The organism is Synechococcus sp. PCC 6312 (assembly GCF_000316685.1).
In the GTDB taxonomy this organism is placed as follows: Bacteria; Cyanobacteriota; Cyanobacteriia; order Thermosynechococcales; family Thermosynechococcaceae; genus Pseudocalidococcus.
Genome location: NC_019680.1, coordinates 2,934,025 through 2,989,235, shown reverse-complemented (window position 1 = coordinate 2,989,235; position 55,211 = coordinate 2,934,025). Strand labels below are relative to the sequence as shown.

Annotated in this window: 64 protein-coding genes and 2 pseudogenes (2 of these 66 only partly in view); 32 read left to right on the top strand and 34 right to left on the bottom strand. The window is 47.4% G+C overall.

Going from position 1 to position 55,211, the window contains the following annotated elements:
- Positions 1 to 652, top strand: the 3' portion of a protein-coding gene (locus SYN6312_RS14545; protein WP_015125657.1) for a YifB family Mg chelatase-like AAA ATPase. It extends 881 nt beyond the left edge of the window; the window shows 652 of its 1,533 coding nt (coding positions 882-1,533); the start codon falls outside the window, past its left edge; its stop codon occupies positions 650 to 652.
- Positions 653 to 1,063: 411 nt separating this feature from the next.
- Complete coding sequence (locus SYN6312_RS14540) at positions 1,064 to 2,209, top strand: hypothetical protein (protein ID WP_015125656.1); 1,146 nt, start codon at positions 1,064 to 1,066, stop codon at positions 2,207 to 2,209.
- A 120-nt stretch (positions 2,210 to 2,329) separates the two neighbouring features.
- Here the strand turns inward: SYN6312_RS14540 and SYN6312_RS14535 are convergent, their stop codons facing one another.
- From SYN6312_RS14535 to SYN6312_RS14520, 4 genes are read right to left on the bottom strand one after another with little or no spacing between them, the layout of a single operon-like run.
- Positions 2,330 to 3,850: an aminotransferase class I/II-fold pyridoxal phosphate-dependent enzyme gene (locus tag SYN6312_RS14535; protein ID WP_015125655.1), complete on the bottom strand. Its 1,521-nt coding sequence runs from the start codon at positions 3,848 to 3,850 to the stop codon at positions 2,330 to 2,332.
- Between the two features lie 11 nt (positions 3,851 to 3,861).
- The gene (locus tag SYN6312_RS14530) at positions 3,862 to 4,440 is read right to left on the bottom strand and encodes a chromophore lyase CpcT/CpeT (protein ID WP_015125654.1); all 579 of its coding nucleotides are present in this window, start codon (positions 4,438 to 4,440) and stop codon (positions 3,862 to 3,864) included.
- Between the two features lie 6 nt (positions 4,441 to 4,446).
- The gene (locus SYN6312_RS14525) at positions 4,447 to 5,148 is read right to left on the bottom strand and encodes a GUN4 domain-containing protein (protein ID WP_015125653.1); all 702 of its coding nucleotides are present in this window, start codon (positions 5,146 to 5,148) and stop codon (positions 4,447 to 4,449) included.
- 5 nt (positions 5,149 to 5,153) lie between these two features.
- Complete coding sequence (locus tag SYN6312_RS14520) at positions 5,154 to 5,681, bottom strand: adenylyltransferase/cytidyltransferase family protein (RefSeq protein WP_015125652.1); 528 nt, start codon at positions 5,679 to 5,681, stop codon at positions 5,154 to 5,156.
- A 117-nt stretch (positions 5,682 to 5,798) separates the two neighbouring features.
- On the opposite strand from SYN6312_RS14520, the gene SYN6312_RS14515 reads away from it, so the two are divergent.
- The 3 genes from SYN6312_RS14515 to SYN6312_RS14505 are packed head-to-tail and all read left to right on the top strand — an operon-like array spanning position 5,799 to position 7,633.
- Entirely contained in the window at positions 5,799 to 6,584 is a 786-nt protein-coding gene (locus SYN6312_RS14515; protein WP_015125651.1) for a Uma2 family endonuclease, read from the top strand.
- Positions 6,585 to 6,626: 42 nt separating this feature from the next.
- Positions 6,627 to 7,457 (top strand): EcsC family protein, encoded by an 831-nt coding sequence (locus SYN6312_RS14510; RefSeq protein ID WP_015125650.1) that lies wholly within the window; start codon positions 6,627 to 6,629, stop codon positions 7,455 to 7,457.
- 56 nt (positions 7,458 to 7,513) lie between these two features.
- Positions 7,514 to 7,633: a photosystem II protein Y gene (locus tag SYN6312_RS14505; protein ID WP_015125649.1), complete on the top strand. Its 120-nt coding sequence runs from the start codon at positions 7,514 to 7,516 to the stop codon at positions 7,631 to 7,633.
- A gap of 9 nt (positions 7,634 to 7,642) precedes the next feature.
- Here SYN6312_RS14505 and ruvC read toward each other — a convergent pair whose 3' ends face one another.
- Positions 7,643 to 8,119 (bottom strand): crossover junction endodeoxyribonuclease RuvC, encoded by a 477-nt coding sequence (gene ruvC, locus SYN6312_RS14500; RefSeq protein WP_015125648.1) that lies wholly within the window; start codon positions 8,117 to 8,119, stop codon positions 7,643 to 7,645.
- Positions 8,120 to 8,186: 67 nt separating this feature from the next.
- Here ruvC and SYN6312_RS20645 point away from each other — a divergent pair, with 67 nt between their 5' ends.
- Genes SYN6312_RS20645 through SYN6312_RS14480 form a run of 4 tightly spaced genes read left to right on the top strand, consistent with a single transcriptional unit; the run spans position 8,187 to position 11,692 of the window.
- Entirely contained in the window at positions 8,187 to 8,759 is a 573-nt protein-coding gene (locus SYN6312_RS20645; RefSeq protein ID WP_015125647.1) for a hypothetical protein, read from the top strand.
- 29 nt (positions 8,760 to 8,788) lie between these two features.
- The gene (murQ, locus tag SYN6312_RS14490; RefSeq protein ID WP_041431625.1) at positions 8,789 to 9,703 is read left to right on the top strand and encodes an N-acetylmuramic acid 6-phosphate etherase; all 915 of its coding nucleotides are present in this window, start codon (positions 8,789 to 8,791) and stop codon (positions 9,701 to 9,703) included.
- A gap of 8 nt (positions 9,704 to 9,711) precedes the next feature.
- Entirely contained in the window at positions 9,712 to 10,452 is a 741-nt protein-coding gene (locus tag SYN6312_RS14485) for an RNA methyltransferase (protein WP_015125645.1), read from the top strand.
- A 46-nt stretch (positions 10,453 to 10,498) separates the two neighbouring features.
- A complete protein-coding gene (locus SYN6312_RS14480) occupies positions 10,499 to 11,692 on the top strand; it encodes a serine hydrolase (protein ID WP_015125644.1) in 1,194 nt (397 codons plus the stop codon).
- A 175-nt stretch (positions 11,693 to 11,867) separates the two neighbouring features.
- On the opposite strand, the gene glnA is transcribed toward SYN6312_RS14480, so the two are convergent.
- Positions 11,868 to 13,286, bottom strand: coding sequence for a type I glutamate--ammonia ligase (glnA, locus tag SYN6312_RS14475; RefSeq protein WP_015125643.1), 1,419 nt, complete (start codon positions 13,284 to 13,286; stop codon positions 11,868 to 11,870).
- A 597-nt stretch (positions 13,287 to 13,883) separates the two neighbouring features.
- Here glnA and apcB point away from each other — a divergent pair.
- The gene (gene apcB / locus SYN6312_RS14470; RefSeq protein ID WP_015125641.1) at positions 13,884 to 14,393 is read left to right on the top strand and encodes an allophycocyanin subunit beta; all 510 of its coding nucleotides are present in this window, start codon (positions 13,884 to 13,886) and stop codon (positions 14,391 to 14,393) included.
- Between the two features lie 89 nt (positions 14,394 to 14,482).
- Here the strand turns inward: apcB and SYN6312_RS14465 are convergent, their stop codons facing one another.
- The 6 genes and pseudogenes from SYN6312_RS14465 to SYN6312_RS14445 form a co-directional block, all read right to left on the bottom strand.
- On the bottom strand, positions 14,483 to 15,277 hold the full coding sequence (locus SYN6312_RS14465; protein WP_015125640.1) for an E3 ubiquitin ligase family protein: 795 nt from the start codon (positions 15,275 to 15,277) through the stop codon (positions 14,483 to 14,485).
- A gap of 201 nt (positions 15,278 to 15,478) precedes the next feature.
- Positions 15,479 to 15,613 (bottom strand): annotated as a pseudogene (locus SYN6312_RS19120) (DUF2887 domain-containing protein); the annotation flags it as partial.
- 12 nt (positions 15,614 to 15,625) lie between these two features.
- Positions 15,626 to 16,933 (bottom strand): hypothetical protein, encoded by a 1,308-nt coding sequence (locus SYN6312_RS14460; protein WP_015125639.1) that lies wholly within the window; start codon positions 16,931 to 16,933, stop codon positions 15,626 to 15,628.
- A 96-nt stretch (positions 16,934 to 17,029) separates the two neighbouring features.
- On the bottom strand, positions 17,030 to 18,256 hold the full coding sequence (locus SYN6312_RS14455) for a transposase (RefSeq protein ID WP_015125638.1): 1,227 nt from the start codon (positions 18,254 to 18,256) through the stop codon (positions 17,030 to 17,032).
- Positions 18,257 to 18,499: 243 nt separating this feature from the next.
- The gene (locus tag SYN6312_RS14450) at positions 18,500 to 18,739 is read right to left on the bottom strand and encodes a hypothetical protein (RefSeq protein ID WP_015125637.1); all 240 of its coding nucleotides are present in this window, start codon (positions 18,737 to 18,739) and stop codon (positions 18,500 to 18,502) included.
- Positions 18,729 to 18,941 carry a hypothetical protein gene (locus SYN6312_RS14445; RefSeq protein ID WP_015125636.1) on the bottom strand — a complete coding sequence of 71 codons (213 nt, stop codon included), beginning with the start codon at positions 18,939 to 18,941 and terminating at the stop codon, positions 18,729 to 18,731. The genes SYN6312_RS14450 and SYN6312_RS14445 overlap by 11 nt, the downstream gene beginning before the upstream one ends.
- Positions 18,942 to 19,123: 182 nt before the next feature.
- Here SYN6312_RS14445 and SYN6312_RS19115 point away from each other — a divergent pair, with 182 nt between their 5' ends.
- Complete coding sequence (locus tag SYN6312_RS19115) at positions 19,124 to 19,330, top strand: helix-turn-helix transcriptional regulator (RefSeq protein ID WP_156804834.1); 207 nt, start codon at positions 19,124 to 19,126, stop codon at positions 19,328 to 19,330.
- Positions 19,331 to 19,652: 322 nt separating this feature from the next.
- On the opposite strand, the gene SYN6312_RS14435 is transcribed toward SYN6312_RS19115, so the two are convergent.
- Positions 19,653 to 20,210, bottom strand: coding sequence for a site-specific integrase (locus SYN6312_RS14435; RefSeq protein ID WP_015125634.1), 558 nt, complete (start codon positions 20,208 to 20,210; stop codon positions 19,653 to 19,655).
- A gap of 195 nt (positions 20,211 to 20,405) precedes the next feature.
- On the opposite strand from SYN6312_RS14435, the gene SYN6312_RS14430 reads away from it, so the two are divergent.
- The 7 genes from SYN6312_RS14430 to SYN6312_RS14400 all read left to right on the top strand — a co-directional run bounded on the left by SYN6312_RS14430 (position 20,406) and on the right by SYN6312_RS14400 (position 25,328).
- A complete protein-coding gene (locus tag SYN6312_RS14430; protein ID WP_015125633.1) occupies positions 20,406 to 20,750 on the top strand; it encodes a hypothetical protein in 345 nt (114 codons plus the stop codon).
- Positions 20,751 to 20,756: 6 nt separating this feature from the next.
- Entirely contained in the window at positions 20,757 to 22,769 is a 2,013-nt protein-coding gene (locus tag SYN6312_RS14425; protein ID WP_156804832.1) for a hypothetical protein, read from the top strand.
- Entirely contained in the window at positions 22,766 to 23,473 is a 708-nt protein-coding gene (locus SYN6312_RS14420; protein WP_015125631.1) for a hypothetical protein, read from the top strand. Before SYN6312_RS14425 ends, SYN6312_RS14420 begins: the two co-directional genes overlap by 4 nt.
- A gap of 275 nt (positions 23,474 to 23,748) precedes the next feature.
- Positions 23,749 to 23,979, top strand: coding sequence for a hypothetical protein (locus SYN6312_RS14415; RefSeq protein ID WP_015125630.1), 231 nt, complete (start codon positions 23,749 to 23,751; stop codon positions 23,977 to 23,979).
- A gap of 47 nt (positions 23,980 to 24,026) precedes the next feature.
- Positions 24,027 to 24,449 carry a hypothetical protein gene (locus tag SYN6312_RS14410; RefSeq protein WP_015125629.1) on the top strand — a complete coding sequence of 141 codons (423 nt, stop codon included), beginning with the start codon at positions 24,027 to 24,029 and terminating at the stop codon, positions 24,447 to 24,449.
- 62 nt (positions 24,450 to 24,511) lie between these two features.
- Positions 24,512 to 24,757, top strand: a complete 246-nt coding sequence (locus SYN6312_RS14405; RefSeq protein WP_015125628.1) for a hypothetical protein — start codon at positions 24,512 to 24,514, stop codon at positions 24,755 to 24,757.
- A gap of 4 nt (positions 24,758 to 24,761) precedes the next feature.
- Entirely contained in the window at positions 24,762 to 25,328 is a 567-nt protein-coding gene (locus SYN6312_RS14400) for a hypothetical protein (protein WP_015125627.1), read from the top strand.
- Positions 25,329 to 25,470: 142 nt separating this feature from the next.
- On the opposite strand, the gene SYN6312_RS21070 is transcribed toward SYN6312_RS14400, so the two are convergent.
- The 8 genes from SYN6312_RS21070 to SYN6312_RS14365 form a co-directional block, all read right to left on the bottom strand.
- A complete protein-coding gene (locus tag SYN6312_RS21070) occupies positions 25,471 to 25,596 on the bottom strand; it encodes a DUF2188 domain-containing protein (protein ID WP_371257405.1) in 126 nt (41 codons plus the stop codon).
- 206 nt (positions 25,597 to 25,802) lie between these two features.
- Positions 25,803 to 26,627, bottom strand: a complete 825-nt coding sequence (locus SYN6312_RS14395; RefSeq protein ID WP_015125626.1) for an alpha/beta fold hydrolase — start codon at positions 26,625 to 26,627, stop codon at positions 25,803 to 25,805.
- Positions 26,628 to 26,969: 342 nt separating this feature from the next.
- Positions 26,970 to 27,773 carry a phosphate ABC transporter ATP-binding protein PstB gene (gene pstB / locus SYN6312_RS14390; protein WP_015125624.1) on the bottom strand — a complete coding sequence of 268 codons (804 nt, stop codon included), beginning with the start codon at positions 27,771 to 27,773 and terminating at the stop codon, positions 26,970 to 26,972.
- A complete protein-coding gene (gene pstA, locus SYN6312_RS14385; protein ID WP_015125623.1) occupies positions 27,767 to 28,708 on the bottom strand; it encodes a phosphate ABC transporter permease PstA in 942 nt (313 codons plus the stop codon). Before pstA ends, pstB begins: the two co-directional genes overlap by 7 nt.
- A 32-nt stretch (positions 28,709 to 28,740) precedes the next feature.
- Positions 28,741 to 29,754 carry a phosphate ABC transporter permease subunit PstC gene (pstC, locus tag SYN6312_RS14380; protein ID WP_015125622.1) on the bottom strand — a complete coding sequence of 338 codons (1,014 nt, stop codon included), beginning with the start codon at positions 29,752 to 29,754 and terminating at the stop codon, positions 28,741 to 28,743.
- Between the two features lie 117 nt (positions 29,755 to 29,871).
- Complete coding sequence (locus SYN6312_RS14375) at positions 29,872 to 30,885, bottom strand: PstS family phosphate ABC transporter substrate-binding protein (RefSeq protein ID WP_015125621.1); 1,014 nt, start codon at positions 30,883 to 30,885, stop codon at positions 29,872 to 29,874.
- A 531-nt stretch (positions 30,886 to 31,416) separates the two neighbouring features.
- On the bottom strand, positions 31,417 to 31,965 hold the full coding sequence (locus tag SYN6312_RS18450; protein WP_015125620.1) for a GNAT family N-acetyltransferase: 549 nt from the start codon (positions 31,963 to 31,965) through the stop codon (positions 31,417 to 31,419).
- Positions 31,966 to 32,003: 38 nt separating this feature from the next.
- The gene (locus SYN6312_RS14365) at positions 32,004 to 32,891 is read right to left on the bottom strand and encodes a tetratricopeptide repeat protein (protein ID WP_015125619.1); all 888 of its coding nucleotides are present in this window, start codon (positions 32,889 to 32,891) and stop codon (positions 32,004 to 32,006) included.
- A gap of 740 nt (positions 32,892 to 33,631) precedes the next feature.
- On the opposite strand from SYN6312_RS14365, the gene SYN6312_RS19990 reads away from it, so the two are divergent.
- The 11 genes from SYN6312_RS19990 (at position 33,632) to SYN6312_RS14315 (ending at position 41,746) form a co-directional block, all read left to right on the top strand.
- A complete protein-coding gene (locus SYN6312_RS19990; protein WP_015125618.1) occupies positions 33,632 to 33,760 on the top strand; it encodes a hypothetical protein in 129 nt (42 codons plus the stop codon).
- A gap of 139 nt (positions 33,761 to 33,899) precedes the next feature.
- Positions 33,900 to 34,961, top strand: a complete 1,062-nt coding sequence (locus SYN6312_RS14360) for a zinc-dependent dehydrogenase (protein ID WP_015125617.1) — start codon at positions 33,900 to 33,902, stop codon at positions 34,959 to 34,961.
- A gap of 35 nt (positions 34,962 to 34,996) precedes the next feature.
- Positions 34,997 to 35,761, top strand: a complete 765-nt coding sequence (locus SYN6312_RS14355) for a Zn-dependent protease (RefSeq protein WP_015125616.1) — start codon at positions 34,997 to 34,999, stop codon at positions 35,759 to 35,761.
- 109 nt (positions 35,762 to 35,870) lie between these two features.
- Positions 35,871 to 37,565 (top strand): SulP family inorganic anion transporter, encoded by a 1,695-nt coding sequence (locus tag SYN6312_RS14350; protein WP_015125615.1) that lies wholly within the window; start codon positions 35,871 to 35,873, stop codon positions 37,563 to 37,565.
- 53 nt (positions 37,566 to 37,618) lie between these two features.
- Positions 37,619 to 37,975, top strand: coding sequence for a cation:proton antiporter subunit C (locus SYN6312_RS14345; protein WP_015125614.1), 357 nt, complete (start codon positions 37,619 to 37,621; stop codon positions 37,973 to 37,975).
- Positions 37,972 to 39,459 carry a cation:proton antiporter gene (locus tag SYN6312_RS14340; RefSeq protein WP_015125613.1) on the top strand — a complete coding sequence of 496 codons (1,488 nt, stop codon included), beginning with the start codon at positions 37,972 to 37,974 and terminating at the stop codon, positions 39,457 to 39,459. The genes SYN6312_RS14345 and SYN6312_RS14340 overlap by 4 nt, the downstream gene beginning before the upstream one ends.
- Positions 39,456 to 39,860 (top strand): Na+/H+ antiporter subunit E, encoded by a 405-nt coding sequence (locus SYN6312_RS14335; RefSeq protein WP_015125612.1) that lies wholly within the window; start codon positions 39,456 to 39,458, stop codon positions 39,858 to 39,860. Before SYN6312_RS14340 ends, SYN6312_RS14335 begins: the two co-directional genes overlap by 4 nt.
- Positions 39,857 to 40,135 (top strand): hypothetical protein, encoded by a 279-nt coding sequence (locus SYN6312_RS14330; protein WP_015125611.1) that lies wholly within the window; start codon positions 39,857 to 39,859, stop codon positions 40,133 to 40,135. Before SYN6312_RS14335 ends, SYN6312_RS14330 begins: the two co-directional genes overlap by 4 nt.
- A 6-nt stretch (positions 40,136 to 40,141) precedes the next feature.
- A complete protein-coding gene (locus SYN6312_RS14325; protein ID WP_015125610.1) occupies positions 40,142 to 40,450 on the top strand; it encodes a monovalent cation/H(+) antiporter subunit G in 309 nt (102 codons plus the stop codon).
- A complete protein-coding gene (locus SYN6312_RS14320) occupies positions 40,434 to 41,072 on the top strand; it encodes a DUF4040 domain-containing protein (protein ID WP_015125609.1) in 639 nt (212 codons plus the stop codon). The genes SYN6312_RS14325 and SYN6312_RS14320 overlap by 17 nt, the downstream gene beginning before the upstream one ends.
- Positions 41,063 to 41,746 (top strand): Na(+)/H(+) antiporter subunit B, encoded by a 684-nt coding sequence (locus SYN6312_RS14315; protein ID WP_015125608.1) that lies wholly within the window; start codon positions 41,063 to 41,065, stop codon positions 41,744 to 41,746. The genes SYN6312_RS14320 and SYN6312_RS14315 overlap by 10 nt, the downstream gene beginning before the upstream one ends.
- Positions 41,747 to 41,774: 28 nt before the next feature.
- On the opposite strand, the gene carB is transcribed toward SYN6312_RS14315, so the two are convergent.
- Positions 41,775 to 45,071: a carbamoyl-phosphate synthase large subunit gene (gene carB / locus SYN6312_RS14310; RefSeq protein WP_015125607.1), complete on the bottom strand. Its 3,297-nt coding sequence runs from the start codon at positions 45,069 to 45,071 to the stop codon at positions 41,775 to 41,777.
- A 451-nt stretch (positions 45,072 to 45,522) separates the two neighbouring features.
- Between carB and SYN6312_RS19525 the strand changes: the two are divergent.
- Both SYN6312_RS19525 and SYN6312_RS14300 read left to right on the top strand, forming a co-directional pair.
- Positions 45,523 to 46,369: pseudogene (locus SYN6312_RS19525) on the top strand (IS630 family transposase).
- 120 nt (positions 46,370 to 46,489) lie between these two features.
- Positions 46,490 to 46,768: a hypothetical protein gene (locus SYN6312_RS14300; RefSeq protein WP_015125606.1), complete on the top strand. Its 279-nt coding sequence runs from the start codon at positions 46,490 to 46,492 to the stop codon at positions 46,766 to 46,768.
- Between the two features lie 75 nt (positions 46,769 to 46,843).
- Here the strand turns inward: SYN6312_RS14300 and tkt are convergent, their stop codons facing one another.
- Positions 46,844 to 48,859: a transketolase gene (gene tkt / locus SYN6312_RS14295; protein WP_015125605.1), complete on the bottom strand. Its 2,016-nt coding sequence runs from the start codon at positions 48,857 to 48,859 to the stop codon at positions 46,844 to 46,846.
- 199 nt (positions 48,860 to 49,058) lie between these two features.
- Positions 49,059 to 49,643 (bottom strand): Uma2 family endonuclease, encoded by a 585-nt coding sequence (locus tag SYN6312_RS14290; RefSeq protein WP_015125603.1) that lies wholly within the window; start codon positions 49,641 to 49,643, stop codon positions 49,059 to 49,061.
- A 282-nt stretch (positions 49,644 to 49,925) separates the two neighbouring features.
- Here SYN6312_RS14290 and SYN6312_RS14285 point away from each other — a divergent pair, with 282 nt between their 5' ends.
- Entirely contained in the window at positions 49,926 to 51,338 is a 1,413-nt protein-coding gene (locus SYN6312_RS14285) for an MFS transporter (protein ID WP_015125602.1), read from the top strand.
- A gap of 15 nt (positions 51,339 to 51,353) precedes the next feature.
- Here SYN6312_RS14285 and SYN6312_RS14280 read toward each other — a convergent pair whose 3' ends face one another.
- The 10 genes from SYN6312_RS14280 to SYN6312_RS14235 all read right to left on the bottom strand — a co-directional run.
- Positions 51,354 to 52,256, bottom strand: coding sequence for a methylenetetrahydrofolate reductase (locus SYN6312_RS14280; protein WP_015125601.1), 903 nt, complete (start codon positions 52,254 to 52,256; stop codon positions 51,354 to 51,356).
- A gap of 169 nt (positions 52,257 to 52,425) precedes the next feature.
- Positions 52,426 to 52,578 carry a DUF433 domain-containing protein gene (locus SYN6312_RS19520; RefSeq protein ID WP_256377508.1) on the bottom strand — a complete coding sequence of 51 codons (153 nt, stop codon included), beginning with the start codon at positions 52,576 to 52,578 and terminating at the stop codon, positions 52,426 to 52,428.
- A gap of 104 nt (positions 52,579 to 52,682) precedes the next feature.
- Positions 52,683 to 53,033, bottom strand: a complete 351-nt coding sequence (locus tag SYN6312_RS14270) for a DUF86 domain-containing protein (RefSeq protein WP_015125599.1) — start codon at positions 53,031 to 53,033, stop codon at positions 52,683 to 52,685.
- On the bottom strand, positions 53,020 to 53,355 hold the full coding sequence (locus tag SYN6312_RS14265) for a nucleotidyltransferase family protein (protein ID WP_015125598.1): 336 nt from the start codon (positions 53,353 to 53,355) through the stop codon (positions 53,020 to 53,022). Before SYN6312_RS14265 ends, SYN6312_RS14270 begins: the two co-directional genes overlap by 14 nt.
- A 27-nt stretch (positions 53,356 to 53,382) precedes the next feature.
- Complete coding sequence (locus SYN6312_RS14260; RefSeq protein WP_041430882.1) at positions 53,383 to 53,643, bottom strand: hypothetical protein; 261 nt, start codon at positions 53,641 to 53,643, stop codon at positions 53,383 to 53,385.
- Positions 53,644 to 53,648: 5 nt separating this feature from the next.
- Positions 53,649 to 53,849 (bottom strand): DUF433 domain-containing protein, encoded by a 201-nt coding sequence (locus tag SYN6312_RS14255; protein ID WP_015125596.1) that lies wholly within the window; start codon positions 53,847 to 53,849, stop codon positions 53,649 to 53,651.
- A 45-nt stretch (positions 53,850 to 53,894) separates the two neighbouring features.
- On the bottom strand, positions 53,895 to 54,413 hold the full coding sequence (locus SYN6312_RS14250) for a hypothetical protein (protein ID WP_015125595.1): 519 nt from the start codon (positions 54,411 to 54,413) through the stop codon (positions 53,895 to 53,897).
- A 49-nt stretch (positions 54,414 to 54,462) separates the two neighbouring features.
- A complete protein-coding gene (locus SYN6312_RS14245; protein ID WP_015125594.1) occupies positions 54,463 to 54,753 on the bottom strand; it encodes a hypothetical protein in 291 nt (96 codons plus the stop codon).
- The gene (locus tag SYN6312_RS14240) at positions 54,753 to 55,037 is read right to left on the bottom strand and encodes a hypothetical protein (protein WP_041430881.1); all 285 of its coding nucleotides are present in this window, start codon (positions 55,035 to 55,037) and stop codon (positions 54,753 to 54,755) included. Before SYN6312_RS14240 ends, SYN6312_RS14245 begins: the two co-directional genes overlap by 1 nt.
- Positions 55,030 to 55,211, bottom strand: partial view of an AbiJ-NTD4 domain-containing protein gene (locus tag SYN6312_RS14235; protein WP_015125592.1) — the 3' end only. The gene runs 670 nt beyond the window's last position; 182 of the gene's 852 nt are visible here — the last part of the coding sequence; its start codon lies off the right edge, out of view; its stop codon occupies positions 55,030 to 55,032. Before SYN6312_RS14235 ends, SYN6312_RS14240 begins: the two co-directional genes overlap by 8 nt.

Genomic DNA, 55,211 nt, shown 5'->3' with positions numbered 1-55,211 from the left:
GGGAGAAATTTCCTTAGCTCATCAAGGGATCCTCTTTCTCGATGAACTAACCGAATTTAAGCGCGATGTCTTGGAGTTTTTGCGCCAGCCCCTAGAAGATGGAGCCGTCACCATTTCTCGCACCCGCCAATCCGTCTCGTTTCCCGCCCAATTTACTCTAGTAGCCAGCACCAATCCTTGCCCCTGTGGCTATTTTGGGGATCCAGTCCAGGCCTGTACCTGTTCGCCCAGACAACGGGAACAATATTGGGCCAAGTTATCGGGGCCGTTGATGGATCGGATTGATTTACAAGTCACGGTCAGCCGCCTGAAACCGGAAGAAATTACCCGCCAATCTGGGGGAGAACCTTCAGCAAATGTCCGCCAACGAGTCGAAGCTGCCCGCAAAGTAGCCCAGGCCCGGTTTGAACAAGACAAAAAAGTGCGCTGTAACTCCCAAATGCAGAGTCGTCACTTACGGAAGTGGTGTCAGTTGGATGAAACATCGCGAAATTTATTAGAAACGGCAATTCGGAAGTTGGGATTATCAGCCAGGGGAACCGACCGGATTTTGAAAGTGGCCCGGACAATTGCGGACTTAGCTGGCAGTGATCTGATTCAACCGAGCCATGTGGCTGAAGCGATTCAATACCGCACGATTGATCGAGTTTAATAGTGTATTAAATTATAAAAAATAAATTCAAGCACCCTGATTTCCTATAATAGATTTATTTTAATTACTCTGCATAGTATAAATACTTGTCTCAACTTGCGGCTAAATCCTGAGGATACCTAAAGCACATCTATTCTCTATCGCGGGATATCGCCTTGAAACGTCATCTTGACAGGTCTTAATAAATTCAAGTAATTCATTGATCATAGGTTTCTAGCTGATTTTTACTATCCTCTATTTATCAACGGATTGTTTTCTTCTTGAGTACATTTACTCATCACTGAATTGAGATGTGTACTTAACTTTGACATTACTTATACTTAACCTTAGCTTGTTAGGTTTTAAGCGAAAATGAAAGGCTATTAATGCGGATCACTCTGTTGATTAAATTAAATTTTGGGGGATGGGACAGTGTTAGAGTTGCAGGAACAGGCCGGAAATTCTAATTTCTCTGGCGAATTATTTACAACTGCCCCTGCTTTATCCCTCCTGACAACATGCACAAGTCAACTCAACGCCGAAGTAACCTGTCGTGAGATGTTGGATTATTTCCAGGCCCGCCCCGAGTTACCCGGTATCATTGTTCTAGAGGTTGATCAACCGATTGGAATTATTCCCAGAAATAAGCTATTTGCAAAACTGATCAAGCCCTATTGGCGGGATATGTTTAATAAACGATCTGTTAAAGCCTTACTAGAAGATGAAGATTTTAACAACAAGCCAACTATTCTTCCCCATACTAGTTTGTTATCAGAAGTGATTGCGGCGGCTCTTTCTCGTCCATTGCATTGTCAACTAGATCCAATTATTTTAACTGATAATAAAGATTATTTATTGCTCGATTGTCAATCTTTTCTGTTGACGCAGGCCCATATCTTCCAAACATTCCATACTCATATTGGTCATCTCCGGCAAGAAAACATTCACCTAACCAGTCAATTAGCCGAAACCTTGGAAAAATTTCAGGCCCTGCAAACGCAATTAGAACAGCAGGGATCGGCAGATCGTTATCGTCAACAAATTTTGGAACATCAAAACCGTGAGTTACTGAGTCAAATAAATGATATTCGTAATCAATACAATCAACTATTGAGTGTTGCTCAGAAACTTTCACAGCAAAGTCAAATCGCCCTGCAAGTCACAACAGTCTCTGCCAACAACCTCAGTCAAGAACTCAATCAGGTGTTCCGCTTTAATGGCACGTTGGAACAAGAACTAATCATTATGGAGAAAGCATCATCTGAAATTGAATATATTAGTCGCCAAGTTAAACATTTAGCATTGCAGGCCAGCTTAATTATTGCCCGATCCGGGGGACAGTTTAATTCCTTTAGTTTTATTACGTCTGAAATCAATAAGTTGGGTGACCAATGCTTTGACGCTAACAAACAATTGTCTGGCCTGGCCAATCGGTTGCGACAACGTCTTCCAGAATTAGCCCAAGCGGTACAAGTTGGAGATGGATCTACACGAGATTTAGTTAATCAAATAAAACCAACGAAGGCTATTTTACAGGAACTTGTTCTTGCAGTTCAACAACTGGAAATAACATCTTAGATTAGATATAACATTACTCATTTAGGGCTCTTATTGGGACAAATCAGAAAATGCTTTATGGGCAGTCTTTGTAAGATTTCTACTCCCTCAGAACAGCCTGCCTAACGCTATAGTTACGAATCAGAGAATGATATCGAAGGCTGGATCGGGTTCAGTAACCATCAATGTTTGCAGGGTGGGGTCTGACGCTCCTGTAATCGTGCCGCCGGCCTGTTGAATTGCGAGAAGTCGCTCAATGATGGTTGCCGTAATTTGTTCACCTGGAAAGAGCCAAGGAATTCCCGGCGGATAGGGGCAAATCCATTCAGCACTGACTTGATGGATCGCTTGGGCCTGGGTTACTTTGATTTGGGGTGAAAAAAATGCAGTTCGGAGGTCAAGAATTGGGGTTGTTATTGGCTCAAGGGAGGAAGAGGCTTGACTAACTTGATTTAGAGTTTGCCATTCCTGACTGTATAAATACGTTTGTTCGTGATTCTTTTCCATATTTTCAATGAATTGTTGCCAACCTTTAACTAAAGCATTGACATCAGTAGGGGTATGTCCCAGGCCCAGTAAAAACGTTAAATAATTCAGGGTGGGTAATTCAGCCGTGATGTGATGGTGTTGATCTAAATAGTCATCGGCCCGATAACCTGTAATTGCCAGTGGCCAAGTTCCCAGAGTTTGTCTAGTTAGGTCTTTAGTTATCCCTAAGGGTAATGAATCCGCTGATAGTTGAATTGAGTGTGGGAGCCTAGTTAAGGCGTGAGTAAAATAATCTGCCAATCCTAAAACAGAGTCCCATAGCAATTCACCTTCGCTGGCCATTTGATAGCGGGCTATATCTAGGGATGCTAATAGTAAATAACTGGGGCTAGAGGACTGCAAAACTCGTAAACACTGACTGATCCGGGTTGTTGAGACTCGTTTTCCCTGTTGATGCAGCATTCCGGCTTGGGTCAAGGCAGATAGGGTTTTATGGGTGCTCTGAATGACCACATCGGCCCCGGCCTGGATGGCACTCATGGGCAACTGGGGATGAAACTGAAAATGGCTGCCGTGGGCTTCATCAACAATGAGGGGAATATTTTGCTGATGAACAATCTGGGCAATCTGAACCAAATCAGGACAAAGGCCTTCATAGGTTGGGGAGATGACCAGAACTGCTTTTGTATTCGGGTAATGACTTAAGGCGGCTTCAATTTGCGCTGGGTTCAAGGGAAATGCCAGGCCCCACACCGGATCATATTCCGGGGTCATAAATACAGGCTTGGCCCCCGCAAGAACCATCCCACTCAAAACCGACTGGTGGATAGTTCGAGGCACCAGTATCCGATCGCCAGGCCCACAGGTGGCCATGATTGCCGCGCTGATGCCCACTGTTGAACCGTTAATTAAAAACCAACTCTTTTCGGCTCCAAAGGTCTCGGCAGCTAGGTTTTGGGCCTGAGCAATGATCGCGGTGGGAGCAGCCAGGTTATCCAGGCCAGGTATTTCCGATAAGTCCAGTTGCAGGCCAGCGGTTCTCCAGGCATCGGCTAGATCAGGATGAATCCCTTGCCCGCTATGGTGGCCGGGAGTATGAAAGCCGCGATAATCTCCTTGGGAGTGGCGTAAGAGCGCATTCAGAATGGGCAAATGGGGCAAAGAATCAGCCATTGGGTCAGACTTTAATTGATGTTCACCAGTTCAAATTCATAGGGCCCGATCAATGCTCCCCACAACCCTTGCCCCGTAACTGGATCCACACCCCGGTCAAAACTCCAAAATTTTTGAGCTGTCACCCTAAAGCCTAAAACAACTTGCCGTTCTTGCCCTTGATAGGGAAAACAACAGCGGGAGGTTTCGGGGAGGGTAGCCTGAAAACAATGGTCAGCATATTCCACATTCAAAACGCACCCAGGCAAGGGATCAAGGTCAGATTCCCTGAGGCCCTGCAAACGACTTGGAGCCATCCCTGCCCCGGCCCACTGACTGGGAGACTTACAGGCCCAATAGTGAATTTGCAGAGGCTCTGGCTGAATCACTAAAATCCGTTGCCGATAGGGTTTATCTAAATAGAGGGCATTGGCCTGTTCGGCAAAAATCGCCCGCTGTCCCTGAATCCCCTGGGGAATGGCCCGTTGCCAAAGCCGGAGATGGACAAACCAAGTGGGTTGCGCCTGGGCCTGGGCTTGATTCTGAAATTCACCCGTCAAGCATTCGTAAAGCTGGGCCGCAATTGCGTCTGATTTGGATAAATCACTCATAATCCCTCAGGTTGAAGACTGCGACCAGGCCGGGTGATTCAGCAAGGCATTGATGACTTGGATCCCCCGCAATTGATTACTCAAAGGCAGATGACCGCGGGGTGCAGTTAAATCCCAGGTAAATTCCCCTGGCCAGCGGGTCCATTTTTTACCCTGTCGCCAATTGATTTTCTCCCAGAGTTGTGACCAGTTTTTCCCCAGGCCAAGCCAGATTTGCCGTTGCACCGAATACCCAAACTTACCTTGGGAGTGGGCTAACCAGAGATGATCAATCGTTAATAAATCCGGGATTGGGAACTGTTCAACTTCTGAAAAGTATAACCAGCCCCGTTTTTCGGCCATCGGACTAGCCAATTTGCAGAGGAGCTTGAGGGTTAAATCGTCCGCGGCCTGGTAGTCATGGTGCTGTAAAAGTTGCTGGAGGGGTTGATAATCCACACCTTTTTCAGACAATAAGGGGACAATTCCCTGGGGATATTGCTCAATCAGGGCAGATTTAACGTCCGTATCCCCCAATTCCGCCAACAATTCATAGGCCCGCCCCTTGACTCCCCAGGCCCAGGTTGCTGTTTTTAAGAGTTGGAGGAGTTTCTCCCCCGCATCCGGCATGAGTGCGCTGAGATCATCTAGGGCCTGGAGTTGGCGTTTTTCGTTACCGCTCGTCAGTTGTGTAATGAGGGATGTCAGTAAATCGGTATCTGAGGCCATAGGGTTTAGGTGGGGTTAGGACAGGCGGCTTGGAGAATCCGGTTAATAATGCCAGAGGTGGAACTGGGAACTTCGACTTGGACTAACTGGATCCTACCGCCATAGGCCTGGACTGCGGGGCTTTCTGGTAAAGTCTCAACCGAGTAATCGCCCCCTTTGACATAAATATCCGGTTGCAGGGCCTGAATCAGGGTTGTGGCAGTCGGTTCTGTAAAAATAACCACTCCACTCACGGCTTCTAAGGCAGCTAAGACTTCGGCCCGTTGGCTTTCGGGAACGATGGGACGCGGGGGTTGGCCAGGCCGGTTTGGTTTGATTCCGGCCACAGATTGATCACTATTAAGCCCAACCACTAAGGTTTTGCCTAAACTCCGGGCCGTAGTTAAGTAGCGCACATGGCCGACATGGAGGAGATCAAAACATCCATTGGTAAATACCAGCGGTCGCCAGGCCTGGGGGTTTTGGTTAATTGCGTTTTGTAGGTCACTCAGGGAATAAATTTTGGCGTTTAAGGCTATCACTTCAGAGGACATTTCGCGTTTTTGGGAGGGGACTAAACGGGGCCTGGAGAGCCTACAGCAGAAATCTGAACCTGTTACCCTATCTACTATAAGCGGAATATCTGGCCCCTCTTTGCTGGCGAATACCCTATGGTTGCCTTACCCCCTACCTCCACTGAAAAATTAACCTTTACGGAATACTGCCAATTTCAGCCTCCTGATGATTACCAATACGAATTATTTCGAGGTGTGCTGATTCAAATGCCGACTCCAACGACCCAACACGTCAACATTGCCCATTTTTTGGTCTATCAATTTCAGCAAGCTATCACGAAGGTTGGCCTGGATTTAATAGCCAGAACCGATACTGGAGTCAGAACAGAGGAAGCCTCATCCCGGATTCCTGATGTGGTGGTTTGTACTCGTGACCTGTGGCAAAAACTAACTAATCGCAAAGGCGCAGGTATTTTCGACCTTGCCGAAACTCCGACCTTAGTGGTGGAAGTGGTCAGTGAAAATTGGCGGGAAGACTATATTCGCAAGCGGGCGGAATATGCCTTAATCAATATCCCGGAATACTGGATTGTCGATCCGCAGCGGCAACGGGTTTGGGTCTTGGCAGATCCCGATAATCCCGATGGCTATAGCCGCCAGGAATTCTTAGCTGATGCCCAGATCAAATCACCTTTATTTCCCAACCTGACTCTGACGGCCGCCGAGATTCTGGAACCGGTTTTTGTCGAGGATTTAGTTCGTCAAAGCAAAGTAGAACAGGCCACTCTTCGCACCCAACTAGAGTTAGAAAAACAACGGGCAGACCAAGAAAATATTCGCGCAGAACAAGAGTATTTGAGAGCTGAACAAGAAAAACTCCGAGCCGAAGCTGCGGAAGCCGAACTCGCTAAACTCCGGGCCCAATTGGAAGGAAAACCCTAAACCAGGCCTGGTTTCTCAGCCTTATTCACCAGAGTGAAATCCATGACACCCCTTCTAACTCCCTATGAGCAAACACAACTGCACGGGATCAAGGTCTGGCTCCATCATCACGAAACTCCCCTGTCTCAGGCCCTAGCTACGGCACTGCATCCCCTTGAGGAAAACCTGATCCACCGCATTCCCAGAGAATTAATTGAACAATTACACCAGGCCTGTGATCAACTCACGGATGACTGGCAAAGCGACTGGGCGTTCCTGCAAAAATACTTGACCAAAGCTAAAACTTGGGAAGATCTGCGTGATGGAGAGTTAACGGCCTGCGACCGGATTGCTAGAGATATTCAAAAGATTGCCCAAGGAAAAGCAGCTCTAGAAGCGGGATTCACGAGTTTGCTTGAGGGACTGGGGGAAGTTGCCAATGTTGGGTTGATGATCTTGCTCAGTTTGACGATGATTCAACGGATGGGGCTAGCCTATGGATTCCCCCCCGATACCCCAGCCCGGAAAGGTTGTATTTGGGGAATTTTAGCCCTTAGCCTAGCTGACTCCCCAGAGGAACGCCAAAGACTCTTGCAGCGGATGGCCAGATCTCAGTCAGATTTGTACCAAGCGGCTGTCACCCAATTGCTAGACAAATCCGTAGAAGATGCGGCTGAAGAATCCACGAGTGCCCTCCTGGAGCGAATTTTAGTCGCCTTTGCGGCAGAGTTAGGGGGTGAAGCGATTCCAGTGATTGGAACATTGTTGGGTATTAGGGCCAGCACAGAACTGATGCAGTCGGTCGGAGAAACGGCTCAACGGGCTTGGCAACTCCGCTGGTTGGTTTATCACCAAAAACTGATCCCCCAGCCGGCCCCGAATTTGATACCATAAGTTCAGTATTCGCAACCATAAACAACTTTTTATAGACGCAATTAGGAGATAAAATCATGGATTGGCGTGTCTTAATTGTCTTGCTGCCGGTTTTACTTGCTGGGGGTTGGGCTGTGAAAAATATCCTCCCCTATGCCCTCAAGCAACTTCAAACTGCTCTGAATAAAATTAAATAGTTTCTACCTTTACAACTGCATTCCAGCCGCCAAGGCCAAAGCCAAGGCATCGGCTGCATCATCGGGACGGGGAAGTTTTTCCAAGTTTAACTCCCGTTGGACGGCGGCTTGAACATCTTGTTTAGTGGCTCTACCATATCCGGTCAGGGCCTGTTTGACCTGGGGTGGTGAAAACTCAACAATCGGAACTTCGGCCTGGGTAATGGCGAGCAAAATCACACCGCGGGCCTGGGCGACTTGGATCGTGTTTCCCATTTTATAGAAGAATAATTTTTCGATGGAAATTAAGGTTGGCTGGGTTTGGCGAATGAGGGTGGTTAAGTCGGAGTAAATAATTTCAAGACGGCTACCCAGCTCGGTCTTGGCGGGCGTTTGAATCACCCCAAAGTCAATCATGCGGAGTTCTGCCGAATCGTCCCATTGAATACAGCCATAGCCGATGGTAGCCAGGCCGGGGTCTAAACCAAGAATGCGGGTCAGGGGCAAGGGTCGTTACAATGGGAAATAATGCTAACTTATTCAGAATAACGGGTTTGAAAACTGTCCCGCGGGCATGATGATTCCTAGTTTTATTCCTCACTTGGCCTGGTTAGATGCTGCTTGGGATGGAATTTTTTCCACTCAGGGGGTGATGATTCTACTGTTGACCCTCTATGGCGGGGCCATGTGGGTCTTTCTTTCCAGTGCTCCCAAGGTTTATACCCTGATGGTCTCGGATTTAGAACAGGCCCGGAAATTTTATGAGGACGAGTTACGCCTATCCGTCGCCGATGTCCCCCTTCATTATTACTACAACTATGAGCAAACCCTAGGGGTGGCCTCTCTCGATCCTCTCTATGTCCCCTCTGCCATTAGCTACAACCAAAATCAACCTGCCCGCCCCAATGATGGCCTGTGGTATCAGTTAAAGAAAAATACCCAACTTCATATCATTAGTGGGGCCAACTATGGCGAAAAAAATCGGCAGCGCCATGTTTGTTTTGATCGGGAATGTCTCAAACAACTCCTCAAGCGGGTACAGACTTACCACATTCGCTATAAACTCCGGCGGGAAGAACCCTTAAATTTTCTAGTCAAAGATTATGCTGGCCAGGTGATTGAATTGGCGGAGATTGCCCCAAAGTGACTTCAAATCTCAACCTAGAGCTTAACCAGATTCCCACCCGCGGACATTTATTGACTGAACAGGCCAACCCCGCTAGTCAAAATTTAGATCAGTTGACTCCCCTAGAGTTCGTTGACCTCTTTAATCAAGAAGATCAAAAGGTTTTAGCGGCTATTGCCAATGCGAGAGAAGTCATTGCCCAGGCCATCACTGAAACGGCTGATCGTTTACGGCAAGGGGGGCGACTGTTTTATATTGGGGCCGGTACCAGTGGTCGCTTGGGCGTGTTAGATGCGGCGGAATGTCCCCCAACCTTTTGTAGTCCACCGGAGATGGTGCAGGGAATTTTGGCGGGTGGCCGGGCGGCTCTAGTCAAAAGTTCGGAAGCCTTGGAAGACCGGGCTAGGGATGGCGCGGCGGCGATGATCGAGCATCAGATTGGCCCCTTAGATGTGGTCGTTGGCATTACAGCGGGCGGGACAACCCCCTATGTCCAAGGGGCCATTACAGCCGCTAACGAGCAAAGGGCCTTAACGATTTTCTTGGCTTGTGTTCCCAGTCAACAAGTCCCCACGAATGCCCAAATTGATATTCGCCTGTTAGTTGGGCCGGAATTACTGACGGGGTCGACGCGTCTCAAGGCTGGAACTGTCACCAAGATAGCCCTGAATATGATCTCCACGGGGGTGATGGTGCAGTTAGGGAAGGTCTATGGCAATCGGATGGTGGATGTCTCCGTAACTAACAGCAAACTGTTTGATCGGGCGGTGCGGATTATTGCCGACTTGACGGGGTTAGAACGGGAACCAGCGGCTGATCTCCTGAGTAAAAGCGGGCAACGGGTTAAATTAGCCTTGTTAATGCATTGGACAAACCTCGCTCCAGAGGCAGCCCAGGCCCTGTTAGATCACCATCATGGTCAACTCCGAACGGCCCTGAATGCCTTTCAAGTCACCCCCTCTTAAGAGATTTCATGTCTCCTTTAGGTCAAATTAAGATTGTCTTGGTCGAACCGGCTGGGGCCTTGAATGTGGGGTCTGTGGCTCGGGTAATGAAAAACATGGGCCTGGGGCAGTTGGTTTTAGTCAATCCCGAATGTGATCCGCTTGGAGAACAGGCCCGCTTAATGGCGGTTCATGCGGTTGAAATTTTAGAGACTGCCGAAGTTGTCCCGGATTTAGCCACTGCACTGATGGGCTGTTCCCGAATTATGGCTACGGTCGGGCGAGATATGGATACCAACATTCCCCTAGCCCCCCCCCGCCAAACCTTGCCCGCTCTCCTCAATCACTCAGCTGCAATTATTTTTGGGCGCGAAGATCATGGGCTAACCAATCAAGAATTGATGCTGGCTCAATGTCTAATTCAAATTCCCACGGATTCAACCTACCCATCCTTGAATCTGGCCCAGGCTGTGGGCGTATGTTGTTATGAGCTATGGCAAGCTCAGGCAGACCAGTCGGCACTCGGAGGTGAGCAGTCGAGCCAATCACCTTCAACGGCTTCCTTTGAGGACTTAGAGGGATTTTATGGTCATTGGCAATCACTCCTGCTGAAAATCGGTTATCTTTATCCCCATACTGCTGATAGTCGGATGGCAAAATTACGGGGCCTGGTCAACCGGAGCCAACCCACGGCAGCAGAAATTGCCCTCTTGCGGGGGATGTTGCGACAAGTTTTCTGGGCCATTGAGCACCTGCCAAGCCAACGTTAAGACCCTTAAAGTTCATTTCTTGTGTGGAGAGTCAAGGTAACACTACATGGCCAAACCGTCCCCTCGCCAAAATCGTCGTTCCCAACCGGCCAAAGTCCGTCAATCCCCTGCTTCTCCCCGTCCCCCCCTATCTGCTGCAACGACCCAAGCGCGCCCCAAATCTACCCGCCCCCCCCAAAACAAGATAAAATCTCGGCCCAAAAGCAACATTGTTAGTTTTCCGACTGGACTCACCGAGGCCCCACTCTCAACCGGCTCGCCCCGTAAACCACCAACACTCTGGAGCCTCACCCTCAAACTGGGGATTGTGGCCACTGCCTTGACTGCCATGACTGGGACTGGACTCTCGGTCCTAAAACCAGAACTCAAAGCCCAACCAGACACCACTCCTGCGGCTCTGGCTCAGTTAAATGCTCCTGAATTATCTCCATTGCCCCCCGAAAAACCCCTGACTCAGGTGGAGAAAACCATTCAGCAATGGTTTGCCGCTAAGAAACAACTTCAAGGTGGGGCCTATTTCTTGAACTTAACCACGGGGAATAGTGTCAATGTTGATGGAACTCAGATTGTTGCGGCGGCCAGTACGATTAAAATCCCGGTCTTGGTCGCCCTCTTCCAGGCCCTCGATCGCGGTGAAATTACCCTCGCAGAACCCTTAACCATGCGGCCGGATTTAATTGCTGGGGAAGCAGGAACCATGCAATATCAAAAGCCGGGGACAAAATTTTCCACTCTCGAAACCGCCGAATTGATGATTTCTATCAGCGATAACACAGCCACCAATATGTTGATCGATCGCCTCGGTGGAGCCACGATCTTGAATGATCAATTTGTCCAATGGGGCCTGGAGCATACGGTAATTCGTAACCCTTTACCCGATATGGAAGGCACAAACACCACTAGTCCCAAAGACTTAGCGATTCTCATGGCCCGGATTGCCCAAGGGGATTTAGTCTCACAAACGAGTCGTGAAAAACTCCTGGGAATTATGCGGACAACGGTGACGAATACGCTCCTCCCACAGGGCCTAGGGCCTGGTGCAAAAATTGCCCACAAAACGGGGGATATTGGCACGTTTGTCGGGGATGCTGGCCTAATTGAAATGCCCAATGGTCAACAATATGTGGCAGGGATTATGGTTAAACGTCCCTATAATGACCCCCAAGGCACAGAGCTAATTCGGCAAATTTCCCGTCTCACCTACCAGGCCTATAGTCGGGGCAACCCATTCCATCAATAAAAAAGGCATCCCCCTGGACACCTTCTAAAATTGTTTTTCGATGTTTTAGTTAATGAGGCAGAGTTTTAATCAAGACCTTTGAAGCAATAGTCTCTGTGTGAGTACCACAGCAGGAAACTGATTCACTTCGGGGCCTGGGTAAAGCTCTGAGAAGATTAACTCAAATCAACTCGCGTTAGCAGTCAAAGTAGAGTTCAAACTCATAGGGATGGGGAAGTTTGCTCAGGGGCTTGACCTCACCTTCCATCTTCATGGCAACCCAGTTATAAATGAAGTCTTCTGGGAAAACACCACCAGCGGTAAGGAACTCATGATCTTTTTCCAGATTTAGCAAGGCTTCACCCAAGTTGGCCGGGGCTTTGGGGATTTTAGCTAATTCTGCTGGGTCCATCTCATAGATGTCCACATCCAACGGCTCACCGGGATCAATCTGATTTTTAATCCCATCCAGGCCAGCACAAAGCATTGCCGAGAAGGTGAGGTAAGGATTGCTAGAGGCATCAGGACAACGGAACTCTAAGCGTTTGGCTTTCGGATTAGAACCAGATAAAGGAATCCGAATTGAAGCGGAACGATTACCGGCAGAGTAGGCCAAGTTGACGGGAGCTTCAAAGCCAGGTACTAGACGCTTGTAGGAATTAACCGTGGGGTTGGTAAAGGCTAAAAGGGACTTAGCGTGCTTAATCAAGCCACCAATAAACCAAAGGGCTGTTTGGCTTAAGCCAGCATATTTGTCGCCCGCAAACAGGGGTTGACCGTTATTCCAGATGGACATATGGCTGTGCATCCCCGTGCCGTTGTCGTCATAGATCGGCTTGGGCATGAAGGTTGCGGTTTTGCCATATTTGCGAGCGACGTTTTTGACCACATATTTATAGGTCATCACATAGTCCGCTGCGTGAACCAAGTCAGAGAACCGAATCCCCAACTCGCACTGACCACCGGCTGCCACTTCATGGTGATGTTTTTCAATCGGAACACCACATTTAGCCATCGTCAGGAGCATTTCTGTCCGAATATCCTGTAATCCGTCAGACGGTGAGACTGGGAAGTACCCCCGTTTTTTACCGATGGTATAGCCCACACCACCTTCTTTACCGGAGTTCCAAGGGCCTTCATCGGAATCAATAAAGAAGTAGGCTTCATGACCGGATTGCTTGTAGCGGACTTCATCAAAAATGAAAAACTCTGGCTCAGGGCCACAATAGACTTTGTCGCCAACTCCAGAAGCAATTAAATAATCCACCGCTTTTTGGGCAATGGAGCGGGGATCCCGTTCATAGAGTTGCTGGGTACGAGGATCAACAATGGTACAAACCATGCTTAGGGTGGGAATTTCCATGAAAGGATCCATCCAGGCCGTGGTTGGGTCGGGCACCATCGCCATATCTGAAGCTTGAATAGACTTCCAACCCTTGATACTTGAACCGTCAAAAGCGACACCACCCGTATTCACAAAAGAATCTTCGTCAATTAAGCTTTTGTGGAAGGTGCAGTGCTGCCAAATCCCAAACAAGTCAACAAACTTTAAGTCAATTAACTCAATATTGTTATCCTCAATGTACTTAAGGACTTCTTGTGCAGTTTCTGCCATATACCAGTTTTTACCTCAGAGACATTTTTACTTGGCTAGCAAAGATCATGCCTTGACTAATGCAAACATCCACACAGGCAATCCGTTTCTTTATTCAAAGCCTTTGCCAAAGCCTCCATCCCTACGAATCTAGGCCTAAGTGCTGAGATAAAATGTATAAATTGTTACTAAACCCTGTGGCTATACCGCTTTGTATTACAGCCGTTCCTGAATTAGTCGGAGTTGGCGGGGATCGCTGGGCTGGGGATGCTGATCAGAAATATAGAGATAAATTTAATTATTCCATGTATAGAAACTGTTCATGGATACTCAAGTTTCTGGGGGAGCGTGTCCGTTATTTGTAAAGTTTTGTCATGAATCTGGGGAATTTAAGTCGGGAGTTTCCAATCCGGCCAACCCCGCATGATAGACTAGGGGAAATTTTGATTAGCTGCAAAGTCTAGTCAGGCCTGGGTTTTAGCCACTTTAGGATAAAGATTTGATTCTTCTTGAATCAGGTAAATCTTGCCCCAATTCTGGCTAGGGCTGTCCTGAATGTAGTGATTCAAAGTTAAGTTGATTAAATTTATTTTTGACATCGTGGGAGCAACTGAATTTATGCGGGATGCCGTCACCACTCTGATTAAAAACTATGATTTAACCGGCCGCTACTTGGATCGGGATGCGGTAGATACCTTGCGTTCATATTTTGCTACGGGTTCTGCCCGAGTGCAGGCGGCGGGTGTAATCAACTCGGATGCGGCGGGGATTGTCAAAGAAGCAGGCTCCCGACTTTTTAACGAGTTACCAGAATTAATTCAGCCCGGTGGAAATGCTTACACCACCCGCCGTTATGCTACCTGTTTGCGGGATATGGACTATTATCTTCGCTATGCGACCTATGCTCTAGTGGCTGGGGATGTGGATGTCTTGAATGAGCGGGTTTTGGAAGGTCTGCGGGAAACCTACAATTCCTTGGGCGTGCCTATTGGCCCCACAGTCCGAGGGATTCAGATCATGAAGGAAATTATCCAAGAACGATTGACAGCGGCTGGTGTGACGGTTGGTGGTTTAATTGATCAACCCTTTGACCACATGAGTCGGCAACTGAGTGAAATTAGTATTTAGCGTTGAATCGCTGAATTATCTGAACCCTGTGGCTTCCTAATGCATCTGAGGGCGACCCTAGTCTGTGTGGCTGGGGTTTATTTTGCCTCCTAAGATACCAGGCCCAGTATCCCAACCAACACGCCAATCACGCCGCTGGCAATAGCCCCAAGGGTGGTGTAGGTCATGATGTTTTGGGTGTGGTTTGTTAATGTATCTTCGGATTTAAGGGAGATAAAAAACTTACGTCCGTTTTGCTGGGGCTTGCCAATCACTAATTCTCCAGTTTGATCGCTGGCTTCTCCGACAATGAGTACCTGTCTTTCCAAAGGTAAGATTGACTCCTGATAGCGATACCCCAGGGTGCGGCCTCCCCCGGAACCTACAGCAATGTCTAGGTTGAGTGAGAAGCCCCCAAAAGAGAGGCGATTACTGTTACCTTCTGGGCGAAATTCGTTCAGGACTTGGATGGTTTCAACCCCTGCTCCCTCTGGATCAATACGGACAGTTCCTTGGGCATCTTGAAGGAGAAATGGAGTAGATTGGCTGTTGCTGCTGATGGTGTCGGATCGCCGTTCTGTGCGCCATTCTGTCCGGCCTTCACTGTCTTCAGAGCGAACCCGTTCTTCATATTCCCGAATCACTTGCATGGAGTAGTATACACAGGGCACTTGCTTTAGTTCAGAGATTAAGGGATCGTCCGATTTAACGCGCCCGTAGAGCTTGACATACTCGCGCAGGCTTCCGGCTCCAATTTCCGTGGCTACATCTGCGGCAAGTTGCTTAATACTCTGGCTGTTCACACGGTTGGCAAGTTTTAGGCTCCGTAACCTCAGGCGATAGTGGCGTTGGACAAAAAATAAAACCACGGCTGCAATCAGTAAAATCGCTGAGACAAAAAGCATAGATGTCACGCCAAACTAGATCGAATCAGGTTTTCGCAGTTAAAGGAGCCCATAATCCCCATAGTCATGCTATTTCATTAGACCATTCTTAGATCTTAGAAAAGAGAAGGCTGACTGGCCTGGCCAGGGTCTTCTATGGTTGCTTCTTTGAGCATCGGTTTAGTGGGGCTGGCTCAACCTTGAGGAGATTTGAATAAAACGTTATGGGCGGCCTGGGAATAGATAAGTAAACAGTTCACTAAAAAACCGCTCGTAAAACTGCTCATCTCTCTGAAACTGAACGTCTAAGAAATAAATCGTACTCAGCCCGAAATCTATAGGCGGGAGTAAAACGCCATCTCGCTCAAATTAGCTGCGGTCTTCGAGGAGCCTTTGCCACTCAGTATCAATTTTGTCAGTTTGCTCGGCTTCTTGGGTGATCAGGTCTTTTTCAGTGGTGTAAGCCAAATTTGTGGACGTGATCAGGGTTTCTGCAGCATAGGCTTGGGCGGCGGTAATTTTGTCCTTAAGGGTGGCAGCGGCGGTGCGGAGAATTTCGGCCCGGTTTTCTCGGATTTGATTGCGGGCCTTGATTCGGCCATTCATCACTAGAATCCAGTAGTAGCGACCGAGGGGAATTCCCAAAAAGCCCAGGCCATAGGCCACCAAGACCCAAAAGATTGACTGAACAAAGGCCACGATGCCGCCCAACTGAGTTGCCACCGACCCATCACCCAGTAAATTCCACAGGACTAGGGCCCCGACTAGATTGATACAGCCCAGGCCAATGGCTAACATCACTTGTCCACTACTGGCGCGGGTAAATTTCCAAGTAATTTCTTCCAGATAGGGTGAAACAGGTTTTTGGCGTTGTTGTTTGGCCGTGGCCTGAAGATCTGGGAAATGGTAAATAATCTCGCCCTGCTCCGTAACTTGAGGAACCCCATTAAAGCGACTCAAGACCGGAATCATAAAGTTTTCGCCACTGGGCAGCGGGCCTGGGGGAATATCCAGATAGGGGGCAATTTGTTCAGCAACGACGGCTCCTTTTTGGTTGATAATTTGCTGCCCGACTTCTTGCCAGCGCCGTGATTCCAGATTGACATTGGGATTCCCATCACCAAAGAGAAACGAATAAATCCCTTCTAAGAAGTTCATTTCCTCTGGATTCTGCCGCTGATTACGGGACGACTGCCGTCGGGGCCGATAGGGATCACTGCCAAAAAACCACCAAAAGTCTGGAAAGAAGATAAAACGGGGGAAGTCAAAGCCACCGGAGCGGTTATTGTTATCATTTCGGCTACTACTGGCAGCAATCACAATGACAATGATGGCAACAAAGATTAAGACGATTGAGAGAATTAAGAAAATCCCAAAGGACATCCGAATCAAATAAAACAGAACAGCCCAAACCTTGGCCCAGGCCTCTTGGAGTTGAATCCGTAAATACTTAGACCGCAAAATTCCCCGAAAGTCCCGTGGCAAGACATAGGCAATATCCCCAGATTCGGCCACTTGCAGATCTCCACCCACTGCACTGGCCAAGGCCAACAAGCCCTTTTGAGAAGTATTGAGGTCTAAACCAGCCTTAGCCGCAACATCGCCGACCGTGACTCGATAGCCTAATTGTTCAACAGCCTGCATGACCGCTGGGTTTAAGGTTGCGACTTCTGCCATAGGGATAAACTCTCAAGTTGGCTTAATTCTTATTTTACGTTAACGGTTTTCATGGAGGGACTAAAGTTTATAGAAACTATATTCAGTCCCCTTTTCTTACTTCTGAGAGTCTGGACTTAACTCAGCAACCAGATCGTAGAACAGAAGTTTAGTCACCTTGGCAATAGTGCGAGACCGGGCCAGCTTAATCACAGCGGTGCTTTTCTGATACTCAAAGTATTCCAGAATTGATCCTTGCACTAGAGTTTCGGAGACTAACCAGGCGGTCTGAGGCAAGTTCTTGGGCCTGGCCCCTTTCTTCTCAATCCGGGTAAATAGCCACTGCCATAGCCCGACTCGGCACTGAGCAGACCCGGCCAGCTTGGCCTGTTTAGAACCTTTGTTCTTTTTGCCTGACCATTCACGGGTAGGAGAACAGCCCAGGGTTTTCTGAAACCGTCTCAGGGAAAGGTGTTTAACCGTCTGTTTTTTCGGGTCTTTCTTAGACCTGGTGCATGGGGCAATGGGTAAGCCATCTTCCCCCAGAAAGTTAGACAGTGGGTAGATGTGGCTGATTAGAATCGCCTCTAGTTTCTCTCCGAAGCCATACTTAGCAAAGACTTTGCGATAGGGTCTAAACCTTGGGTCTTTGAGCAAGGTTGCCAGTTCCCTAGTGAGTTGGAGTTGCCGGGGGAATAACTGAATTAACAGCCTTGCATGGTAACGGGTTGATTCAGTCAGCCCCAGGCCGCAGGTATTTGCTAAAGCATTGTCATAGCGTTTTGACTTGGCTTCCCCGGCCAGCCATCGCCAAAACAGAACCGCCTCAACCCTCTTGCTGGCTTCCTCTGGAAATTGCCAGGCCAGGTCTTGTTTAAGGCGATTGATGATCGGCGATTGAATCCGGCTCAAGTGGTCTAGTTGGTGGCATCTCTCCCGCATTTGTTGGGCAACATCATCCCGTCTTCTGAGAAAGGCCCCATCATTCTTAAAATTCTGAACCCCGTAATAGGCCAAGGCGAGAGAATCCCCCTCATCATCCTTATCTTCAGACAGGATACACTCTCTGTAGCGTCTGACCTTAGAGTGAGACACTAGCAGTAGTTTTACCCCGGCCTGGTTCAGTTTGTAACACCAAAACTTAGAGTAATTCGTGCCTGTGGGTTCTAAAACACAAACATCAGGCTTCAATTCAAGCAAGGCTTTCAATCCCCCCGCCGTGGTGGTGAGCCGGGGAAAGTTGCCAGTAAGATACAGTTCTCTGGGGTCTGGGAGTGGTTGATCGGTGTCAATCAGACACACGACAACATCAGCCTTCGAGACATCAAGGCCAGCAATCAGCATAAATTTTCCTAGCACAGGTGAATAGTCGCTAAAACCCTATAGAAAGTCTGCAAATCACCCAGAGGCCGAAGCCTGCTTTACTTTCAAGACTTAAGGGTAAAGGGATATGAGCCTACAAATCCGGAAAGGCCAAAGCCTACTTTATCTTCAAGGCATCCCTACGGTCAGGTTGCGATCCTTCCCGCGACTGCCCAACAACTGAGCAGTTTCGGCCGGTGGATCATCCGGCCTCATCAGGCGGAATTAATAGGGGTGATCAGGTTCCTCAGTTCCCCCAAAATCAAACTTTTGGACTCCGGGTACTTGCCTCAGAGAATCAAGGAAAAAGTCGCAGTTCTCCCCAGTTAGGTAAGTCTTGAGTCCGAAGGCCTGATAGATTGCGGCTTCCCGCTTGGCTGAGTCGTATTCAATTTTTTGGACTTGAGCTAAATTGATGGCCAGGCCCAGGCCTGGAAACTGAACGAAGTAGGGGCTACTCTCCATCTTTCTTCCCCTCAGGCCAGGCCATGTCATAAATAGCGGTCATTGATTCAAGTAAATCGGTGATTGCAATTTGCAAAGCACAGAAGTCTTGAGGCCCTAAAACCTGATCGCGTGTCAGCACAATCTGGGCAAAGCCATAGGCCCGGATAAAGTCTAGAAACACTTCCCCGAACTCTGGCGCTTTTCTAAAATCGTTTTCCACTGTCTCTACTCCAATTGAGATAATCAAGTTAATTGAGCAAAACAAGTTGGCGGGGCCTGGTGACGGGTTCCCGCTTTGTTGCTTTCTCCTAATTGTCGGCTTAACCCGACATTGCCATCATACACATCCCATAATGTCGGGTCAACCTTACAATGAAACTAGATGATTTGGTGACGTTCAAAATGCTTAGACAAAAAGTAGGGATTAGCCAGGAACGTTTAGGCGAGCTATTGGGAGTAACGCGTCAAACTGTCTCCGAATGGGAAAACGGTAAATCTATGCCCACACTTAACCCAGTAGAAATGCAAAGACTTTGCCAAATATTGAACTGCACATTACCAGAACTGGTAGAGGCCCTAGAAAACATCAAGCGCATCCATCGGCAATGAGTTCAAAAGTTGATCCGTCCAGGCTCCTGGAGGGAGATCAGTTACCTCTGCCACTAGAAGGAATAGGCGCGGGAGAGAGGCCAGCACAGTCTAACCCGTTAGAAAAGTCTTATCTAACCAAAAGCGTGATAGGTTCACCAAAGTTAGATAAGAGTGATAGGGTTCAAGGGGAGTTAGGGGGGCCTGGAGTCAGTTACCAGTTAAAGCCCGTAAACTGCGGGAAGTCAGAGTGCCAGAGTTGCCCCCATGGGCCTTATTGGTACGCGTTCTGGAAAGAAGGGGGCAAGACCCGTACTCGGTATATCGGCAAAGACCTACCAGATCAGAGTAGAGCCAACCCAGCCTCAACCTCAGCCGGGGAAACCTCACAGTAAAGCTGGACAGAATTGAGAGAGGCATGGCCGGAGATTTTCTGAATTTGCCTAGCGTTCAGTCCGGCCTGGGACAGAAGAGTGATCGCTCCCCGCCGGGCCGAGTGGGTCGAATACCCAGAGAGGCCTAAACGAAGGAACTCAGTTTTAAGAGCGCGTGAGTAAACCTGGGGGTTCATGGGTCGGCCTAGATTAAGCTGACTGGGAAAGAGCCAGGGGCTGTCAGGAATCGTAATCTCCCTTAAAATCTGCCCCAGGCCCCGCGTCACCGGAATTTCACGGGTAACTTTATCTTTCCTAATCCGGCCTGGAATTAAAAGGGTCGGCCTGGGTTTACCGTTGGCCTGGAAAACGTGAGCCACTTCCAAATTGCAAACTGCCCCGACTCTCTCAGCACAGTGCCAAGTAAGGGCAAGAATAAACCGATGGGGTGGTGACAAACTGCGGAAAACAGTTAGGAACTGTTCTTTTGTAAGTGGTTCAGCTTGGCCTGAGCGATTAACTTTCACTGTCAAGAAACCTTCTAGAAATTGTAAAATATTGACAGTGTTTTTTATTCAAACTAAAGCTAACACAGCAATCCCCTTACCAGTCAAGGCTTAGGGGATTTTTAATAGTGTCAAGTTTTATGTAAAAGTTGACACTTCCCAATCTTAAAAACTTATCCCAAAATAAGAGCAATCCTAATTACAAAGGAAATAACCGTGAAAATTTCCGAAGATTTGTCTAGCTATTTAGTGGGCAATATAGAAGGCAATCAGCAAAGTAATTTAACTAATGGATTTGAAATAATTCTCTATCTCATGATTGCCACCTATATCAGTGCCTTAAGAGAGCAAGATATAAAACTGGACTTAGGAGGGGGAGTATTAGATTATCCAGCTAAATTGCAAACTACTACTTTGCCAGATAACCAAGGCTTTAACAATTTCCTGTATATCACTTTGTTTATCCCTACAAATGGAGATGGGAGCTTTATTTTTAGTCCATCTAATTTAGATACTTTTTCAGATAATGATGCACCATATGTCATGCCCAATTACTGGTAAATTGCCTTGATAACTTTACAGCAACAGTTACAAAGACAAGTAGTAAGGCAAGGTATAGGCAATAGTTCTTACAATAAGCCTGTATTAACTACTAACGTTTACAATCGTGTTAATACAGTTCCAGGTAATCCTAGCTATCAAACAATCTTAACCCCGCAAGGTTATAGAACTTTACCCATTAATTCGACTTATAGGCCGCCATTAAATACTGTAGGGATAACTCCTAGGCATATTCCCACGCCTAAGCCGTCTTTTAGTCCTAGAGTACTTAGAATTAATAAAGTGGGTAACTTAATACCTGACCTATTAGCAGAATATCTTAAAAACTTAAACTTTCCTTTTCAGGGTTTAGGAAACGATAGCGGAGTTAGACAGTTTCAACCTATTGTAAACGTCACAGTTAATAAGAATAGATTTGATCTAGGCGATTCTATAACCTTTAATTGGTCAGTACAACCACCCTTATTGGGGCAACAAGATTTAATCAAGGTATTCTTTAAGGGTTTAGATTCAGAAGATTTTACAGAAGTATTGTTATCAGGTAGCGTTACCTTTATAACAGATAGAGATATTTATAGATTAGTAATTAAGGCAGAGAATAGAGACAAACAAGCATCTAGAACTAATGGCAAACTTTTATTAAAAAAAGTTAATAGAGAAGATGATAACGAACCGCCTATAGATGACGGCATTTATTTAGATGAAACTACAGCTAGGATAATAGGCTTAAAAGTAAATACAGGTTATGACTTGACCTTAAGAATAGAATCACAACATTATTCAGGAAATTATATAGATGATGTTGTTTATCAATTTAATATAAATCCATTTTATGAGTCTAACTTAGATAGTATCTATTTTCAGACAATAGAACAGGATTTAATATCCTATCCTTTTAGAGATGCTAATTTTAGCGGTAGAGATATTTTATGGTCGTTTCCTGAAGGATGGCTATTTTCTGAAGGGGGAACTTATTTACCTCCTCTATTGCAATTAGTAATTAAAACTGATAATCCCTTACAGCCTATTATAGATTTAGTTCAAACTGGAATAGATTTTAGACCTATCCCTAGACCTTTACCAGGTAACTCAGAATATCTATACGATGCAATTAGAGAGATTAAAATTACTGTGATTAGGTTAGATGAAGTGGTTGATTTGTCTCCAGTTATTTCTAGGCTTAATAACCTTGACCTTAAAGTCACTGGCTTAGATACGAAGGTAACTGATACGGTATCTAGGTTAAACGACCTCAAAGATACGATTGGCGAAAAAGTCAGAGAGATTGGCGAAAACGGTCAAGAGGTCAGGCGCAATTTTCAAGAGACTTTAGAGAACCTGAAGCGGAACAAAAAAACCCAGGAACTAATCAACCTTTTAACGTTGCTAGTAACGCTTCACAACGCGGCTCAACTATCTTCTAACGTGGTTAGTACGCTGATGGCCGTAGTTGATTTGGGATTAAGTGTAGTCGGGCTTACTCCCAAAGATGACGATGGACAACCTTTGTCAATTTCAACAGTTATTGGTGAGGGAACTCAAGACCTTTTAGAAAGCTTGATCGGCACAGAGACTCTAGAGTCTATAAACCAGGCCTGGCAGCAATCTAACCGAGCCTATCAAGCTGCTGCTAACGTGCTATCCAATCTTCAATCCGCGCTCCTCGACATTTCAGAAGGACTGGAGATGACAGCACAATATAATGCTGAACTAAGTAACGCCTTAAAAGCCTCTGGTTTAGTTGATAATGACTTGCTAAATTGGCAGCTTCCAAATCCAGACTTTTCAACTAAATTCTTCACACGCTTAAATCAAGCTGAAGATGTTTTGTCGGGAATGCAAATGGTTTTGACTGGAGTAAAAACGGCTCAAGACACCATTAAAGACTTGGAAAACGCTAAAACTGAGTTCGATAAAGCTATCGATGAAGCGCAGAAACTCCTAAACAAAAAAGCTGAGAACTTGGCCAGATTGGATACTCCTAAAGATATTCCTGAGTCAGAGGATACTGATTTGTGACAAACTTCAATCGCACTAAACCTGATCCAGCAAGCTGGGAGTATCTCAGAAAAACCTCAGTTAAACTCCACAACCAATGGGTTAACCAACACTTTAAGACTGAGGAAGGCAAGGCTCTTAGTAAAGGGCAGCGCACTCTTAAAACAGCCTGTACCGTCACGGACAACGACAACGCAATCAAGGCCCTATTCCGATTTTGGCTATTCTACGTCCTAGTCAAGTCTAGGGGGCAACTGGCCAAAGATGGGATTGCGGCGATTCCTGAATGGTATGAAACCAAATGGGGCAGCGTCCCCCAGCTAGTCGTTATCTACCGCAAATTCAAAAACGGCAAGTTTTGGGGCCCAAGTTACCCCCTAACTATTCCCCATTGGAAACTCAAGGCATCAGGGACAAAGGGTTACGATTTCCCGGTTTATCAGAAAGGGAACGTGGCCACGGTCGTTAGGCTTGCCGACAATAGCAAGATTTTCATCAATGCGGGTTCGGCCAAGATGGGGGAACGCGTCTTTAAGGCCTTGGTCAAAGGAATCAGTGTTCCGAGGGTGAGAGAGGCCAAAGTCTCGTTTACCCAGGTTGATGAACGGCGAGATACTTCTGTGGTTTACCCCTATAAGGTGGTGTTTTACGATGGCACGGGCAACAACACGAAGGCAAACTGGGAAGTGTTCTTTACCAACCAAAGTCATCAGAGTCCTCGCTGACCCTGATTTTTATTTGTTACACAAATTACTAGACACAGCGTTAAGAGAAAAAGCGGTCAAACCCTCAGAACTCCGAACGTTTCTGCTCTGGCGACTCGGTGATTTTGACCACCCTCACATTAAGAAATTCAGTGGAAATTTGCAGGATTGAGTCACCGAGACTTCACGTCTGCGTCTGATTGAGAGCCTTAACCCTCTCGGTTGAACTCTAGCCAGAGTCTGTTACCTGTTACGGTACTTTGTACTCTGGGGGCAGTTCTATTTGAGAGACTTTTATGGCTGCTGCACACATCACCACCTCCACCACTCTAGAAGGTCAAATCCTGGAACTGGCCCGGGTGGCTCAACTGGCAGAGTTAGCTGTGCCGGAAGAAGACCGGCCCGACAACATCACCATTCAGCCCGACTTCGAGGAACAAACGGTTAGCTTGCGGGTGACTCTACCGATTATGATTTCCGGGGCTGGGGGAGAGTTGACGATTGAAGCCGATGAGTATCTTCCTTAATCTGGCAACTTGACTAAAATCAATTTTTTTAGGGAGATTTAACGGCTATGGCTGCAACTAAAGACCGCGGCTCCAAGATGCTCATCCTTTGGGGCACGGTTAAGAAAAAAGTGGATGGGGCGAAGAAGGATGTTAAGGCGTTCTCCTATGTTGACCGGTTAGCGGCAACGGCCTGCGGTTTAGCTGAAGCTACCGCAGATGAAGCTGTTGCGGGAGGCCTCAAGGTGGCGACTGATAGCAAGGGTCGTCAGTATCTCGCTGGCAATTCTAAGCCGGTCACAGTTGGGCATAAGGTGATTCGGTGCTGGACTGGGGTGACGAAGAAAAATAAGAAGAACCAGGACATTAAGGTCTGGAGACAATTAAAAGTACCTTATGGCATCTCGGCGGCGGACTGTTTCAACAAGTTCAACGATTCCAAAAAGGTTAAAGAATTTCGCTGGCCCAACGGTAAGCTTTACAAAATCTAATTTTGGGTAGGCTGACCCTGTTTTAACTTGTTTGCGTTCTTCCAGGCCTGGGGGCCAAAACCATGACTACTGACCGCGAGGGCTTTACTGTTGTCCGACTTTCTACGGCCACGGTTGCGGCTATTTGTGCCGGACTAGCGGGTGTGGGCGGTGGATTTTTGGCTTTTTACAACACGATCTGTGTTCCACAGGTTTCCTATCTCCAGGCCGATAAGTCGGAACTGGCTAAAAGTTTGGGTAGCCTGGGAGATGCGATTCGGCTCAACACTGAGGCCACAAATAAACTAATTGCAGAGTTAAAACGGTGAACCTATGCGGAAGCTCTTTGAAACTAAAGTTAAGGCGACCAATCTCCCGCAGCCGGACAGCGTAACTTGCCAATCTGCCTGTGTGGCCATGACTTTAGGCTATCCCAAGGAAAAAATTAGGACGGTTAGGGCTGAGTTGGTGGCCCGCGGACTGGCTGGGAGTCCTGGCAATATGGGCAACTTTATCCAGGCCCGCATTGGCAACCGCTACTCTTTTGAACTGGCCGCCTCAATTAACCAGATGGCAGCTTGGCTCCAGGCCGGGGAGTTCCTAATCACTCATGGCTGGTTTACCCGTAGTGGTCACGTGATTTGCTTAGACGCGGTGGAAATTGACCAAAAGACCCTAGGAGTAAGGTTTTCAGTTAAAGACCCTTGGGCCGAGTTTGATTTCCCGGCCTGGCGTTACTTGCCGGGGGCCAATTTTTACGATGGTTTCTACTCTAGTCTTGGAATTTATGCGGCCTGCGTGGCGGGTCAGTCTCCAGGCCACAGCTTTAATCTCTACAAGGCTGGGAAGTTTGACCCCGCCCGGCCTGGGGCCTGGGTTCACCGGATTAGGCCCGCTTAAGACTTAAGTTGACAAACTACCAACTGTTGACAGTGATTTAGATCACAAATCTAAAAGACTGGGGATTTATCGTAACAATTTGAGCCGCTCCAGCTTAGGTGAGGATTATCCCCCAGGAGTTGCCGCTGTCGAGTTTCTATGTTTATGCTCTTATCCTTGTGCTTGAAACTGAGTCGCCTCTTTCTGAGTTAAAAAGGCTTTTAGTTTTTCGGATTCCCTCTTGTTTTACTTGCCAACCACCACCAGGCCTGGGGCGAACATGAAAAATTGGACTAGTTGAAGGAGGCGGGTTTTTCCTGATCGTTGAATCTATCTTTTCCTAACATCGGAATTAAAATCCCGCACATGAAATTCATACTAATAACTAACCATACCAATGGTTTATCTAATCAGTCGCGCCAATGCCATACCCCGTTCTGCTGACTCTCAAAATGAGCGGCCCTAGCCAAAATTTGTCCTCTAATATGGTCTAGATTACGATTGTACAAACGCCAATAAGTCGGCATTCAGTTGATCTTTACTCGTATCCCCTAAACTATGGGAACCTCCAGAGTAAAGCTTTAAAATTGCATTGGGAATTAGTTTAGCGGCTAATAGGGCAGAAGCCTCAAGGGGAACAATCTGATCATCGTCACCGTGAATAATCAATGTTGGAATATCAAACTTTTTCAAGTCTTCAGTAAAATCGGTCTCAGAAAAGGCCTGAATACAATCGTAAGCATTCTTATGGCCTGACATCATTCCCTGTTGCCACCACGATTGAATCGTCCCCTGGGAAACCGTAGCTCCAGGCCGGTTAAAGCCAAAAAATGGGCCACTGGCAATATCGAGAAAAAACTGGGCCCGATTTGCCAAATAAGCAGCACGAAACCCATCAAAAACCTCTAAGGGTAGCCCACCGGGATTTGCTTCTGTCCTGACCATAATTGGCGTTACAGAACCCATCAAGACCGCCTTTGCCACGCGACTTGTCCCATGCCGGCCAATGAAACGCGCCACTTCTCCCCCACCCGTTGAGTGACCAATCATCACTGCATCCTGAAGATCAAGAGCCTGGAACAGTTCCGCCAAGTCATCAGCATAGGTGTCCATATCATTGCCTTGCCAAGGTTGACTAGAACGACCATGCCCGCGCCGATCATGGGCAATACAGCGATAGCCATGAGAAGCCAGAAAAAACATCTGCGACTCCCACGCATCAGAATTCAAAGGCCAGCCATGACTGAAGGTAATCGGTTGTCCAGAACCCCAGTCCTTGTAATAAATCTCGGTACCATCTTGCGTAGTTATGGTTCCCATCTCATTACCCCCTATTGTCCGAAGACTGGCTTTGAAATGCTTTTAGACTACCTCAATTTACTCATTTCCAGCGGTTTATTACGCATTGTCATTAAAGAAAAATATCTCTGTTTATAATTCGCAATAATTCTATTGTTTACTCAAGCAATGTAAGCTATCAGTCATTGCGTTATCTGGACTGTTCTAGAACCATCTTCTCCTTAACCAGCCCCAAGTAAGTAACACTTTTAAGGAAAAATTTAAATATTGCAATGTGCATAAAAACATATTAAATGTCTAGCAAATCACTCTCACAGGAGTTCAACCCCCTCCGCTCAAGCTTAAGCAAAAGAGAGTTTAACCTTAACCAAAGCGACCACTGACATAATCGGCAGTTTGCTGCTGGACTGGATTATTAAATATCTTCTCAGTCCGTCCATATTCAACCATCTCACCCAAATACATAAACGCCGTATAATCCGATACCCGACTAGCCTGTTGCATATTGTGGGTGACAATCAAAATCGTCACTTGATCCTTGAGCTCCCCAATTAGATCTTCAATACTAAGAGTGGCAATTGGGTCTAAAGCAGAAGTTGGTTCATCAAAGAGAATCATTTCTGGATTTGTGGCTAAAGCCCGGGCAATACAGAGACGTTGTTGTTGACCACCAGAGAGAGCTGTGCCTGCTTCATTGAGTCGATCCTTAACCTCATCCCAAATTGCTGCCCCCCTTAAAGAGCGCTCCACCACTTCATCCAAAACAGACCGCTTATTGATTCCCCGTACCCGCAGGCCATAGGCAATATTTTCATAGATCGATTTCGGAAATGGATTAGGTTTCTGAAAGACCATCCCGATCCGCATCCGTACTTCAATCGGATCTGCTTTCAACAAATTAGATTGATCACTGGTCAGAGTAATACAGCCTTCATAACGATTGCCTGGATAGAGATCATGCATCCGGTTAAAGCACCGCAAGAGGGTTGTCTTGCCACAGCCGGAAGGGCCAATCAAAGCGGTCACTTTCTTTTCATAAACCAGCAAATTAATGTTTTTGAGGGCCTGTTTAGCACCATAGTAAAAATTCAAGCCTTGGACTTCCGCTTTTAACGGCAGGGACGGGGCCTGGGAGCCAGCAGATTGAGCAGAGGAATTGTTTACCATTTGATACCTTTCCGAAACCGATAACGTAAATAGATTGCCAGGCCATTGACACCCAGCGTTAACACCAACAAAATAATCCCCGCTGCCGCTGCATTGACTTGAAACGCCTCTTGGGGACGGGACACCCAGTTAAACATTTGGATTGGCAAAACTGTAAACGGAGATTGCAACCAAGCGAAAGAAATAAATGGAAATTCTGGCTTGAGTGGAGAATCTGGCAAAAAGGTAATAAACGTTAAGGCTCCAATTGTAATTAGGGGAGCCGTCTCACCAATGGCGCGGGAAATACCGACAATGATCCCTGTTAATATCCCGCCCATAGAGTAAGGTAAAACATGATCAGCAATCATCTGCCATTTGCTAGCTCCCACTGCATAGGCCGCCTCTCGGATAGTGCTGGAAATCGCCCGTAAAGACTCCCGTGTTGTCACAATCACAATCGGCAAAATGAGTAGGCCCAAGGTCAGCCCTGCCGTAGCCACACTCTGGCCCAAGTTAAGGGTATAAACAAAAAAGCCTAAAGCTAGCAGACCATAAATGATCGAAGGCACTCCCGCCAAGTTACTGATGTTAATTTCAATAAAATTACTAAACCAGTTCTTAGGCGCATATTCTTCTAGGTAAATGCCTGCCGCAACACCCATCGGAATGGCAAACAAGGCCGTGACCACCATCACCAATAATGTGCCAACCCAGGCAATTAAGACTCCAGCTTCTTCAGGAGTACTACTAGGTGGGGAGGTAATAAAGCGCCAGTTTAAGATCGGCAGTCCCCGAAAGAATAAATCTAAGACTAGGGCAGTCAGCGCAAGCAAGGCAAACAGAATTGAAAGAAGACCAAGGAGAATAAAAATCTTCTCTTGAAGGCGTCTCTGGTCAATTGACCGATGAATGGCAGTTAAGTCCTGGGTAATTTCGACCGGCGCAATAGTCATAGTCTCAAGTCTCATGAGTTCTAAACAGCAGCTCAGTAAATCTCGCGGAAGCGACGACTCAGAAAATATCCCAAAATGTTGAAGATTAGGGTCAACAAAAATAACATAATTCCAGCCGCAAAGATAGATTGATATTCTAAAGAGCCGTGGGGTAGATCCCCTAAGCTTACCGAGACGATAAAGGCAGTGGTGGTGGCAGCACCTTCAAGGGGATTAAGGGTAAAAATGGGTTGTAAACCGGCTGCTACAGCCACAATCATTGTTTCCCCAACTGCTCGCGAGATGGCCAAGATATAGGCAGCCACAATTCCGGAAAATGCCGCCGGCAAAACGACACCAATAGCAGTTTGTAAACGGGTTGCCCCCATCGCATAGGAACCTTCCCGCAAATAGACTGGTACAGCCCGCATGGAGTCTTCTGCCAAAGAACTGATGTAAGGAATGATCATAATGCCAATGGCAATCCCGGCCGAAAGCATATTAAACCCAGGTAATTGGAAATATTCAAATTCCTCTCGTCCCGGCCAGAAAAACATCTGCACAGCCAAGATTAGCTTTTGCAAAGTTGGGCTAACCAAAAGCAGCGCAAAGTAGCCATACACAACGGTGGGGATGCCGGCCAGAAGCTCCAAAATGGGTTTGAGCGATTCCCGAAGACGGGGGGAGGCAAAATCACTTAGATAAATAGCCATCAAAGTTCCCAAGGGAATAGCAACCGTCAAACCCACCAAGCAGGTCACTAAGGTTCCAGTCAGTAATGGTAAAACCCCAAAAGTCTTCGGCTCAATCAGGGGCGACCATTCAGTGGTAGTCAAAAATTCCACCAAAGCAGCCCAAACCGTCCCAGCATGATCCTCGGCCACCAGTTCAAAGAAAATTACTGACTCGCTAAATAAAATATAGACAATAGCAAGGGTTGTGGCGACAGAAGAGAAAGCTGCTAAAAACAAGATCGTGGCAATGATTCGCTCTCGCCATATTCTCACTGTGCGTGATGGCAGGTTTAGGGGTAGTTGTGTTGCGTAATTGGGGGCAGAATCTGACATGGTTTGGGCTGAGGAAAGAACGGAAGGATGTTGAAGAAGAGCTTAACTAAAAACGGCCAGCAGCGAAAGCAGCCACCAGCCGCATTTGTAATTGAATGAGCGGGACTCGGCCAAAAATTACTTGGCTTCCAATTTCAGAAGTTGAGTAATCGTTAATCCCACTGCTTCTTCACCGCCAAAGACCGTGCCGACCCGACCTTTGTTAAAGTTAGCGAGAATAGTTTTGTAGGCAGAAGCAGGTAAGGCTACCATCCCAACCTTCTTGGCAGCTGGTGCTGCATTGTTCATATAGTAGGTGACAAACTGCTTGACTTCTGGGCGGGAGGCAGCCTTTGAACTCACATAGATGAACAAGGGACGAGACAATGGGGTGTAAGTCCCATCCAAAACAGCTTTGGCAGAGGGCATGACGGGGCCTTTACCGCTGTTAACCCCAACGGCCTTAACCTTGCTCTTGTTCTCTAAATAATAAGACAGGCCAAAGTAGCCTAAACCACCACGATCGCGGGACACACCTTGAACCAGCACGTTATCATCTTCACTGCCGGTAAAGTCTTTGCGAATCTGTTTAGATTTACCATTAATTGCTTCGGTGAAGTAGTCGAAGGTGCCAGAATCTGCTCCAGGACTAAAGAGCTTGAGCGGCACGTTGGGGAAGCCAGTCCGGACTTGACTCCAGTTATTGACCTTAGAGCCTGGCTCCCAGATTTTTTTTAGTTCAGCGGTGGTTAAGTTGGTGGCCCAGGTATTTTTTGGATTAATGACGACGGTTAGGGCATCGTAAACAACGGGTAATTCAATAAAGTTGATCCCGGCTGCTTTACAGTCAGCAATTTCCTTGGCCAAGATGGGGCGAGAGGCATTGGAAATATCGGTTTCACCCCGGCAGAATTTTTTGAAACCACCACCGGTTCCAGAAACCCCAACGGTCACCCGGACTTTACCGCTGGTGGATTTTTGGAAGCTTTCGGCAATGGCTTCGGTGATGGGGAAAACGGTGCTAGAGCCATCAATTTTGACGGTGGGTACGCCTTGAGATTGAGCCAGGGGCATTGAGAGGGCAGAGATGGCAACAGTACCCGCAAGGGCCCCCAAGATGGGTAGGGACTTTTGCTTGATCGTCTGAAACATGATATTCCTCGGAATGGTTGAAATTCAGCAATTGAGGGAGGTTAGAGTAGTTTGGGTAACATTCAGTAAAAATGCTCCCGATAGGCAAGAATTCTTAGGCCCAACGAATACAATACGCAGCAACCAGCATTTTTTTGGTTAACGTTAGGGAAAGGTTTGGTTAATTTACTCACGCTTAAGTACAAAGAATTTATGGGTTTAAGTTTCCATAACCTTGATGACGTGACAATTTGCAGATACTCGGCAAACATTGAGGCTGAACCATTTTTAGAATAGCTTAATATTTTGAGAAAAATCAAAAAGCTTATTCGCCAATATTTTCTGTCTGTTATTTGACTGTGGGCATTCCACCTTAAGGATAGTGTTCTTCAGTTAGGACTCGATGGAAATATGTTAAAAGTGTTCTCTAGCTAGGACTGCTGAGATTTTTAGGAGTCACAATCGGCTGCCTCAGGCCACAGAGTTTCCTCCTAGTTCCTCCCCAGGCCTGGATGGAGATAACAGGATTGACTAATATTCCAACATTAATTTTTAGGCTAAGGATGAGAGGGTTTTGCTTAACAGTAAACGAGTCGGTAATAGCCAATGGGCATCGGTGGCCCGCAGTTGATATCCCAATTGTTGATAGAGTCCTTGGGCAATTGTATTGCTGGCTAAAACGTGTAAATAAACCTCTGGATGTTGGTGTTGAATCAGCCAGGCCTCGACCGTTTGGATCAACTGCTGGCCGATCCCTTGCCGCCGATAATCGGGGTGAACAGCCAGATTCGATAAATATGGGCGGGGAATCCCTTTTTTGTAGGGAAAATTTGACTCTAGGAGGCGTAGTTCAACCTCGACAACTCCAAGTAAATGAGCTGTCTGGGGATGAGTGGCAATAAAACAGCCATACCCCTGCTTGCCTTGGCGTTGCCGCTGGTTTAGGTCTTGCCAAATACCCCATTGAATTAAGGGTGCGACCAAGAACAAGAGGGTGTCGAGGGCATAGAAAGACTGGCAAATCAGGGCAGCGGCGGCCTCTAACTCATTGGTCTGGGCCTGGCGAAATTCTAGGGAGCGGGGTAAAAGGGAAGCAGACAAAGCAAAATCTGGATCAGGATAAAGAGATGATGGATGAATTACTGGCCAACGTCCGCTTGCAGAGTTTGGATTAGTTCTTGGACTTGAGGATTGGCAAATAGGGCTTTTGTATCTGCCATCAGCCGCTCACCCCAAAGGTTCTCCCGTTGAAAGTCGGGTTCAATATATCGGCTATCGAGACGTAGTGCCACAAGGGCCGTGTTAATGCCCTGCTGTACTTGCCCTTGTCGAAATAAACCCACTGCTAAGGCTAGTTTAGGTTCTCCAGCTTTGTTATCGAGGGCAACGGCGGCCTGGAAACTGCGAATTGCCTGTGGGATGTCCCCCTGTTCATATTGGAGTAAACCAATGTTATTTAAAGCTGGCCAGAATTTTTTGTCGGACTTCAGGGCCTGGCGATATTGAGCTATGGCCTTGGGATTTTGATTCAGCTTGAGATAGGCGTTCCCTAGGTTAAACCACTCCTCGGCAACATCACTGCGAAGGGCTAATCCTTGCTCTAAGGCCCGGGCTGCATCTTGGTAGGCTCCTGTCCGAAAATAGGCTGAACCAAGGCTAAAATAAACTCCAGCATTTTTTTGATTCAGGGCAATCGAGGTATTCAAGGCCGGAATGGCTTCGGCGGGTTGAGAAACCGTTAGATAGAGACCACCCAGTAGAGCCCACACTTCATAGGCCTGGGGGGCCAGTTGGGCCGCTAATTTGGCGCGAATGAGGGCTTCGTTAAACTGCTGAAATTGGGCCAACTGCAAGGCTTCTTGGGCCACTGTTAAGCCATCGCGCTCCATATCAGTCGCACTGAGTTGTGGAGTATGGGGGATTAAGACCTGGGCCTGGGCAATACTCAGGGGCCAGATACTGATCCCTGCCACAAAAAATAGGCTACCTAAGCGAGCAACACTAACAGAGATACAAGGTCTGGGCACTGGTGCAACTACCTCAGTACAAGATTGGAACGCGATGAAATTTTTGGGAAAGTACCCATTTCAGAATAGCTTAACTCAGAAGTGTTGAAAGTCAGTCGAAAAGGCTAAAAAATATAGCCAAAGTGTGATAACCTACCGGGATTAATTAAAAAATAACATATAGTCCGAGGGATATGATTTAGTCGTGGAAGATCGAGAGTTTTCAGGGGTTGAGAATCTACAGCAGATGATTGATAGAGGACAGCAAGTTATTGTCAAGATTAAAAATAACTATAAACCAGATTGTGAGAATCGGACAAAAGTCGGGAGCGAGAAATTAGTAGCTTATCGGGTTGTCCACTTTTATAACTTATAAATTAAAACTAGAGTATTGGATAGTAGCCAACAGTTCAGGAGAGGGATGAACTAGTGAGGAGATTGGAGAGATGTATTGTCAACGGAGGCGAATTGAGACTTTATAAAAATCCTTAAAAAAGCACTAAAAGCCAGACAGATTGATCGGCAAGAGTTGAAGTGAAATTGAAGTTCAGATTCTGATGATTGAGATTGCGTATTTAAAATGTGTTTGGAGGTCTGACTAGCAATATTCCCTAAAGTGTTGATCAGTCAAAATAATCTGGGTAACGCTATAAAACTTAACAATAACTTATCACATCAAGAAATATCACAATATTCTCAGAAAACAGAACCAGGCCCTAAGATCAAGGTAGCGGTTTATACAGTATTTAAGGAGCAAGGTTATGTGGATCGAATTCCGACAAGCCATGCAAAAGTTGTTCGAGGCCTGTGGACGCATCTTTACTCCTGCCAAGGATGATTACCCCGCCACTGGAACTCAACCCTATAGTGGTTCTGTTTCCAAACGTTAAGAACAGTTAGACATTCAATCAATGAAGGGTTTATCCCCCCAGGCCCCTGTCTGCCTCTCTTCCCTGATCCCATCTGCCAAAACTCGGAACCTCTCATGTTACCGTGTAGCAGTGTGACTCTAAACAAAGAAGGGTAAAGATGAAGGCGCAGGTGTTTCGGGGGGTTAATCATTTAAGCTACGAAGAACTTCCTCTTCCCGACTTAGGCGTTGATGAGGTTTTGGTACAAGTCAAGGTGGTGGGCTTGTGTCAATCGGATATTAAGAAAATTCGCTACCCCCTTTACGAACCCCCGCGGATTTTTGGTCATGAAACGGCCGGAGTCATTGCTGCGGTTGGCGAAAACGTTAAAAAATGGCAGATTGGGCAACGGGTTGTGGTGATGCATCATATCCCCTGTATGCGTTGTGATTACTGCCTGAATGAAAACTATTCCATGTGTCATGTGTATAAAACTGTGACGACTACGGCTGGATTTATCCCCAGTGGGGGTGGTTTTGCTGAATATGTCAAAGTTCCCGGCCACATTGTCGAAAACGGCGGACTAATTCCCATTCCAGATAACATTAGCTTTGACCAGGCCAGTTTTGTCGAACCAACCAATTGCTGTTTAAAAGCCGTTAAAAAGGCCCAAATTGCCCCAGGCCAAACCGTCCTCATCACCGGAGCCGGGCCGATTGGGTTGATGTTTATTATGTTGGTCAAATATTTTGGAGCTAAGGCCATCGCCACAGATTTAATCCCCGCCCGGATTAAGAAAGCCCAACAGGTGGGAGCCGAAGCGGCCTTTGATGCTCGGGATCCTGACTTAGTCAGTCAGATCCAGGCTTTAACCAAGGGCTTAGGGGTTGATGTTAGTTTATTAGCCGTTCCCAGTGAAAAGGCATTTTTCCAGGCCCTCGACTGTACCCGCAAAGGCGGTAAGATTCTCTTTTTTGCTGAGTTCCCCGATCAAGTGGAAATTCCCCTCAACCCCAATGTTCTCTATCAACGGGAAATTGACTTAATGGGCAGTTATAGTTCCTCCTATCGCGTCCAGGCCTTGGCTACGGATATTGTGTTTAACCGCCGCATTGATGTGGATGCCCTGATTAGTGATCGCTACCCCCTTGCGCAACTTGACCAGGCCGTGAATCAAGCTGTTGCGCCTACCCCAGAAACCTATAAGATTCTCATTTATCCAGAAGCGACCTCTTCCTAAGCGATTTTCCTTTTCACTCACTCTTCTTTTGGTTTATGGGTTGGTTCTTGCGTCCTTGGTGGCTGTTCTCTCTCCTATTAGGGTTAGGTCTAGCTTTGGGTCTCTCCCACTCACGGGGCCTGGCCAATAGCCATCAAGACCAGCAAATTACTCTCCCTCCCCTGCAAACCCATCCATTTCCGCCCACCCTCCAGGCCTGGTCTAAACCCCTTCCTACATCCCCCGGTCCTGGAACCCCCACTGCTGACTATTTTGATCAAGTTAAACAAACCGAAGTCGGGTATCTCATTTGGAGTCAGTTTCCAATTCAGGTTTATATTCAGCCCCCCGATAGTCCCACCGCCCAGGCCTGGATCGCCGCCGCCCAACAAGCCGTTCAAGAATGGCAAGCCTATCTACCCTTAAATCTATCGGCTAATCCGACTACGGCCGACATCACCATTCAAGCCAATCGGCCCAGTCATCGGAGTGGGGAGCGGGTCAGATCCGCCGAAACCTTCTATGAACTCTATGTTGATCCACACCATCATCTAGCCCATCGTTGTCAAGTCATCGTCCGCCCCACCCAGGCCCCGAAATATGTCTTAGCCGCTCTCCGTCATGAACTCGGCCATGCCCTCGGAATTTGGGGTCATAGTCCCTTAAACTCAGATGCCCTCTACTTTGCCCAAGTTGCCGACCCACCGCCTATTTCTGCCCGTGACATTCAAACCTTGATTCGTATCTATCAACAACCCACCCGTCTCGGCTGGCCTATCCCTGTTTCATCGAAAAAAACCATAGAGAAAACTCATTACTAGCATTGTTTAAAATCAATAAAAGAAAGGTCATCAATAGAGATAAAGTAATGACGACTCATTAAGTAATTGAACATAATTTAATACTGACTTTAATAATAGAGCCAAGTCTATGCCAATAACTAATAAGATTAACTTTCTTAACCTCCGAGGCGATTTATTTGGGGGTGTCACTGCCGCGATTGTCTCTCTGCCCTTATCTCTGGCTTTTGGAGTGGCATCAGGAGCCGGGCCAATTGCTGGGTTGTATGGAGCGGTTTGTGTCGGCTTTTTTGCGGCCTTATTTGGTGGGACTCCGACTTTAATTTCTGAACCCACAGGCCCGATGACAGTAGTGATGACAGCGATTGTGGCCAGTTTGACCGCTGCTAATCCTGACTATGGCCTGGCGATGGCGTTTACGGTGGTGATGCTGGCTGGGGTATTTCAGATTATTTTTGGCGTGTTCAAGCTAGGGAAATACATTACTTTAATGCCCTACAGTGTCATTTCTGGCTTTATGTCCGGGATTGGCGTGATTCTGATTATTCTGCAAATTGGGCCGTTCCTAGGTCAGTCTGCCCCCAAAGGAGGCGTTATTGGCACCGTCCGGGCATTACCAGAATTATTGAGTAATATTCATCCGGCGGCGGCTATTCTCGGCATTTTAACGGTGGCCATTATCTTCTTTACCCCCAAAAAAGTGAAGCGGCTTGTGCCGCCCCAATTAATTGCGCTTGTCGTTGGGACAATTCTTTCGCTGACTCTCTTCCAAAGTGCTGATCTGCGCCGGATTGGGGACTTGGGAGATATTCCGATGGGATTACCGGATTTTGTCCTACCCACCTTTAGCCCAGGCCAGATTACAACCATGCTGATCAATGGCGTGATGTTAGGGATGTTGGGCTGTATTGATACCTTGTTAACTGCTGTAATTGCCGACAGTCTCACCCGCACGGAGCATAATTCCGACAAAGAACTGATTGGGCAAGGGATTGGCAACATTGTCTCGGGCCTGTGTGGGGGCTTACCGGGAGCCGGGGCAACAATGGGGACTGTGGTTAATATTCAAACCGGGGCCAAAACAGCCGTTTCTGGGATTACCCGAGCCTTGATTCTGCTGGTGGTGGTGCTAGGGGCGGCCCGTTATACTCAACCGATTCCGATGGCGGTCTTGGCGGGGATTGCCCTCAAGGTGGGGATTGATATTCTTGATTGGAGTTTCCTGAAGCGGTCTCACAAAGTTTCAGTTAAAGGCTCCCTGATCATGTATGGGGTGCTGCTGCTGACGGTGTTTGTGGACTTGATTGTGGCGGTGGGTGTGGGGGTCTTTATTGCCAATATCCTCACGATTGAGCGACTGAGTAGCTTGCAGTCCTCTGAGGTGAAATTAATTTCTGATACGGATGATGATGCTCGCTTAACCCCGGAAGAACAGGCCCTTTTAGATGCCGGCCAGGGGCGGATTTTGCTGTTTTACCTCAGTGGCCCGATGATTTTTGGCCTTTCCAAAGCAATTGCCCGCGAACACAATGCCATGAAAGAGGCCGATGTTTTGGTGATGGACTTGAGTGATGTGCCGCTGTTGGGCGTAACTGCGTCCCTTGCCATTGAAAATGCGATTCGCGATGCCTCAGACAAAGGAGTAGTGGTCTATTTAGTTGGGGCAAGTGGGAAGGTATTGCAACGGTTGGAAAAATTGGGCCTGTTTAGCTGCATTACCCCAGATCATATCCTGACGGATCGAGCTGATGCCCTAGAGTTAGCGGTGGAGTATGTTAGAGAAAAGCACTCCGATTTGGAGGCCCCGGTGATTAGTCCGACCTAGGTTGCCTTTTTTAGCTTTAAATCTCGTCTATTAGTTTGTTTAAGGTTGTTCCAATGCTTTTAGAGGCCTCTGTGTTAGCGGCGATTTTAATTGGCTTTGGCGGCATGATTCTCAAACGAAATGTGCTGTTAAAAATCATTGCTCTCGATGTGATGAGTACCGGGGTGATTGCTTATTTTGTTCTAATTGCCGCCCGCACCGGCCTGTTTACACCAATTTTCTCCCATCTTAAAAATGTTAACTACGCGGATCCAGTGCCCCAGGCCGTGATTTTGACCGCGATTGTAATTGGATTTTCCAGCCAGGCCGTGTTATTAGTTGCGGCGATGAAGTTGGCCCGCGATAATCCTACCCTAGAAACAGATGTCCTTGAGGAACGGTATTTAGCCTTACCTCGGCCCAAACCATGAATAATCTCACGATTGCTTGGCTGTGTTTGCCGTTTTTCATGGGCCTGGTGATTTATTTACTCCCCCGCTGGGATCGCTATTTTGCCATTGGCACGCTGTTGATCTCGCTCTTGTTTTCTCTGCAAATCTTGGGGCTATCGCCAGGATTCCCAGTGCAGCTCTTGGATCAGTTTGGGGTGCATTTATATCTGGATTCTCTGGCGGGTTATTTTATCCTGACCAATGGCCTGGTCATGGTGGCGGTGGTGATGGAGAGTTGGCAAAACCGGCAGAACTATTTTTTCTTGGCCTTGTTGATGTTTCTCCACGGGGGCTTAAATTCCTGCTTTATTGCCAATGATTTAATCAGTCTCTATGTCGCCCTAGAAGTTGTGAGTTTGGTCGTCTTTCTATTGATCGCCTATCCCCGTGCCGAAAAAGCGATTTGGTTAGCCTTGCGCTATTTAATGATCAGCAATACCGCCCTGTTGTTTTATTTAATGGGAGCGGTTTTAGTCTATCAGGCCAATCATTCCTTTATGTTTAGCGGTTTGAGCCAGGCCCCACCGGAAGCCATTGTCACCATTTTCTTAGGATTAATGACGAAAGGAGGATTATTTATTTCCGGTCTCTGGTCGCCCTTAACCAACGCTGAATCAGCCGCCAATGTTTCCGCCTTGCTCTCAGGCATTATTGAAAAAGCCGCTATCTTTCCCCTGGTCAGATTTGCCCTCTTGCTCCCGGATTTGGCCTGGCCCTTACAACTGCTGGGCATCCTCGCGGCGATCTTTGGGGTTGGCTTCGCCTTGGTACAGCGGGATCTGAAACGGTTGTTGGCCTTTAGTACGATTTCCCAATTAGGCTGGTTATTAGTGGCCCCAGAGGTGAGTGGATTTTATGGGTTAGCCCATGGCCTGGCAAAGTCTGGCTTATTTCTAACCACCGGCCAACTTCCCCACCGCAATTTTGATGATTATGGAACTCAGCCCTTAAATGGAATACTGTGGCTCGGGTTAGTCATTCCCAGTTTGTCCATCTGTGGCTTACCGCTTTTGGCCGGCTTTGGGGCGAAATCATTAGCGTTAGAAAACTTGAGTGGTGGGCCGATGATCCTGATGACGGTGGCGGCGGTGAGTACAGTTATCGCTTACAGTAAACTTCTGTTTATCCCCCATCAACCCGTATTTCTAGGTCAGACAAATTTAGCCATCACCGCGGCCAACTCAACTGCTCCGGATCCAGTGGCGGGCGTTTCCCCAGGGTATTTGTTGGCCAGTGTTTGGTTAATCCTAGGCCTGGTGGTGGCCAATGGCGTGGATCTTTCTGCTTACACTTTTTCTGGAATTCTGAAGGGATTAGGTACGATTGCGGTTGGGTTGGTTATTTATTATTTAATTGGGGGGAAGATTAGGGTGGAAAATCCCCAGGCCTGGGAAGGATTAGAGCATTTAATTGGGATGATGAGTTTGATTTTAATTGGCTTGTTTTGGCTGGTGTCACAATGACGGGATACTTAAACTTAATTCTCAGACTCGCGATTTGGTTTTTGTTGACCGCCGATTTTGGGTTGACCAATATCATCATTGGCGTAACAGTCTGCTTATTGTTACCGCGCACTCATCGCTCCCCCGGTCGATTAGAGGATTGGCTCCAGGCCCTATGGAAAGTGATGAAAGCAGTCCCCCAGGCCTATCTGGAAGCATTCCAAATGATGATTAAACCCCATACAAAAGTCGTCATTATGCGGCAAAAAGCCCCACCTCAGCGGACTCCAGGCCTGGTTTTTTTAGACATTTTTCTGATTACATTCACCCCAAAAACCATTGTCTTTAATTATGAACATGACGAGCATCATGACGACTGGTATGCAATCCATAAAATTCAACCCAAAGAGATACAACCATGAATTGGATAGCCTGGGGCATGTTGGTTGCGTTATTAATTCCATTGTGGGTTGCGGCCCAGCAGGATAATATTTGGCAGAAAATGCTAGCTTTTGCCAGTGTGGCCACCAAAACATCAATCCTCATCCTAGTCGTTTCCGTGGCCCGAGATGATTGGATGATTGGGGTTGTCGGCGTGATTATTCTCAGTGTGGGCAATGCGGCTTTAATGCTCCTCGCCCAAGTCATTAAACGCGTCAATGATGTATCTGAATCTCAATCACTATCTGGGAGTTAGAGTCTGATGTTGACACTCTTAAGTTATGGTTGCTTTGGCCTGGGCCTGGTGTTTTGGTTTTTGGGGACAATTCCGCTGTTAAGTCAACGCAGCGTACTGTATAAACTTCATGGCCTTTCAGTCTCTGATACCTTGGGTTCCCTGACGATTATTATTGGTCTGTTAATCAAAATCCCGCGGGAATGGCCCCTATTAGTCCTGGCAATTATTTCTCTCGCCATCTGGAATACGGTCTTGGGCTATGTCTTAGCTTACTGCTCAACTCCAGCTAACTCCACCCTGATCCCGAAGGATGACCATGGCCGCCCACTCTGAGCCACTGATGACAGGCATCATGATTTTGTTGCCCCTGGCGGCCGGTATGGTGGTGTTCCAGGCCAATCCCTACTATGCCCTAGTGATCCGAGGCATTTTGGGAGCCATTGCCGCCTTAATCTATGCCCTCTTGGGAGCCGCGGATGTGGCTTTGACCGAAGCCCTAGTTGGAACCATGTTGGCGATTACGCTCTATGCTGTGGCGGTGCGCTCTTCTTTGGTGATGCGTTTGGGTGTCTTAGCAGAACTCTGCCAAAACCGTGATGACAACACCTGCGATCCGGTCAACGAGGCCCCGTTTGCGGAGATGATTGCGGCCTATCGTCAGATTATTGCTCCCTATCATTTGCGCTTGGAACTTGTCCCTTACCCGGATACAGAACAGCTTACCCAAGCCCTCAAGTCACGAGTTGTTCACGGAATCTGCCACCTCAGCCCGCTGCGCGCCCCCCAATCCTTTGACATCCTGGTGCGGATTCCTCGTTTATTTGACATTCTCCAGGCCGGCCTCACCCCGAATCTGATCCACCATAGCCGTTTAACCCTGACCCACCCCAGCACCGCCACCTCACTAGACTCTGAATCTGTCATTTTTCCCCCGGAATCAGACCCATGCGACTAACCATCACACCCCTAAAACTGTTGTACTGCCTGGCTGGTCTTGGTTTGAGCTTGAAGGTATTGTGGATAGGCAATCCTGTTTTAGACATCACCGGTCTGGCGATTGTCAAAGCCATTGCTGAAGAGAGTGGCGTACCCAATGCGGTGACTGGGCTTATTTTTCGCAATCGTCTCCATGACACCATGTTTGAGGTCTTGGTCTTCACCATTGCCATTATGGGCGCGGGATTCCTCCTCGCCAATGAAACCCCCCTCAGCCAAATTTATCAATTTCGGGATCAGCCCTCGATTGTCTTAGCACGGTTAGGCGCGACTATTTCCGCCTTGGTCAGCATTGAACTAGCCATTCGGGGGCATCTCAGTCCGGGAGGTGGATTTGCAGCGGGGGTGGCCGGGGGGACAGCCATTGGCCTGGTGGCGTTGATTTCCTCACCGGAGCGGCTGCAAAGTTTCTATCAACGCTGGCACATAGGCATTTGGGAAAAGCTCTCTGTTTTGGTGTTCATTGTTTTGGCTGCCGTGACCTTAATGGGCTGGGAATTACCGCCAGGAGAACTGGGGGGCCTGGTCAGTGGTGGCATCATTCCGATCCTGAATATGTTGGTCGCGTTTAAAGTGGCCTTAGGGTCGTGGGCGGCAATTTTAATTTTTATTCGCTATCGGGGCCTGTTGTAGGGGCCTGGAAACACACAAAACTGCTTGACTAACTACTGTGATAGTCCTGAATCGCTTTCACTTGTAAGGGATTTGTTTGCAGGGCTTTGATGGCAGCGGCGGTGGCTTTGGCTCCGGCAATTGTCGTTACCATCGGGATTTTATAGGTCAAGGCAGACCGGCGAATTAACCGACCATCGGCCTGGGCTTCTTCCCCGGAGGGGGTGTTCAAGATCAGATGGATTTGTTGGTTTTTGATGGCATCCAAAACATTGGGCCGCCCTTCATGGAGTTTGAGCACCAGTTCAATATTTTCCAGGCCAGAGTCCAGTAAGGCCGCCCGTGTCCCTTCTGTCGCTAAAACCTGAAACCCCAGGGCCTGTAAATCTTTAATCACCGGGGCAATCGCTTTTTTATCCCGATTACTCATGGAGACAAAGACCGTTCCCGATAATGGCAGTTTTTGATTAGCAGAGAGTTGGGACTTGGCAAAGGCCTGGCCAAAATCCACGTCAATCCCCATGGCTTCACCCGTGGAGCGCATTTCCGGGCCGAGGAGGGTATCGGTGCCAGCAAATTTCTCAAAGGGCAACACCGCTTCTTTGACCGCCACATGGTTGGGAATTTTTTCTGCCGTCAGACCCAGTTCTGCCAAGGTTTTTCCTGACATCAAGCGGGCGGCAATTTTGGCAAGGGGAATCCCAATGGCTTTTGAGACAAAGGGAACCGTCCGAGAGGCGCGGGGGTTGGCTTCAATCATAAAGATTTGATCCCCCTGCACCGCCAACTGCAAATTCATCAGGCCAATCACATTCAAGGCTTTGGCTAAGGAGACACTCCAGGCCCGGATCGTTTCTAAGACCTGGGGCGACAGGGTTTGGGGCGGCAAACTACAAGCAGAATCTCCAGAGTGAATCCCGGCCTGTTCAATGTGCTCCATCACCCCACCAATAACCACATTTCCTTGGGCATCAGCAATAGCATCCACATCCACTTCAATGGCATTTTCGAGAAACTTATCAATCAAAATCGGGTGATCCGGTTCGACCAAAACGGCATAGGTCATGTAGCGTTCCAGTTCACTGTCGGAATAGACAATTTCCATGGCCCGACCGCCTAAAACATAACTGGGGCGAACCACCACGGGGTAACTAATTCGTTGGGCCACGGCCAGGGCTTCATTAAAACTCCGGGCCAGGCCATTGGCGGGTTGAGGAATGTCTAGCTCCCGTAAAATCCGTTCAAACCGCTCCCGATCTTCAGCAATATCAATGGAATCTGGTGATGTACCCCAAATTTTGGTGGTGCCTTCTGGCCCTTGTTGATTTAGGTAGGCCTGGAGCGGAACCGCCAGTTTTAAGGGCGTTTGACCGCCAAATTGAATGATCACGCCCACGGGTTTTTCGACTTCGATGATATTCAAAACATCTTCTTTGGTCAGGGGTTCAAAATAAAGGCGGTCACTGGTGTCGTAGTCGGTGGAGACGGTTTCCGGGTTGGAGTTGACCATGATCGTTTCATAGCCATCCGCAGACAAAGCATAGGCGGCATGACAACAGCAATAGTCAAACTCAATCCCTTGGCCGATGCGGTTCGGGCCAGAGCCGAGAATCATCACTCGTGGTTTCGTGGCTGGTAACACTTCCGAGTCGGGGGCGATGGTTTCCACTTGACCGGATTCCAAATTTACCCGTTGGGTGGGGCGTTCATAAGCCGAGTAGTAGTAGGGCGTGGTGGCTTCAAATTCAGCGGCGCAGGTATCCACGGTTTTATAGACCGGAATCACAGCCAAGGATTTACGATAGGCCCGCACTTGATCTTCCGTGGATTTGGTTGCGTAGGCAATTTGGCGATCACTGAATCCCTGTTGCTTCACCGTCCACATTTCATCAGCAGTGATTTGGGTTAGGGCTTTGCGCTTGAGGAATTTCTCGGTTTCTAATAATTCTTGGAATTCGTGTAAGAACCAGGGATCAATGGCAGTGAGTTCATAAATATCCTCAACGGTCATTCCCATCAACATGGCCTGGCGCACCGTGAGAATCCGGTCGGGGTTGGGAGTCCGGAGGTTAGCCCGAATATGCTCGAGACTAGGGAGTTTCTCCGCTTGATCACAGCCCCAACCCGCCCGGCCTGTTTCCAGAGACCGTAATGCTTTTTGAAACGACTCTTGGAAGGTTCGCCCCATGGCCATGGCTTCACCAACAGATTTCATTTGGGTGGTCAATACGGCCTGGGAACCAGGGAATTTTTCAAAGGCAAACCGGGGAATTTTGGTGACAACATAGTCAATTGTCGGTTCAAAGCTGGCCGGGGTTTTCCGGGTGATGTCGTTGGGAATTTCATCGAGGGTATAACCCACTGCCAGTTTCGCCGCCATCTTGGCAATCGGAAACCCAGTCGCCTTAGAAGCCAGGGCCGACGAACGGGAAACGCGGGGATTCATCTCAATCACAATGAAGTCGCCGTTGTCCGGATTCACCGCAAATTGAATATTGGAGCCGCCGGTTTCGACACCAATTTCCCGAATGATCTTAATCGAGGCATCCCGGAGGCGTTGATATTCCTTATCGGTCAGGGTTTGGGCTGGAGCCACGGTAATCGAGTCGCCAGTATGAATCCCCATCGGGTCAATATTTTCAATGGAGCAAATGATCACCACATTATCGGCTAAGTCCCGCATCACCTCCAACTCGTATTCTTTCCAGCCAATTAGGGACTGCTCAATCAAAATCTGAGAGACCGGACTGGCATCTAACCCGGACGCGGCAATTTCTTCAAATTCTTCTTGGTTGTAGGCAATCCCGCCCCCGGTTCCTCCAAGCGTAAACGCTGGCCGAATGATGAGGGGATAGCTCCCGATTTGGTGGGCAATAGCCTTCGACTCTGCCATGGTTTCCGCCAGGCCCGAGGGACAAACCGGGACACCAATTCGAGCCATGGCTTCTTTGAACAGTTTCCGGTCTTCAGCCATTTCAATCGCGGGTAACTTGGCCCCAATTAACTCAACGCCGTATTTTTCCAGTACTCCAGATTTGGCCAAACTCACGGCTAAATTCAAGGCCGTTTGCCCACCCATGGTTGGGAGCATGGCATCCGGTTGTTCTTTGGCAATCACCTTTTCGACAATTTCAGGCGTGAGAGGTTCAATGTAGGTGCGATCCGCTGTTTCCGGATCCGTCATGATCGTGGCTGGGTTGGAGTTGATCAGGATTACCTCGTAGCCTTCTTCCCGTAATGCCTTACAGGCCTGGGTGCCAGAGTAGTCAAATTCACAGGCCTGGCCAATCACAATGGGCCCTGAGCCAATCAGGAGAATTTTTTTCAGGTCAGTACGACGGGGCATAGATCACAGCGGCCAAATGAGATTCTGTTTAATCCTACACTGCCAGGCCAGTTCTACTCTGTAATCAAATTGGCTGAAATATCGGTCGCTGCTAGGGCTTGACTCAGCCTTTTCATATTTAGGGACTGGGGTAGCTCGGTTAGTTATCTCCACACCCTAGAGGGCCTGATCAATTTCTATCCCGATAATAACGATAATTAGTCCGTAACTCCTGTAAGTGAAAATCTCACTCTTCAACCTGGAGAGGTATTTATATTTAATTGATTTAAAGCACGATTGCAACGAGTTGTGTGTCTAAAGCAGATGCCCTACCTGCATTTAACTATCCAAAAATGGAGATCAAATATCAACTAATATTAAGCTAAAACATCATGGCCTGACATTCCTAAATTCTGAAGCGATGACAGTAATGATATAGTACTTTCAATTAAGAAGTAAAGATGAAAAGTCAATGCCGTACAGCATGGATTTGCGCACCCGAGTCGTGACCTTTGTAAAAGAGGGTGGCAGCAAAGCAGAGGCATCTCGTCGGTTTCAGGTGTGTCCGGCAACGGTCTATAACTGGTTGAACCGAGAGGATTTACGTCCCACCGTTGTCAAACGTCGTCAGCGCAAGCTCGATTGGGCGGTTCTAGAACAGCACGTTAAAGACCACCCCAATGCCCGCCTCTGTGACCGAGCAGCCCATTTCGGGGTGAACATTCACGCCATTTGGTATGCCCTGAAGCAGATGAAAATTACCCGAAAAAAAACAGCAAAAGTATCGAGAACGCAATCCTCAGGAACGTCAAGTCTATCTCAAGCAATTACAGGAGATTGTGAAGCGACAGGGGTCGAGACATCTCGTTTACATCGATGAAAGTGGCTTTGACAACCGAGTCTCTCAACCCTGGGGGTGGGCCCAACGAGGCACCAAGCTTTTTGCAGACAGAACCGGAAAACGAGAAAAACGGGAAAATCTACTCATGGCCAGATGCAAAGATGCTCTATTAGCCCCCATGGTAGTTGAGGGAAGCGTTGATGCCGGATGTTTTGAGAAATGGCTGTCTGAGTGGGTATTACCGACCCTCCAAGTCCCGTCCGTGTTGATTTTAGACAATGCCCCGATTCACCGGAAAAATGTGATTCGAGACATTGCCCACCAATGCGCGCATCAGGTGCTCTTCCTACCCAAATACTCGCCAGACTTTAACAAGATTGAGCACGATTTTGCTGCCTTGAAGAAACGAAGACAGTATGCAACGCCAGACACCGCCATTGATGACATTATTCGAGACTATGCCAACCGCAATCTCTAAGACTTATTTGTAATTACTATATCTTTCAGACCTGGATATACTGGCAGCCAATCAAAATGACATGATTCGGATTATTTTGGCTGGCAAAACAACTCGTCAGGAGCGTGAAATCAATGAAAAATGAAAGTTGAAATTCTCAAAAAACGACTCAATAAAGAATGTCCAATGACAACGACTCGGATGCCTGAAGATGTGATTCAAGAGTTAAAACAAATCGCGTCTTTACTAGTTTTTTGGGGTTATCAGCCTCTAATTGGTGCTGATATTGGTCAAGGCTTGCGCACTGACTTAGAACAACTTGAAGACGATAAAGTTTCTGCGCTAGTGGCTAGCTTAAAACGTCATAGGGTAAGTGATGAGGTGCTACAAACGGCCTTGATGGAAACAACAATAAATTAACGTGGCGTTGCATAATTCTGAGATGCCATTCATCCCGCCACTATACAACGCCTAACAGTGAACGTTTAGGAAAATCTAACCTAAGAGAGCTTCAGCCTTAGCCAAAACATTGTCCACGGAGAAGCCAAATTTTTCCATGACCACACCACCGGGAGCCGAAGCCCCAAAGCGATCAATGCTGACCGTATCGCCTTCAGTCCCAATATATTTATGCCAACCAAAACTAGAGGCTGCTTCCACGGATAACCGCTTGGTCACGGCTTTCGGCAAGACAGACTCTTTATAAGCTGCATCTTGGGCTTCGAACAAGTCAAAGGAGGGCATTGAAACCACCCGGACCTTTTTACCCGCCGCCGTTAACTTCTCCGCCGCTGTGATGCAAAGATTCAACTCAGAACCCGTGCCAATCAAAATCAACTCCGGTGTGCCCTCACAGTCAGCTACCACATAGGCCCCTTTTGTAACCCCCTCAATCGAGGTCGTATCCAAGTTGGGCAGGTTTTGCCGCGAGAAGGCCAGTAGGGTGGGTTTGTGTTCCTTGGCCTGGGTAATGGCCACATAGTAGGCCCCAGAGGCTTCGGTACCATCGGCGGGCCGGATCACCGTCAAGTTGGGAATCGCTCGCAGAGAAGCCAAGGTTTCAATCGGTTGGTGAGTGGGGCCGTCTTCCCCTTGCCCAATGGAATCGTGGGTCATCACCCAAATTACCCCAGCCTCAGACAGTGCAGACAACCGAATCGCCGCCCGCATATAGTCTGTGAAAATTAAGAAGGTGGCACCGTAGGGAATCAAGCCCGAACCATGCAAGGCAATCCCGTTACAGATGGCTCCCATGGCGTGTTCTCGCACCCCAAAGTGGATGTTACGGTTTTGGTATTGCCCTTTTTGGAAGTCGCCATAGCCCTTCAGTTCGGTCAAGTTGGAGTGGGTCAAGTCTGCCGAACCGCCAATCAATTCCGGTAGCACCGGGGCAAGTTTGTTTAAGCAGGTTTCGGAGTTTTTCCGGGTAGGGAGAGCTTTATCGGCGGCGGTGTAGGTGGGCAGCACACTATCCCAGTTAGCGGGTAACTGTCCCGAAATTTGCCGCTCAAAGGCCGCTGCTTCTGTTGGATATTTGGTTTTGTATTGGGCATAGGTGGATTGCCACTCCGCCTCGTAGCTGGCTCCCCGTTCAATCGCTTTACGCATGTGGGCTAGGGCATCTGCTGGAACGTCAAAGGGGGCAAATTCCCACCCCAAGTTTTCCCGCATTAACTTGACTTCATCACCACCCAAGGCCGCACCGTGCACCCCCGCTGTATTCGCTTTATTAGGTGAGCCATAACCAATCGTGGTCGTGACTTTAATCATCGTCGGTTTGTCGGTGACAGATTTAGCGGTTTCGATGGCTTTGGCAATGGCCGCAATATCCGTGTTGCCGTTTTCCACATGGAGGATGTGCCAACCGTAGGCTTCAAACCGTTTCGAGACATCTTCGGTGAAGGCCACATCCGTCGAGCCATCAATTGAAATGTGGTTGTCGTCGTAGAGAGCAATGAGTTTACCCAGGCCCCAGTGACCAGCAATCGAGGCCGCTTCCCCAGAAATTCCTTCCATGTTGCAGCCATCACCCAAAATCACATAGGTGTAATGGTCAACTAATGTGCAATCGGGCTTGTTATAGGTGGCGGCTAAATGGGCTTCAGCAACGGCTAACCCAACCGCATTGGCAATCCCTTGACCGAGGGGGCCGGTGGTGACTTCTACGCCCGCGGTTTCAAAGTTTTCCGGGTGACCGGGAGTTTTGGATTTCCACTGTCGAAAGCTTTTAATGTCGTCAATCGTGACACTGTCATAGCCTGTCAAATAGAGCAAGGCATACTGCAACATACTGCCATGACCCGCGGATAAGACAAACCGATCCCGATTAAACCATTTGGGATTTTTGGGATTGAACCGCATAAATTGGTCATAGAGGACAAACCCCATCGGAGCGGCTCCCATCGGTAAACCGGGATGACCAGATTTGGCCTTTTCCACGGCATCAACGGCAAGAAAGCGAATGGAGTTAATACAAAGTTCTTCGAGGGACTGAGTAGTTGCGACTGGCATGATGCTTCTGGAGTGGGGTATGTGGACAACGAGAGGGAAAATTACGGATCAATCCCAGGCCATTCCGAGGGAAAACTTAGGATGACTTTCAGTAGGTAATAATACTTAACAATGCAGGGCTGATCAATATATCCCAAGGGTATCATGGTCTGTCTCTCCCTCAACTCTGGAAAAATATGGGGCAGATTAAGTAGATTGCCTATTCAAAGGAAAGGGGCGCAAACAGGTTCGCAATTGGTAGGGAAAATTCTGGAATTACATCCTCGCCATCAAGAGAATCCCCAGACTTCAATAGCCGATCTGGTTCTTGGGCAGAGTAATAGGTCAAAACAAAGTGTTCGTTGGGATTAATCACCCATACCAACCGGGAGCCATTATCGAAATACTCAACCAGCTTTTGATGAATCTCTTCTACGGTGTTGCCCGGAGATAATATTTCAACCGCCAAATCAGGTGCACCCTCAAGAAAACCAGAAGGCAAATGACTCATTCCCCGCAACCGCTCTTTTGCAAAGAAGGAAATATCGGGAGAGCGTTTATTCCCGCTTTTCATCTTGAAGGCTGTGCTGGAGTCAAATACTATCCCGAGTTGTTGCTCATTGACTGCACCAAATAGGGCAGAACTGAGAATTATGGCAATTTGACCATGTATGGCGCCTGAATTCCCCATATCCACTAGTTCTCCATTGACGATTTCGTAGCGATGCCCGTCTTGGGCCAGGGCCATGAAGGCTTCATCTGTCCAGGCCGGGTTCTCAATTTTTAATTCGCCAACGATAGACATAATTATCCCCATGCTCCTGAGTAATTCCTAAGGCTGAAGCAAAACTCTGGCTTGATGCCTTGCCCGACACATGATCAGGGTTCCAGCAATACCCTGCTAATTTTTCGATTGGAGTGATGGCAAACTCCCCATGAGGTAGCTTCATTAGACTGGCCAAGCCATAGGAATAATTATAGGTATCGGCCCCATAACTGCCAGATTAACCCGGCCAGGGGATGATACTTAAAGGCAATATTTTTAGCCCTGGTTGTAAATCATGACTCGTGAGGAGGAGGTGTCCCAATGGTCAGTCGTCCAATGACAAAGCCCTTAACACTTGGAGAAAAGCTGGCCTTTGGGGCGGGGGATTTAGGCACGGCAATTACGGCCAATATTCTCGTTTTTTTTCTGTTGATCTTTTTTACCAATGTGGCGGGGATGAATGCAGGCCTGGCGGGTAGTGTCCTGATGATTGGCAAAATTTGGGATGCGATTAATGATCCAGTGATTGGGGTCTTGAGTGACCGGACGAAAAATGCCCGTTGGGGCCGCCGTCATTCCTGGATGTTTTGGGGAGCAATTCCCTTTGGCTTAACCTTCTTTTTGCAGTGGATTATTCCCACCGATAACCAATGGGTTCTATTTGCCTACTATGTCCTGGTTGGGATTTTGTTTAACACCTGTTACACCGCAGTGAACTTGCCCTACACGGCGATGACCCCAGAGATGACCCAAGACTACAACGAGCGCACCAGCCTCAATAGTTTTCGGTTTACGTTTTCCATTGGTGGCAGTATTGGCTCACTGCTTTTAGCCCAGGTCATTTTTCAGCAGGTGAAAGACCCCGTCAACCAATATCTGATCATTGGCCTGGTCACGGCGATTATTTCGGTGTTGCCTTTGTATTGGTGTATTTTCGGCACCCGCAACCGGATTAAAGCTGCTGAAGCCATTCATTTAGCCGCGCCTGTCCAAGAGCAAATTCCCTATAAGCAACAACTCAAGCTGGTGTTTAGCAATCGGCCTTTTGTCTATGTGATGGGGATTTATTTGTGTTCTTGGTTGGCCGTGCAAATTACGGCTTCGATGATTGCGTTTTTTGTGATTGATTGGATGAAACTCCCGGCGGCGGCGGCAACTCAGGTGGCTTTGGCGGTTCAGGGAACGGCGTTGGTGATGTTATTTGCCTGGAGTTGGTTTAGTAAACGCTACGGCAAAAAGGCGGTCTATTTCTTTGGCATGGTGATTTGGATGATTGCCCAGGCCGGGTTATTTTTCTTGCAGCCCCATCAGGTGGGATTAATGTATGGGATGGCAATTTTGGCTGGGATTGGCGTGTCCACGGCCTATTTGATTCCTTGGTCCATGATTCCCGATGTGGTGGATTTAGATGAACTCAATACGGGGCAACGGCGGGAAGGGATTTTTTATGGCTTTATGGTGCTGTTGCAAAAAATGGGGCTGGCCTTTGGGTTGTTTATTGTTGGACAAGGGTTAAATTTTGCTGGGTTTATTTCCTCGGGGCCTGGAGAAACTCCACCAATTCAACCGGATTCTGCCTTGTTAGCCATTCGGTTAGCCATTGGGCCAGTTCCGACTGTGTTTTTAGCCTTGGGGATTGTCTTGGCTTATCTCTATCCCATTACTCAGGAATACCACACCCAAATTCTCCTTAAACTCCAAGAACGGCACCAGGCCAACTCAGAAGAGGGCTAACCCCAAAATCTCGACTTAGGCTACGGGGGGAATATTGGCCAGGTCAAGAATTTGCGGAATCAGGTCTTCCCGGCGCACAGCCATTAAATGCACCCCTTGGCATAGGTGTTGGGCCTGTTGGACTTGTTCGGCGGCAATTTTGATTCCTTCTTGCAATGGCTCCGGGGCCTGGGCTAATCGCTCAATTACGTGATCGGGAATTTGTACCCCTGGAACGGCTCGGTTAATAAATTGGGCGTTTTTAGCTGACTTGAGTAGAAAAATACCTGCTAGGATGGGTTTCCCGCAACCGAGGGCAATTTGATTCATAAATTTATCGAGGCGATCAAAGTCGGTGATTAACTGGCTCTGAAAAAATTGGGCCCCGGCAGTTAGTTTGCGTTCAAAGCGTTGTTGCAGGCCAGACCAACTAGGAGACTGAGGATCAATGGCGGCTCCGGGAAAGAGTTGGGTGGGCTGATCGGGTAGGGGTTTATCGTTGCTATCTAAACCTTGATTGAGTTTGCCAATCAGTTGTAGTAAGCGTACTGACTCAAGATCAAATACAGGCCGGGCCTGGGGATGATCGCCTGCTTGAATGGGGTCTCCAGTTAAGGCCAGAATATTTTGCACCCCACAAGCCGCCGCCCCCAAGAGATCGGCCTGGAGCGCAATTCGATTCCGGTCACGACAGGCCACTTGATAGATCGGTTCCAGGCCTGCTTGCTTTAACAATATGGCGGCCACTAGGGAACTCATTCGCATGACGGCCCGGCTACCATCGGTGATATTGATGCCATGAACTCGGTGTTTGAGGCGGTGGGCATTGTCCATCATGTGCTGGGGGTCGCTGCCTTTGGGGGGGCAAACTTCGGCAGTAATTAAAAATTCTCCCCGTTGAATGGCTTGCTGTAGTCGAGATGGGGGAGTGATGGACATGGAATTCGTTGGGGCTTCAGTCACGGGATCAGCGGGTGCAACCTTGATCTTACCGCCTGTGTTGATGGGCCCATTGAATTAATCCAGACTTCTGCAAAGCTCTAATCACTATTGGCTGGGTCGAGTTCTGGGGATGACGTGATAGCGAGCGGTCTTTTGCATCAATTTTTTACCTCTTCATAAAATAGGTCGAGGCATAGGTTAGGGCCTGGTAAATATCTTCAGCTTCTAGTTCGGGAAATTCCTGATAGAGTTCATTCCGGCCTGGATAAAGGGCTAACGGTTCTAAAATCCGCCGGACTGTTAAACGCATATTACAAATACAGGCCTGGGCTTCTACATAGCTGGCACAACTAAGAGTTGATTTGTAATGCTCTGTTGGATTATAAATCTGGTAAGTGCCTTATGGGGAATTTTACACAGGTTTTAAAACTCACCGTTAACCTCAGCAAGAATAGTTTCTAGGGTATTAACCAGGCCTGGTAACGCAATCTGAACAGTATCCCAAACCACTTGAATATCCAAGTCATCATATTCATGGGTTAGACGATTTCGCATTCCAATAATTTTTCGCCATGGAATGTTGGTTAATAGGCCTTGAGTTTCAGGGGAAATCCGGCGGGCTGCTTCTCCGATGATGGTAAATTGGCGCATAACCGCAGCTTGACGCATTAAGTCTTGGGCAAATGTTTCCCAGTCGATACCGTTAACAAAGTATTGGGCTAACTTTGCAGCTTCTAACATATCTTCTAGGTAATCAGGTTCACGGGGCAACATAGATGACTTGAGATGAGTTGAGGATGGACTCGCGACGATTTACGTTTTGACTGTCTTCAATACCTCTACGACTCACTAGATCAACTTTACGGTGAAAGATTTGCTCAAAATCATCTTGCATATCAACCCAATCAAACAGAGTCCAATGAGCATCTTCAGTGAAAGAAATAAGGAGATCAACATCACTCTGATCTGGATTAAAGTCATCTCTTAAAGCAGAGCCGAAAATTGCAAGTTCTTTGATTTTCCAACGCTGGCATAATCCGGGAATTTGATTGAGATCAACTAAAGTTTGTATTCTCTGACTTTTAGTTGTGAACATAACCATATATCCTTTGGAAATTACCCATTACAAATCAGATACTAAAACTTTGCCTTCAACAGGTTCATATTCATCTTCCAATAGCCAGGCCTGGGCTTCTTCATAGCTGGCACAACTAAAAACTAATTTATAATGTTCTGCCGGATCATAAATGTGATATGACCCTGATGGGGAACTTAACAACAGCAATAAGTAGGGCGGTGTCAGCATGGCATCCATCCAAACCTCAGCAAAAGCCCATTCATTATTGGCTGGGTCGAGACCCGGGGATGAGGTGATAGTTGTCATTTGTATCAATTTTTACCTCTCAATACATAGACTAAGGCCTGGTGAATATCTTCATATTCTAGTTCGGGAAATTCCTGATAAAGCTCTTGTCGATTTGGATAAAGGGCTAATAGTTCCAAAACTCTACGCACGGTTAAACGCATATTACGGATACAGGCCTGGCCATTCATACGGTTGGGATTACTGGTGATTCGATCTAATTTCATAAACTACGCTCCCAGGAGTATCTACAAAAATATTTCACTATTAATTTAGAAGGCTTTAGGTTGAAACTTAGCATCATTCAAAATAACCATGCTTTGCCCAGACTGAGCTAAAACAAACAATCCTTTACGATAGGCATAACGAGCAACATCATCAGGAACAACCATTGCTGCGACAGCACCCAACGCCCGAACATCTGCATAACGAGGCATTAACTGCTTAAATTTAGCCAAGCGTTCTAAGTGCTCATCAACATCGACTTGAGATAGCTTACTCTTAACTTCAATCAGTACGGCTTCAGTTGTGTTAACGGCTAAGATGTCAATCTCAATGCTACCTTCTGGTTTCTTAATCGAAAGATTAGTTGCCAGTTCATGAACCTCAATCCCACGCTCTTGAAACAGTTTTATTGCCACAGGCCGGACTTGACATTCGACAAACTCACCAAGCCGATTACCCAACTTTCCAATTTGGCGGTTGACTTCCTGGATTTGCCGTTCTGTTACTTTCTGAGCTTCGATCAGTTGACCCAAAAGTTCCCAAACTTGATCTGATGTGGTTGCCATAACGATTGCCTCAAATTATATCTATGATTTTAGGATTATCTAACTTAATCTATTCAAGAACAATTTTGACCACCTCTTTAGCTGAAACCCAGATAACAGCCACCGCTCCAATCACAAGAGTTACAATATCCGCTCCAAGAATTTCCTGGAAATCTCTGAGAGTAAAGGCTTTATAAAGGAGATGGGTGCTTGAAACAATGCCTAAGGTTGAAAGTGCAAGTGAAATTAATTGGGCTAATTCTAAATTTACTGATTTCTGCTGTCTTTTCCTAAGAATCAAAACCGTAAGAATAACTACTATGGTAAACACAGTCCATAAAATCAGTAGGCCTTGGGACATTATGTTTCCTTAGATATATCAGGTTTATGATTTTTATAAAAAATTCCAAATACTACGCCAGACAACGCTCCAACTATAGCCCCAGGAACTTGAGCAATAAGCCCACCAGCAAAACCACCTCCAGCAGCAAATGCGATGATTCGATCACATCTTTCAAAGACGAGACTCAACTTATCAGGAAAGACAGATGTTGGCAATGAATCAGATTGCTCGGACTTTAGATTTGTATCATTTGAACTGCTCATAAAACCTCTAAGCAACGTATTGAAAATCGACTTACTCATTCATGAATTCATTTTTTTGAGTTAAATAGTTTACAAATGATGAGCAAATTACCAACATCAGTTTGGCTTCTGCATACTCTGGGACATCTCTATCTTTAATGGAATGGCGAACTCCACTCTCGTCACTAGTATATGCATAGATAGCTCCCAGACCTTTAATTAACGCCGGATGTA

Bases quoted from the DNA above. Each gene is read 5' to 3' on its own strand.
- SYN6312_RS14530 (WP_015125654.1), bottom strand. From the start codon at position 4,440: ATGAGTGATTTATCCAAATCAGACGCAATTGCGGCCCAGCTTTACGAA.
- SYN6312_RS14280 (WP_015125601.1), bottom strand. From the start codon at position 52,256: ATGTCCATCACTCCCCCATCTCGACTACAGCAAGCCATTCAACGGGGA.
- SYN6312_RS14395 (WP_015125626.1), bottom strand. From the start codon at position 26,627: ATGGGAACCATAACTACGCAAGATGGTACCGAGATTTATTACAAGGAC.
- SYN6312_RS14510 (WP_015125650.1), top strand. From the start codon at position 6,627: ATGACACCCCTTCTAACTCCCTATGAGCAAACACAACTGCACGGGATC.
- SYN6312_RS14250 (WP_015125595.1), bottom strand. From the start codon at position 54,413: ATGGCAACCACATCAGATCAAGTTTGGGAACTTTTGGGTCAACTGATC.
- SYN6312_RS14535 (WP_015125655.1), bottom strand. From the start codon at position 3,850: ATGGCTGATTCTTTGCCCCATTTGCCCATTCTGAATGCGCTCTTACGC.
- SYN6312_RS14465 (WP_015125640.1), bottom strand. From the start codon at position 15,277: ATGCTTTTTGTCTCAGCGATTTTACTGATTGCAGCCGTGGTTTTATTT.
- SYN6312_RS14405 (WP_015125628.1), top strand. From the start codon at position 24,512: ATGACTACTGACCGCGAGGGCTTTACTGTTGTCCGACTTTCTACGGCC.
- SYN6312_RS14485 (WP_015125645.1), top strand. From the start codon at position 9,712: ATGTCTCCTTTAGGTCAAATTAAGATTGTCTTGGTCGAACCGGCTGGG.
- SYN6312_RS20645 (WP_015125647.1), top strand. From the start codon at position 8,187: ATGATGATTCCTAGTTTTATTCCTCACTTGGCCTGGTTAGATGCTGCT.
- tkt (WP_015125605.1), bottom strand. From the start codon at position 48,859: ATGCCAGTCGCAACTACTCAGTCCCTCGAAGAACTTTGTATTAACTCC.
- SYN6312_RS14410 (WP_015125629.1), top strand. From the start codon at position 24,027: ATGGCTGCAACTAAAGACCGCGGCTCCAAGATGCTCATCCTTTGGGGC.
- SYN6312_RS14520 (WP_015125652.1), bottom strand. From the start codon at position 5,681: ATGTCCTCTGAAGTGATAGCCTTAAACGCCAAAATTTATTCCCTGAGT.
- SYN6312_RS14330 (WP_015125611.1), top strand. From the start codon at position 39,857: ATGAATTGGATAGCCTGGGGCATGTTGGTTGCGTTATTAATTCCATTG.
- SYN6312_RS14335 (WP_015125612.1), top strand. From the start codon at position 39,456: ATGACGGGATACTTAAACTTAATTCTCAGACTCGCGATTTGGTTTTTG.
- SYN6312_RS14240 (WP_041430881.1), bottom strand. From the start codon at position 55,037: ATGAGTAAGTCGATTTTCAATACGTTGCTTAGAGGTTTTATGAGCAGT.
- apcB (WP_015125641.1), top strand. From the start codon at position 13,884: ATGCGGGATGCCGTCACCACTCTGATTAAAAACTATGATTTAACCGGC.
- SYN6312_RS14345 (WP_015125614.1), top strand. From the start codon at position 37,619: ATGCTTTTAGAGGCCTCTGTGTTAGCGGCGATTTTAATTGGCTTTGGC.
- SYN6312_RS14460 (WP_015125639.1), bottom strand. From the start codon at position 16,933: ATGGCAGAAGTCGCAACCTTAAACCCAGCGGTCATGCAGGCTGTTGAA.
- SYN6312_RS14265 (WP_015125598.1), bottom strand. From the start codon at position 53,355: ATGTTCACAACTAAAAGTCAGAGAATACAAACTTTAGTTGATCTCAAT.
- SYN6312_RS14415 (WP_015125630.1), top strand. From the start codon at position 23,749: ATGGCTGCTGCACACATCACCACCTCCACCACTCTAGAAGGTCAAATC.
- SYN6312_RS14480 (WP_015125644.1), top strand. From the start codon at position 10,499: ATGGCCAAACCGTCCCCTCGCCAAAATCGTCGTTCCCAACCGGCCAAA.
- SYN6312_RS14450 (WP_015125637.1), bottom strand. From the start codon at position 18,739: ATGGAGAGTAGCCCCTACTTCGTTCAGTTTCCAGGCCTGGGCCTGGCC.
- SYN6312_RS14270 (WP_015125599.1), bottom strand. From the start codon at position 53,033: ATGTTGCCCCGTGAACCTGATTACCTAGAAGATATGTTAGAAGCTGCA.
- SYN6312_RS14245 (WP_015125594.1), bottom strand. From the start codon at position 54,753: ATGTCCCAAGGCCTACTGATTTTATGGACTGTGTTTACCATAGTAGTT.
- SYN6312_RS14455 (WP_015125638.1), bottom strand. From the start codon at position 18,256: ATGCTGATTGCTGGCCTTGATGTCTCGAAGGCTGATGTTGTCGTGTGT.
- carB (WP_015125607.1), bottom strand. From the start codon at position 45,071: ATGCCCCGTCGTACTGACCTGAAAAAAATTCTCCTGATTGGCTCAGGG.
- SYN6312_RS14325 (WP_015125610.1), top strand. From the start codon at position 40,142: ATGTTGACACTCTTAAGTTATGGTTGCTTTGGCCTGGGCCTGGTGTTT.
- SYN6312_RS14505 (WP_015125649.1), top strand. From the start codon at position 7,514: ATGGATTGGCGTGTCTTAATTGTCTTGCTGCCGGTTTTACTTGCTGGG.
- SYN6312_RS14375 (WP_015125621.1), bottom strand. From the start codon at position 30,885: ATGTTTCAGACGATCAAGCAAAAGTCCCTACCCATCTTGGGGGCCCTT.
- SYN6312_RS14360 (WP_015125617.1), top strand. From the start codon at position 33,900: ATGAAGGCGCAGGTGTTTCGGGGGGTTAATCATTTAAGCTACGAAGAA.
- SYN6312_RS19115 (WP_156804834.1), top strand. From the start codon at position 19,124: ATGCTTAGACAAAAAGTAGGGATTAGCCAGGAACGTTTAGGCGAGCTA.
- SYN6312_RS14315 (WP_015125608.1), top strand. From the start codon at position 41,063: ATGCGACTAACCATCACACCCCTAAAACTGTTGTACTGCCTGGCTGGT.
- pstC (WP_015125622.1), bottom strand. From the start codon at position 29,754: ATGTCAGATTCTGCCCCCAATTACGCAACACAACTACCCCTAAACCTG.
- SYN6312_RS14260 (WP_041430882.1), bottom strand. From the start codon at position 53,643: ATGACAACTATCACCTCATCCCCGGGTCTCGACCCAGCCAATAATGAA.
- SYN6312_RS14355 (WP_015125616.1), top strand. From the start codon at position 34,997: ATGGGTTGGTTCTTGCGTCCTTGGTGGCTGTTCTCTCTCCTATTAGGG.
- SYN6312_RS14400 (WP_015125627.1), top strand. From the start codon at position 24,762: ATGCGGAAGCTCTTTGAAACTAAAGTTAAGGCGACCAATCTCCCGCAG.
- SYN6312_RS14350 (WP_015125615.1), top strand. From the start codon at position 35,871: ATGCCAATAACTAATAAGATTAACTTTCTTAACCTCCGAGGCGATTTA.
- SYN6312_RS14285 (WP_015125602.1), top strand. From the start codon at position 49,926: ATGGTCAGTCGTCCAATGACAAAGCCCTTAACACTTGGAGAAAAGCTG.
- glnA (WP_015125643.1), bottom strand. From the start codon at position 13,286: ATGGCAGAAACTGCACAAGAAGTCCTTAAGTACATTGAGGATAACAAT.
- SYN6312_RS19990 (WP_015125618.1), top strand. From the start codon at position 33,632: ATGTGGATCGAATTCCGACAAGCCATGCAAAAGTTGTTCGAGGCCTGT.
- SYN6312_RS14290 (WP_015125603.1), bottom strand. From the start codon at position 49,643: ATGTCTATCGTTGGCGAATTAAAAATTGAGAACCCGGCCTGGACAGAT.
- pstB (WP_015125624.1), bottom strand. From the start codon at position 27,773: ATGGTAAACAATTCCTCTGCTCAATCTGCTGGCTCCCAGGCCCCGTCC.
- SYN6312_RS14300 (WP_015125606.1), top strand. From the start codon at position 46,490: ATGAAAGTTGAAATTCTCAAAAAACGACTCAATAAAGAATGTCCAATG.
- SYN6312_RS14320 (WP_015125609.1), top strand. From the start codon at position 40,434: ATGGCCGCCCACTCTGAGCCACTGATGACAGGCATCATGATTTTGTTG.
- pstA (WP_015125623.1), bottom strand. From the start codon at position 28,708: ATGACTATTGCGCCGGTCGAAATTACCCAGGACTTAACTGCCATTCAT.
- SYN6312_RS14255 (WP_015125596.1), bottom strand. From the start codon at position 53,849: ATGAAATTAGATCGAATCACCAGTAATCCCAACCGTATGAATGGCCAG.
- SYN6312_RS14515 (WP_015125651.1), top strand. From the start codon at position 5,799: ATGGTTGCCTTACCCCCTACCTCCACTGAAAAATTAACCTTTACGGAA.
- SYN6312_RS14525 (WP_015125653.1), bottom strand. From the start codon at position 5,148: ATGGCCTCAGATACCGATTTACTGACATCCCTCATTACACAACTGACG.
- SYN6312_RS14340 (WP_015125613.1), top strand. From the start codon at position 37,972: ATGAATAATCTCACGATTGCTTGGCTGTGTTTGCCGTTTTTCATGGGC.